This is a genomic window from Bacillus sp. MYb78 (assembly GCF_002975115.1).
GTDB lineage: Bacteria > Bacillota > Bacilli > Bacillales > Bacillaceae_G > Bacillus_A > Bacillus_A cereus.
On sequence record NZ_PCOB01000023.1, the window covers coordinates 1 to 57671 of the forward strand.

The following is a 57671-nucleotide window of genomic DNA, read 5'->3' on the forward strand; positions in this document are numbered from 1 at the left end:
ATTAAGAAGAAAATCTAAGCCAGTAATAGGGCTTAAATATTAATATACGAGGAGGATACAAAGATGAAAAACTCAAAAGGCTCTATTGAATCAGAGATAAGCAAAGCAATTACTCACTGGGAAAAGGACTACCTAGGACGCGGGTCTATATCCGTTAAGACAGATATATTACGGGATATGATTATCGTAAATTTACAAGGTATTTTAACGCCGGCTGAATATACGGTTTGCGAAACGAAAGACGGTATGCTAACGATAAAGAAAAATCGTTCGGAGCTAGTTGAATCTGGAATTGAAGATTTGAAAGAGATTATACTAGAATTAACTGAAGAAAAAGTGAAAAGCTTTCATACGGATATAAGCTCCCGCACTGGTGAACGAGTAATGATTTTTAAATTGTTTCATAATCTTGAGGAAAAATTTTAAAAATTAAAACCACCGTAGGGTTAGTGGGAGATAATTAAGAAACCTAAAAGTTTTGCGCTTTATTTAAATTTATTAACATGATAATAATTAAAAACTTGAAATTATTTACGTATACTGAATTTTAATTGGAATAACGCTCAAAAAAACTGATAAATAAATTGACAAACTGCTTAATATAGTTTATCTTATAATTGTTTTAAAAAATTAATAGATGCTTATTTTAACTGTTTGCTATAATTAAGGCTTTAGCATTTTTTTAATATGTAATATTGACTAAATGAAAAAGTTTCTTAATTGAAAGATAGCGCATAACATAAATTGATATATTGATTGCATAATCTAGGAGATCAGAGATATACTGTTATTTTTAATAGGAGTAATACATACATTACTATCCTCTATAAAATGGGAGCTCTTCAAAAAACTTTATTGAAGTTAGTTGAAGTGAAACCGACAATCTCCATAATTCAATGATGATATAAAATCATTGAATTATGGAAGTTGTCGGTTTTTTTTATGGGAAAAAACGATGCACTAAAAAGAGTGAATGAAAATTGAAATTTAAAAAACTATCGTAATTAAAAGGAATTTTTATAGGCTATTTTCGCTTAGAAGGGAGTATTTAACATGTTAATTTCGCTGAGTTCATCAACACTGTTAACTTTATTTTTTATGGCGCTTAGTGCTTTTTGGCTAAGTGGATTATTGTTTTTACATGCAAGGGTACCTTTACGTTTTGTTCATATCCATATTGGTATCGCTGCTTTACCTTCATTGGTTTCTTTACTCGCACTTGTTAATAACAATGGAGATAGAGTTGTGGGGCCTTGGCATCTAGATACTTTAGCTTGGTTAATGGCTTTCTTTGTTCTTACAATTGGTTTAATCATTCAGCGTTTCTCTGTACGTTACTTAATGGGGGATCACTCATATCGAAAATACTTTGCACTTTTTACATTTACTACAGGTGTATCTTCGGTTGCATGGTTAAGTGATGATCTTCGTTTAATGCTCATTTGTTGGGGAGCAACGCTTATAGGATTGGTTCTACTCATAGGGCTAAATAAAGGTTGGAAAGTAGTTAGTGAAGCAACTAAAATCTCTGGCTATTTATTTACAATAAGTTGGATTGCCTTACTATCAGCTATCATTTGGCTTTTTCAAGTAACAGGACAGTGGCAGTTAACATCAGTTTTAACGAATGAAAATGTAGCGCTACATGGAACATTGGAGAGAACAGGAATTAACTTATTAATTATATTAGCTGTGATGATTCCAGCAGCACAATGGCCTTTTCAAAGATGGTTAATTGAGTCTGCTGTTGCTCCAACTCCTGTTTCTGCTATTATGCATGCGGGTTTAGTAAATGCTGGCGGTATCATGTTAACTAGATTTTCACCTCTTTTTCATGATGATATTGCACAAATAATTTTACTAATTTTCTCTAGTATTTCTGTCTTAATAGGTACAGGAATTAGTTTAGTCCAAGTTGATTATAAACGTCAGCTAGTAGGTTCAACTATTGCACAAATGGGATTTATGCTTATTCAATGTGCATTAGGCGCCTATTTAGCAGCTGTTATTCATTTAATTTTACATGGTTTGTTTAAAGCTACACTATTTTTACAAGCTGGTTCTTCAGTGCAACGTTTTGGGGTAGTGAATCAGTCTAATGAAAAGATGTCCAATTTGTGGAGTATAGTTGGACGTGTTTTAGGATTATTTATAGCAATTACTTTCTGGTTTATGACTTCTGGAGAGGGGTATCAACTAGTTAGTGCGTTAATCTTAGGATGGTCACTATACTTTTCATGGAAACAGCTTGTTGTTTTTGGAGAGGGAAGAATGGGACGAATTGCTGGCTTAATTGTTTTGATTGGATTTTCTCTCATTTACTTTACTGTTCATAATTCTCTTTATAAATGGTTGCATACTGATATTTATCAAAGTGTTCAACCTTCAGCTCCAGCCGTTATCTTTGTTATATGTATTTTACTATTTAGTAGTGTTATTAGTACTTTCGTTACTCGTCATCAATCTTCTACTTTATTCGCTGTACTTTATCTTTGGTTAGTTCGAGTAGGTGAGGCGAGACGAAAGTCAGTAGAAAGTCACCCAAGCTATCTGAAACATTATGTATCAAAGGGAGGTAATTCGTGATGAGCATACCGTCAATATTAAAGAAAGATACAAACATTGATATGCAAGAAAATAATATAAATGATTTAGTTGCATCTGCTAGCCGAGTTATTGCACCACTTTGGCCTATCTCTACGTTTGCAGCTCACCACCCTTGGATGGGACTTGAAAAGCAATCATTTGAACAAGTCGCAAATTGGTTAAAAGAAGCTCGTAATGTGGATATTTATCCTAGTGCCTCCATGATTCATTCGGCAAAAGCAAAAGGTGAGATTGAGGAATCATTTTTACAAATGAGTTTGTCTCGTTGGCTGGATTCACAATCTTTTAATATTCCGCGAGAGAAAGCAGAGCGATTTTGCCAAGCAGCTTTAAAGTTAGAAAAATTACCTTCTAGTCTATTATCATCGCCAGAATTAAATAAATTGGCAGAAGAAATGAGTTATATAAATACAGCAAGTATGAAAGCCTCTGTTATGCAGCCAATAAGTTCGCTTATAGAGAATCAAAATAGTGAAAACCTATCTGATGTTCTTAATTATCATATCATTAAATGGTGTAAATTATATCTTGATGACTCCGGATCAAGTTGGACGATGCCAAATCGAGAGAAAGGTTTTTATCGTGCATGGCAACACCTTATTAAATTTGATCCAGCGCTCAGTAAAAATGAGCGTAAAGTTTTAAAAGATTGGCCACAAGATGCCGAAGTAGCTTTAGCGAGAGCATTATCTGAACTAGGAATTTCTGAATCTAACATACAATCTTACCTTGAAGGGCACTTGCTTTCTTTGCCTGGGTGGGCAGGAATGATACGATGGCGCTCACAACAATCAATTCAGGAACAGGAACTTCTCATAGAATATTTAGCAGTTCGAATTTCTATGGAGCTGGCTATTGCAAAACCTTATTTACCTTTAAAACATCAAAAGGTTGAGAAAAAAGTTTCGATCGTCCCACTTATAGCTTCTTGGATCTATTGGGGGAATATTTCAACACGGGAATGGTTACAAATGCCTGCTGCTGAACAAAGTGAATTATTAGTATTTGCTTATCGTTTTGATGAAAATATTCGCAGAAAACTTTGGCTGGAAGCTTGGGAACAAACGCATGCAGAGCAATTAAGAGAGAAGATTGCTTCTACACAACGTGCAACCGATGATAAAAAGCGTGTATTAGCTCAATTAGCATTCTGTATTGATGTACGTTCAGAACCGTTTCGTCGCCATCTTGAAAAATTAGGTCCGTTTGAAACATTTGGGATAGCTGGTTTCTTTGGATTACCAATTGCAACTAGTGAACTAGGTAGCAATAACAACCATCCTTCTTTGCCAGTTATACTCAAACCGAAACATCAAATAAAAGAGCTCACAAATGAAAATGAACTTAAATCTTATGAGCAACGTAAGAGGGTAGGCAGTTCGGTACGTTATACATTTAAAACGATGAAACAGAACGTACTGACAAGTATGGCGCTACCTGAGTTAAGTGGTCCTTTACTTGGTCTACAGATGGTGACAAGAAGTTTTGTCCCAAGAGGAGTTGGTGGTTTCATTCGTAACCTTCGTAAAACTATGTTACAAAAACCTGATACAACATTCTCGCTTAATCATGTTCATGACACAAAGGGTGAGATACCTATCGGTTTTACTAAAGAAGAAAAAGTGAACTATGTGCGTCAAGCTTTAAAAATGGTGGGACTGACAGAAAAATTTGCTCCTTTAGTTGTAATGTGCGGACATAGTAGTCAAAGTACGAACAATCCTTATGCTGCAGCACTTGAGTGTGGTGCTTGTGGCGGAGCAGCAGGGGGATTCAATGCAAGAGTTTTTGCTACTTTATGTAATCTTCCAGAAGTGAGAGAAGCGTTGTTTGCTGAAGGTATTAAAATTCCTGAGGATACCATTTTTGCAGCAGCTGAACATAAAACAACAGTGGACGAATTGGAATGGATTTACGTTCCAGAACTTTCGGAAACTGCGCAAGAAGCATTTGATTGTATCGAGTCGATTATGCCAAATGTGAGCCAACATGCAAATAGAGAGCGTTTAACGCAATTACCAAATTTTAAAACGAAAATAAAAAATGCGAGTAAAGAGGCACATCGATTTGCAGAAGATTGGAGTGAAATACGTCCAGAATGGGGATTAGCTCGTAATGCATCTTTTATTATCGGGCAACGAGAATTAACTCAGGATTGTGACTTAGAAGGTAGGGCTTTCCTCCATAATTATGATTGGAAACAGGATGAAAGTGGCGATATATTAGCTAACATTATTGCAGGACCAGGAACAGTAGCTCAGTGGATAAATCTACAATATTACGCTTCAACTGTAGCTCCTCATTATTATGGTAGTGGAAACAAAACAACCCAAACCGTAACGGCGGGTCTCGGTGTTATGCAGGGAAATGCAAGTGATTTGTTGCCGGGCATACCTTGGCAATCCGTTATGCAGTCAGATAGTGAGACGTATCATTCACCACTTCGTTTACTAATTGTAATTCAAGCGCCTAGTCAATATATAGAACGTTTGCTAAATAATGATTTCACATTTCGAGAAAAAGTTCAAAATGGATGGGTTAGACTTGCAAGTGTTGATCCAGAGGGACGCTGGAAAAACTGGTAACAATCATGCAATGCATAATCAACTATTGTTACTAGCTTAAAAATTTCATAAATACAATAATGAAGAAGGAGTGCTCCATATGAATTCAAAGAATAAAAAAGTTTTATTGTTAACAGACATTGAACATGGAATAGAGCCTATTATCCAACAAGTAACTAACATTCAACAAGAAAACATATTGACTATACACAGCTACGATTCTGTAATTGTACATCCTTATGGAGATATAATGAGATCTATTATTATTGCTATTTATCAAGAAAATGTTGAAGAAATTTTTGTTGTAGGAATAGAGGATAAAGAAACTGATGTAGTTAATCTACAAATTCAACGTGATTCCATAAAAAATAACAGGGAACTAGATTACCTCTTTGAAAATTGCATGCCTGAATTTTCAAGTGGTAGCCTTGATGAATGGCTAAGTGGAAAAGAAAATGTTAGTGAAAATATTGAGAAGAGTATAGATATGATTTGTCATCATCCACTAGTACCGTCTGATGTTAAAGTTCATGGTTTCAAGATTGATAGAACAAGGGGAAAAGAAACGGTCGTTAAAATTCCTACTAAAAAAATAGTTGAAAAAGTTAACTAATTTATTAAAGACAAATAAATTCTTATGTAAAAATTGCTGTTGTATAATAAAATTTATTATGTTTTAAAAATCAGAAAGGATAGCCATGCAAAATAAAATTATTGTTATGTTTCAAAAAGATTTTCGTTTATATGATAACCCAGCTCTATTTGAGGCTGTTCAGTCTGGTGAGGTTCTTCCTGTATATATACAAGAGGAAACTTTTTCAATAGGAAGTGCGTCAAAGTGGTGGTTGCACCATGCTGTAATAGATGTAAAGAAGCAACTTGAGGCATTGGGCTCTACTTTAATAATTCGTAAAGGACGTACGGAGGAAGAAATACTTTCTCTCATAGAGCAATTAGATATAACGGCTGTATATTGGAATATTTGTTATGATCCGGACAGATTACAATCTAATCAAAAAATGAAAATGATGTTAGAGGATAAAGGTATTATCTGTAAAGAATTTAATTCGCATTTATTATTAGAACCGTGGGTTATTAAAAAGAAAGATAACACTGAATATAAGGTGTTTACGCCTTTTTACAATGCATTTCAAAAGCAGGTAATACCTAAACCTATTAGCAGAGTGCAGAGTATAAAGTGGGGAAACTCTTTACCAGCAAGCTTATCTGTTTCAGAATTACACTTGTTGCCGACTATACCGTGGACATCTCATATGGAAGTAATATGGGATCCGACAGAAGAAGGGGCATATAAAACATTTAAGAAATTTTTCTCTAGCAAATTAGTCTCTTATAGTGAAGGAAGAGATTTTCCAGATCAAAATGTCCATTCGATGTTGGCACCGTATCTTTCATTTGGTCAAATATCAGTAAAGCTAATGTTTCATTACTTAATAAATAAAAGTACCGAAAGACAATGTAGTCTTTTTGAAAAACAAGTTAATAGCTTTATACGTCAATTAATTTGGCGAGAGTTTTCTTATTATTTACTATATCATTATCCATTTACAGTATATAGACCTCTTAATAAGAGCTTTGAAAATTTTCCGTGGAATAAGGAAGAGGAGTTATTAAGAGTATGGCAAAAGGGGAAAACGGGTTATCCGTTTATTGATGCGGGAATGCGAGAACTATGGCAAACAGGTTTTATGCATAACCGGGCAAGAATGGCTGTAGCCTCTTTTCTTGTAAAGCATTTGTTAATTCCGTGGCAAGAAGGAGCAAAATGGTTTATGGATACACTACTAGATGCTGATATTGCAAATAATACAATGGGATGGCAATGGGTTGCTGGAAGCGGAGCAGATGCATCACCGTACTTTCGTATTTTTAACCCCATCACACAAGGAGAAAAGTTTGATAAAAATGGAGAGTATATAAGAAGATGGGTACCAGAACTAAGATATATCCCAAACAAATATATACATAAACCTTGGGAAGCACCTGAGCATATTTTACAAAAATCCAATATAAAACTTGGGGATACATATCCTTATCCGATTGTTGATCATAAGGCAGCACGAGAGAGAGCCCTTTGTGCATATAAAAGTATGAAAGAATTTGTATGAAATAGGTTAAACAATATGTATTTGGAATTTAAATATTAGAATTTTATCCATTACAAGGACATACTAATCATATAAAGTTTCTATAATCTTCTAGTAAAAAGGAGAATGTTTATGAAAAAATCTAGTATTATAGTATTTTTACTAACATATGGTTTGTTTTATGTTTCTAGTGTTTTATTCCCTATTGATCGTACTTGGTATGATGCGTTAGAAAAGCCGTCTTGGACACCTCCTGGTATGACAATCGGAATGATATGGGCTGTATTATTTGGACTTATTGCATTATCAGTTGCAATTATTTACAACAACTATGGATTCAAGCCAAAAACATTTTGGTTTTTATTCCTTTTAAATTATATATTCAATCAAGCGTTCAGCTACTTTCAATTTAGCCAAAAGAATTTGTTTTTAGCAACAGTAGATTGTTTACTAGTCGCTATTACTACGTTACTTCTCATTATGTTTTCTTCCAATTTATCTAAAGTATCGGCATGGTTGCTAATCCCATATTTTTTATGGGCTACATTTGCTACATATTTATCTTGGACAATTTATAGTATAAATTAAAGACGTAAATGAAAACTTGAGCACAATGAAAATGCTCGAGTTTTTATGTTTATTAATGATAATCTAAAGTATAGAATATACACATCTTAGGGAGGTCATATATGTGAAGAAATGGATAAAAATTGTTCTGTACTCTTTACTAGGTATTTTACTCATCGGAAGTATTACTTTTTTAACTTGGTCTCAGTTTACTTATAAACCAACGAAAGAGGCTTTGTCTTTAGTAGATGATAAAAAAGATGAAGATTATATAGCTTTTGGAGAGAAAGATGCTAAAATAGGGGTTATTTTTTATCAAGGAGCTAAAGTAGAAGCCGAGGCTTATAGTTACTTAGGGGAAGCACTTGCAAAAGATGGGCATTTTGTAGTAATGCCTAAGTTACCATTAAACTTAGCGATACTTGGAATAAATGAGGTAGATAGTGTAATTGAAAAGTACCCTGAAGTTCAAAAATGGTATGTTGCTGGGCATTCAATGGGCGGAGCTATGATTTCTAGGTATGCCTTTCAACATGAAGAAAAGGTAGACGGAATTATTTTCTTAGGTTCTTATCCTGCAGATGATTTCTCTGCCAAATCGATTCCAATGTTATCAATTTACGGGGAAGTAGATGCTTTAGCAACTGTAGAAAAAATAGAGAACAATAAAAAGTTAATGTCAAAGAATAATACTATGCACATGATAAAAGGGGGGAATCATGCTAATTTTGGCATGTACGGTGAGCAAAAAGGTGATAATGCGAGTTTAATTACGCCAAAAGCACAACGAGATGAAACAGTGAAAGTAATTGAAGAATGGTTATTGAAACAATGATAACGAATTTAATAAATCTACCGAAAGAATTCTCCCAGCGGTAGATGGAAGAGAGAATAAAGAGCCAACTCGTATGAATTGGCTCTTTTATTTATTTGCTATCTCCAATTGTCCCCTTATTTTCTCCGGAATATCCTCTTTAGAAATAATATCGTAAGAATACACATACTTTCCTTTTACATGAATTTTTAAGTAAGTTTTTCTTATAAAATCATTAGGCGTGTTCGTTCCAACATTATATTCTTTTTCATTGCTTAATTCATCAACAGCTTTTAGTGAGTACATAGCTTTTCCTTTTTGATGATAATCCGGAACACCATATCCTTTCGCAACGGCATATACATTTTTTTCTTCAGCAATCGGATTAAATCTGTCTAAATCCCCGCGTAATATGAAAGGTAGTAAGTATATAGGAAGGCCTATTCCTAATATGCAAATTACAAATTTTCTCATTATCGTTTCTCCTCTTGTTCATTTACATGCTTCAGTATAGAAAAAAATTCTTATGAATAAAGGGAGATTTTCTTAAGTTTTTCTTAAAAAGAGTTTAAAGGTTATTTTAACCAAACATTATGTCACTAGAACATATAGAAGAGAAAAGAAAAACTATCACCAACATGTTAAACATGTATCTTTATAGGGTAGCGAGTATTGGGGAATTTACACAATTTAGATTCTGAAATTTTACGATTAGTAGTTGTTAGGGAAGAGAGAGGGTTTAGAGTTTCAGATGTGTGTCAGTTACAATTGAAAAGTTACATCAACAACAAAAAGGAATACATAAGTAAAAAAGACAGCAAGAAATGTATCTAATGTCTTAAAAGTGTAATTGTAGGAACTATTAGGATATTTTTCCTTAATATATGCATACTAAACATACTATAAAAGGTACATAGAAAGTGAGGGAATCATGGCTAAATTTTTGAGGCGTTTAAAATATAGAGACAACCCTAAGTCATGTTCAATACGAGACAATACTCATTTTCAGGAAAAAAATATTGAAGACTCCCTCTTAGACGCTGATTTATCCAAAAACATAGCTCATATTCAGAATATATTTCGTCAAGCGCCTGATTTAGTAATTCGGCAGTTTCAAATAACAGTAGGTGGATTAGAAGCAGCCTTAGTATACTTATCTGGATTAACAGATAAAGAATTGATTCAAAATCATGTTCTCAGTCCTTTGATGAATATTGATTTTGATACTAATAGAGAACTTCCAATTCCGTTAGGACAAATTAAGATTATTAATACATTAAGTCAGATTGAAAATGCTATTTTTGGGGGAGATAGTGTTTTATTAATTCACAGTCGAACAACAGCACATCAATTGGATACAAAAGGGTGGCCACAAAGAAGTGTTGAGGACGCACATAACGAAATAGCTCTAAAAGGAGCACATCAAGCTTTCATAGAAACTGGAAGTCAAAATATCGCAATGATTCGAAGATATATTCCTCATCGTGAATTAGCGATAAAAGAAATAATAATTGGTGTACGGAGCAAAACCAAAATTTCTATTTTATATTTGAAAGATGTAGCTTCTGAAGATGTGCTGAAGGAATTAGAAACACGAATTCAAAATATTACAATCGACGCTGTTGCTAGTAATGGCGAACTTATAGAATTCATTGAAGATCACCCTTACTCACCGTTTCCGCAATTTATATTAACTGAAAGACCTGATTTGGCTGTATCTCACATTTTACAGGGCAGATTTGTAACTGTAATGGATCATTCACCTAATGTATTAATTACTCCAACAAATTTTATTTCCTTTTTTCAAGGAGTGGATGATTACGGTACAAGGTGGTTAGTTGCTTCGTTTTGTCGCCTTTATGGTTGCTTTATTTCTGCCTGCGAGTTATGTTGCGTTTATTTCCTTTAATTTTGAAGTTATTCCTGTAGAGCTATATTTATCTATTGCTGAATCAAGAACGCGCGTACCCTTTTCTCCAGTTATGGAAGCGTTACTTATGGAAATAACATTGGAAACGATGAGAGAAGGGGCTTTACGGATACCTACTCCGATTGGTCAGACAGTTGGAATTGTAGGTGGTATTGTCATCGGCCAGGCGGCTGTTCAGGCGGGAATTGTAAGCAATATTATGATTATTGTTGTTGCTGTTACCGCCATCTCTTCTTTTGTTATCCCTAACTATGATATGGGAGCGGCAGTAAGACTTTTACGCTTTCCAATGATGCTAGCAGCTGCCTTATTTGGAATTGTAGGACTTGTTATCGGGTGGATGACTTTAATTGGGCATCTAAGTAGTCTTAAATCGCTAGGTACTTCTTACGGAACACCATTAGCACCCTTTCGTTTTGCAGATATGAAAGATGTTTTTGTACGCTTTCCTTTATGGACAATAAGAAGGCGTCCTAAGGGGAATGGAACCGATCAAACTATTCGACAAGGAAAGAATCGTAATAAAAGGTGAAATTATGAAAAAGTATGCCTATAATGAAATCACTCTTATGCAGTATATTATTTTAATTAATGGAGTGCAGGTGGGCACTGGCGTTTTATCGCTTCCACGTGTGCTTGCAGAAAAGGCTGGAACAGATGGATGGATAGCTATATTGATTGGTTGGATTTTCTCCACAATATCAGGTGTGTTTATAGTGAAAACAGCTGCAAGATATCCTGAGGATACAATTTATGATATTCTTATACGATTGTTTGGAAAAATAGTAGGGAAAGCATTCGTTGTTATTTACATGATGTACTTCGCTTTTTATTCTTGTATCGTTCTTATAAACGCTATGCTTTACCTTAAGGGATGGCTTCTCCCGAAAACGCCTGACTATATCGTTATCTTTTTGTTTTCGATTCCTACCTATTTTGTTGCACGTAACGGTCCTAGTATTTTAGGACGGTACGCCGAACTTTTTTTTTATATGGCGCTTTGGATTCCGATATTTTTTTTAATCCCTCTTATAGGGAATGGAAGCTGGATGCCTTTCTTTCCGCTTTTAAAAGAAGGGTGGAAACCGATATTAACCGCTGTACCAAGCACTGTTTATGCTTATTTAGGGTTTGATATTGCTTTCTTTTTATATCCATTTTTACAAAAAAAACAGTATGCAGTCCATGGAATGGTTATAGCAAACACCTTAACGATGTTATTTTATTTATTTGCTACTATTGTTTGCTTTGCCTATTTTAGCCCTGATAGCATTACGCAATATAATCAACCGGTAATAAATTTACTGAAAGTAATTGAATTTCGTTTTTTAGAACGTTTTGACATGATTTTATTGGCTGTTTACTTAACCATTGTTTCCACATCATGGATCCCTGCCCTATACTGTTCTGTATTTTGTTCAAGCCAATTACTTGGAAAACAAGATCACAGCTCTCATGTAGTTGTTCTCTTATTGCTTATTATCGGATTCACATTTTGGACTCATCCTAGTTGGAATGAATCTGAAATTTGGCAACAGGTATTATCGAATACTGGATTAGGAGTAACATATATATTACCTATTATTTTATGGCTGTATTGCTGTCTATATGAGAAGTTTCGCCGGAGGAGAATACATTGAAAAGAAAAGTACTATGTTGTATTTTGTTATTGGTGTTCTTGATGACTGGATGCTTCGATCAAAGAAATGTTGAAGATGTTTCTCTTACTCTTATTCTTGGTATCGATTTAGATCCTAATGATAATTTATTAGTGTATATATCAAGCCCTGTTTTCAATAAAGAAGCAAAAATAAAAGAAGAAACTACTGGTGTGAAATCTGCTACGGTTCGAAAAGCAAGAGACAAATTTGATGCTACGGTTATGGCACTTACCGCCGGAAGTAAAACACAGGTTATTTTAGTTGGAAAAAGGCTACTGAAACAAAAAAACTGGGAAATTTACCTTGATCCATTTTACCGTGATCCCAAAAATACAGTTACCGCAAGGGTTGTCGCTGTAGATGGACCTGTTTCAGACGTCATCTTCTATAGTCCAAAAGATAAACCAAGGCTTCCTATATATTAACAAAACTAGTTGATACCGCTTTTTTAAGAAATATCACGGTGAAAACAACACTTCAAGAATTATATGAACAAAGAGCAGACAAAGGGCTAACAGCAAATATTACTGAACTGAAAAAAAAGAATAAAATATGGGTGACAGGTACAGCCTTATTGGATGAAAAAGGAAAGTATAAATTAACACTGAAACCTGATGAAAACAAACTCTTACGCATTTTGCAACAAGGAACTGCAGGGGAGTTACCATTTACAGTTCCAATTAAGCTAAATTCAGATAGTCAAGATAAAGATTTGATAAGTTTTACTGCCTATGGTATTAAAGTAAAGACAAAGGCAAGATATGATGATCATTTTATATTTAATGTAGATGTAAAGATGAGAATCGGTATTACAGAACGACTTTTTTCGTTTAACACTAGAAAGGACGCAGCAAAATTACAAAAGGCGATTGAAACTAAGCTAGAAGCTGATTTCAAGCAATTAATACAAAAAATACAAACCGCCAAAATTGATCCTATTGGGCTTGGAGGATATGCAAGAACATACACATATCCGAAATGGAAAAAAATACAAAATAATTGGGGTAACGAATTAGCAAAAGGCGATGTAAACGTCAAGGTTAAGATTAAAATTGGTGGAATGGGTACGATTAAGTAACATGAATTCAACTGTGATTCGTACTAAGATTGCAAGTACTGTCTGTTTTAGAAGGAGAAATGCCTTTAATAATAGTGCAGCCACATCGCTATCTGGGCTTTTCCGTTATAGGTAACATTTTTCAATACGTAAATAAGAAGGTTCTAGTGTAAAAACTTCAGAGTAATTGCGCCAGAATCACTATTGGATCAGTTTAGATCCATAATAAAAAAAGATTCGATATTCTGAAGTTAAAAGTAAAAAATGAAATTATGAAAGGTAAATTTCAAATAATGCTAATGTTTTATAAAGACATTGTATACGAAGGGATGTACCATTTATGATTGACGAGAAAACAATACAAATTGTGCAGTCAACGGCTCCAGTATTAAAAGAACACAGTATAGAAAAGGAATTGATTCATTATGAATCATTTAGCCCATTTGCAATTTTAGGTGAGTAACTAATACCGGATAGGGTTATAGTCATAATAATGTAAGTAAATAGTTTTTTTGCGATACTTCAATAGTGAAGTATCGTTTTCTTTGTATAACTAAAGCCCAACTATGGATTCTGATGTAATGTTGAAAAAGGATCACAAGTAATGATTGGTCTGTTCTAATACTAAGTAACTATGATGAAATTGAATCTAAAAAGTATTATGCTAATAAAATAGCGAAAAAATTTTGGAAAAGCAAAAAATAATAGAGCTTAGATTTGCAATAATAAATGTTTTTTTCATTAGATAATTACTTTACCAATAATCGGGATGTTTGCGGATACATTTATTTTTGGGATACATAATTATATTTAGAGAATACCCAGTTACAGTATTTGAATTTTTAATAAGAAGGGATGCGAAGGAATGAACTCACAGAGACAAGGCTATGCAGGCTGGTGGCAAGGCGGACACGGTGGTTGGCCGGGTGGACACGGTGGTTGGCAAGGCGGTTGGCAAGGTGGACACGGTGGTTGGCAAGGTGGACACGGTGGTTGGCCGGGCGGACACGGTGGTTGGCAAGGTGGACACGGTGGTTGGCAAGGTGGACACGGTGGTTGGCAAGGCGGACACGGTGGTTGGCAAGGCGGACATGGTGGCTGGCAAGGCGGACATGGTGGTTGGCAAGGTGGACATGGTGGTTGGCCGGGCGGACATGGATATTAAAAAGATACTATAAAATCATTTTTTTATGCAAAGTTTGTATATTTAGTATCGTTGTATATTTTCATTTGTATAGTAAGGATATAGTGAAAACAGCAAAAAAATCCTGTGAAGTAAGGATTCTATCCATAAAATTAAAGCAGTGGAAATGTCAAAAGAACAAAAGACACCGCTTTTTATTATTCAAGGAGAACGAGACTATCAAGTTCAATCAAAAATTGAAATTCCTCTTTGGAAAGAACAATTAAAAGAACGAGATAATGTAGATTATCGACTATATCCAAAGTTAAATCATTTCTTTACAGAGGGGGATGGGGGAATAAGTAAGCCAGATGAATATTATAGTCCTGCTAATATCCCTGAGTATGTTTTAAATGATATTGTTACTTGGATGCAAGGCAAATCGCAATTAAATTAGCAACCATATGTTTTAATAAAGACTTTCTTTCCGTAATCAAAATAGAAATATTTTTATTAGGTTATATGTTTTTTAAAAGCACTCTTTGAAAAGGAGTGCTTTTTTATTTTTCTATGATTTCTATAAAACAATGGGCTTGCCTTCCAAACAAATCGTTATTTGTAGCGCTTTATCAAAGCAAAGTTCTTGTGACATTTCTTTGATATTAAAAACATGAATAACCTATTGTGTGAAATTTTTTGAAAATTTAGGTTTAACATCTTTAAAATAGGTGTATTACATATTACATAACAACTAAATAAAAAATAAAAAATCTAAAGGAGGAAAGATACCATGCATACGAATGAAAGAAAAACGGTAGTTTATGAATATCAAAATGAACAGGAAGTAGTTATGAAAGTAAAAGAGCTAGAATTGCAAGGGGTTCGCCACGATGACATTTATGTTTTAGCACATGAAAAACATATAACAAAAAGGATTGCGGATGATACAAACACAAATACGATTGGAGTAAAAGAACAAGGATTGGGAACAAGTATTATCAACTTTTTCTCCAAAAAAGGGGACGAACTTCGAAATCAAATGGAAGAAATGGGGTTGTCGAAGGAGGAAGCTAACTTATATGAAGAAAAACTAGATCAAGGGAAGATTTTACTCCTAGTAACAGCTGAAGTACCAATGGCGAATGATAGGCAGCCGCAAAACTATCATTCTCTGTAATAGATTGCAACATCTGATAAATAGGTAAGGTAATTATTTTAGGTTGTAGCATTGAAGAAAATAAAAATAGAAAAGGATGAGAAAAATGAAACATACAATATTTAAATATGCTGTGATTGGAATTACGACCGGAGTCATAGTCTCCCTATTAAAAAAAGAAAATCGGAAAGCTATACAAACAAAAGGAAAAAGCGTAAAAGAAAAACTACAAGAAGGAAACATAAAGGAAACATTGGAGAAGGTAACTGAGACAAGTAAACAATTTTCTGTAACTGCAGCTAATGTTGCAAAACAAACATTACCACAACTGCTTACAGCCACACCAGTTGTCATTTCTACCATTAAAGACTTAACAGAAAACGAAAATAATAAAAAGAAAACAGGTGAAAAGGATTACGAAATAAATGAAAATAGTAAGAACTTAGACGGGGGAAAAACGAAAAATGAAAAGAAATATGTGAAAGAAGGGAAAGAAGAGAGTGCCTAGATTTAACTCTAAAAATAGAAAGTGAGGAAAAAAGTATGAAATCTCTGTATGCAATTGATGTAGGAATTGGCTTTACCAAAAGGGCATATCGACAGGCTGTAGATTCTGAGATGACAATCAAGAGTGAAGCTTCCACACTAGCCCCTGTACCTAATCATGCTGAAAGTGAAGATTTAACAAAGGTAAGTTTTATAGACTTAGACTTTGCATACTACATGGGAAATGAAGCACATCAATCTGACGCTTCATTTCTTCCTCCATTTGACGATGAAATAGAAAATTATTATGAAAGCGAACGATTTAAACAACAAATATTTGGTTGCATTGCAAAGGATTATAAAGAAAATGTCGTGTTACCTCTAGTTGTTACCGGGATTCCCATCACTTGTTTTGGTAGTCAGCATGAGCAATTACAACGTGCACTAAAAAAAGAAACTTCCGTGCAAATTGATGGAAAATTTATTCATATTACGGTGGAAAATGCTTTGATTCTTCAGCAACCGGTCGCTTTACATGCCTATTTCTTAAAAGAGGGAATCATTCAGGAACGAGATCGTATCTTAATTATTGATGGTGGATTTCGTACATTAGAAATGACAGATATGAAACAGAATCTCATTTTAAATCATTATGAGACGGAACTAGGATGTAGCAAGCCTTTGAAAAATATTAAGAATATCGTGCAGAATTATGAGGGTGAAAGTAATCAATTGCATATTAACGACATGCCAAACATATTAGAAAAAGGATATGAATGTCGAGAAGAAAATCATGAGACAAGTCAGGTTCATACTTTGATTCAAAAAGAGTTGGATGCACACTTCCAAGACGTCATACGTGTATTACAAGAACAATTTACGTTAGAACAGTATGATACTATTATTTGGACAGGAGGAATAGTAGAACTCCACAAAAAACGAATTGAAAAAATGCAAAGTGAAATTTCTTCTTTCCGTATGGTAGACGCTTCGAAAGAGGCTGCACTTCATGGATACTACATTATTGGGAGTCAAGTATTTGACGACATCACCAATCAATCTGCATATGAATCCAAATTATAATAACGACTGAAATGGAGTTCGTTGAATAGACGTGCCAAATTATGTAGCTTCTTTTCCACATATAATAAATTCTTTATAAGAAAAGATAAAAAGTGATTGTATAGAGGAAATGTTTAAAATTGAGAATAAAAATAAGTAATATATAGGGGGTCTTCCTTTTAAAAGAATAAGGCCTCCTATGTCATTTATTTTGTAATTTAGATGATCTAAAAACTTTTCCTCCAAGACATGAATACCTACATACAAATGTCATATTACGGTTATGATTCGATTAAACATAAAACTATTTAGAAAGGAAGAATAATATGGAATGCATAAAAATGACGAAATGGAGTTGGTATCATGTGAAAACTAGTGAGCTTGAAAAATTTTCTTCTATAATCCCTCGTGATGTAACATCTTATTTCGCTCAATTTGTAAAGAAAATAAGTTCTCCTTGTGAAAATGGATTATATGTTTATACGTTATCACCAAGTCAAACTTGTGTATATGGTTCGTTTTTATATGATCAAGATAAAAAGGACGCCAAAATTCAAAAATTTCTTTATTATTTCGTAGCTCATGGAATACTGATAACAGTTCAGGAAAAGGAGGAAGAGGATTTCCAAAAATTAATACATAATATCCCTATGGGTACAAAAAATTGTAATAGTTCTGCTGAAGGATTATGTGCTATCTTATCAATGTTTATATCTCACTATTTGCGAAAGGTTGACTACTTTGAAAACAATTTCAGAAATGTATTATGGGATTTTTATCATCATAATAACATAGCAGTTTTAGAAAGGATTTATCATATTCGTCATGAATTATTTATGAACACACATGTGTTTCGCTTAATACAAGAAGTGTTACAAGGCCTAAAAGAAGCTTGGTTAGAAAAACTAACAAACACCCTTTGTTATAAACAAACACACGTAAAATTAGAGCGTGGATTACAACTTGTTAAAGAGTACCAAGAAGAATTAGACACGATGATTCATTTACAAGAAGTTGTTTCTTCTCATCGTGGGAATGAAATTATGAAAGCTCTTACTGTATTAACTGCTGTGAGTACGCCTTTGACAGCCTTAGGAGCATTATGGGGTATGAATTTTAAATACATGCCTGAACTAGAATGGAAATATAGCTATTTAATCGCTCTCTTATTTATTATTTTCACAACAGCGGGTATGTATATGTATATGCGATTCAAAGGATGGACAGGTGACTTATTACGAGTAAAGAAAAAGAAATCTTTTTTTAAATCTAATTAATCCTGTTTATAAAAAATATGATAGATATATGGTTTGTAATATTTGTTAATTGAGATAGCACCATATCCCCATCAAGTTAAAGTTTTGATGTCCTCGCAATGATAAAAATGGTGAATATTTATATGAAAGATTAGAGCCCTCCTTCTTGTAGGAGGGCTCTAATCTTTGTTAAAAAAACTATATCATATACTTGGGGGGCAGACTCATCATCTGAAATTTGTCCGAATTCAATTTAGAATATGGCAAAAGAGAACTTGTGATTAAAAACAAGCTCTCTTTAAAAGAAATAACGTAATTGAGATACTTATATATTAACAATTGTTTTCTTCTAATTCCATATGTCATATGTTGAGAAATAAATTATAAATGGATTGATAAAGCTAAAATGAATGATTGACATAATATTTTGACGATAATATAATGAATCTCGAATTCAAGATAACTTGTAAAGGATTGGTAATTATGAGCGTGATTAACGATGAGAGCTTATCTTTAAAGTTATTTGTTATATTATCAAGGGCAGTACAGTCAATTACTAAGCGTATTGAAGAGGATATAAAAAGTTATGGACTTAATCCAACTGAATTTGCAGTGCTTGAGCTACTGTATAGTAAAGGCGATCAGCCTATACAAAAAATTGGAGATAAAATATTACTTGCAAGTAGTAGTATCACGTATGTAGTGGATAAGTTGGAAAAGAAGAGGTTCTTAATACGAAAACCATGTCCTAAAGACCGCCGTGTCACGTATGCGTCAATTACTTCAGAAGGTATTGAACTAATGGATATTATTTTTCCTCAGCATAAAGAGGCGATTCAGCAAATATTTGGTGGTTTGGACTATATTGAGAAAAAAATGATAATCGAAAAGTTGAAAAAATTAGGGTATTATGCACTAGAACTATAAATCTTTAGAAATATATCTCGAATTAGTAATGTCCTAATTAAATATAATTTAAATAAATAGGAGGAAAAATTAATAAATGGTAGTAAATTTATTATAATACAAAATGAATAAAGTGTGTAATTTCAATCGGTATAATATGAAATGAAGTTGTTATGTTAACGTATACATATCGTCCTTTAAATTATAAATCTTTCATAAAGCGGAGAGTGGGTATCAAGAATGGAATTACGTCATTTAGAGTATTTTATTCAAGTTTGTAATAATAATAGTTTCACTAAAGCTGCGGAAGTTCTAGGTATTTCACAGCCGACTTTAAGTCAACAAATACGAGTTTTAGAAGGTGAACTTGATACACCCTTGTTTCATCGAGTTGGAAGAGGTATCAAAATGACAGAAGCCGGTAAGCTGCTATTTGATAAAGGAAAATTTATCATGCAACAATTTGATGACGTTTATAATGAAATTTTTGAATTAAAGGGTGTAAAAAGAGGTGTGATTACTATAGGAGGTCTATTAGAGGATCTCACTTATTTAACACCTTATATTATGAAGTTTCAACAACATTATCCCAACATTGTAGTAAAGATTATAGAATCCGAAGTTGCTGTAAATCAAATCGTTGACAAAAATATTGATTTCGGGATTACACGTAGTGCTCAAATTCCAGACACATTAACAAACACCCTTTTGTATAGTGAAGAGCTCGTCCTTGTAATTCCAAAAAATCATCCTTTGAATGATAAATCATTTGTTTCTTTCCGAGAATTAGTGGGGCTCAGTAGAGTAATGGTTTCATGTAGTTGTCGTGAATCTATTAAGATATATTGTGAGAGTTTAGGGTTATCTTTATCTGAAGCAAATATAGAAACAAAATCTTCTATTTCTCTATTGAGCCTTGTATACAATGGACATGGGGTTGCCATAATACCTCTTTCACTGGTTAACTTTGTTAATAATGATACTTTGAGCATAGTTCGTATTACTGATCCAACACCAAGTCAAGATATTAATCTTATACACTTTGATGATAAATTTTTAAGTTTTGCAGCACGCATCTTTATGCAGAAGTTAAATGATTCTCAAAAAGTATCAGTGTAATAGAAATAATAATGATTCTAGTGTAACAATTGAAAAAATTAAAATCTATATTAAAGTCAAAGGACAGTGGGGTTATATGTGTGGTGTAGTCGATCAAAAAGGGGGATACCATTGACTTTTAATTAAGGAAAAAAGACAGAGTTTGCAAGGAGAGAAGGCTATCAAAAACAAGTTAAGTTAATCAATCAATTCTTTGGTCTTATCGCATAGTAACAGATTCCATGTAGGGATATACACTGCTATTTTGAATCTACATATCCTTATTGTAGAAAGAAAACCACCGGCATTATACCGGTGGTTTTGATTTAGAAAGCAAAGCAAGTACAACCAATCCCCCATTTAGTTCCATCTTTTCCTATTACGGTATGAGTGTGTTGATGGAGAGGGTTACTACAACTATGTAACTTGTTATCATGGGAATCGTGAGAAAGTATAGTGTTTGCTAGGTTAGCACCACCATAACCATAAACGCCCGTCGGTGACCAATCAGGTGATGCTGGCGGCAATTCAGGTGATAAATTTTTAAATTCATCATTTCCATAAACAACCTGCCCACCCATAATGGTAAGTAATGATTCAAGGTCTTTGATTTCTTCTTCTGGCACAGTAAAGTAGTCAGCAGACAATACAGCAATATCAGCAAACTGACCTACTGCAAGGGTTCCCTTTTTACCTTCATCACCAGAGAACCACGCACTTCCTTTTGAATATAATTCCAGGGCTACTTTTCTATCAAGTTTATTTTTTTCATCGTATATGGAAAGACCACCAATGGTTTTTCCGGCAACCATCCAGTAAAGAGCGACCCAAGGGTTATAGCTGGAAACCCTGGTTGCATCACTACCGGCGCCAACAGGTATACCAAGATCTAACATACGATAAATCGGAGGAGTATGCTTTGCAGCTTCCTTTCCGTATAAGTCAACAAAGTATTCACCTTGAAAAGCCATGCGGTCTTGGATGGCAATACCGCCATTTAAAGCCTTAACACGTTCCATACTACGATCTGAGATTGTTTCTGCATGATCAAACCACCAGCGTAGCCCATTAAAAGGAATTTCTCTGTTAACTTCCTCAAATACATTTAAGAAACGTGTGATTGACTCGTCATAAGTTGCATGTAAACGGAATGGCCAACGGTTTTCCACCAATAGAGAAATTACTTTCTTTAAGTCGGCTTCCATTACTGTAGCTAGTTCGGGCCGTGGCATTTGAAATTTTTCAAAATCGGCTGCCGAGAATACTAACATTTCTCCGGCACCATTCATTTTATACTTATCATTTCCTTGACCAGGAGAAACAATTTTTGCCCATGAAGCAAAGTCTTCATATTCATGATTAGGATTTTGCGTAAATAGATTATAAGCAATACGCAAAGTTAATTGTTCCTTCTCGGCTAAATGTTCAACAATTTTGTAGTCATCAGGGTAATTTTGGAAACCACCACCTGCGTCGATGGCGCTTGTAATACCTAATCTATTTAATTCACGCATAAAATGGCGAGTTGAGTTAATCTGGTCGTCAAGATTAAGTACTGGAGCTTTACCCAAACTTGAATAAAGAATAGAAGCGTTAGGGTTAGCAATTAAAAGGCCTGTTGGATTACCTCTTTTATCCCGCTGAATTAAACAGCCTGGAGGGTCTGGGGTATCTTTCGTGTATCCCAGTGCACGTAGCCCTGCACGATTTACAAGTGCTCTATCGTAAAGATGTAGCACAAAGACAGGCGTGTCTTCAGAAACAGCATTAATCTCTTCTAATGTTGGCATCCGTCTCTCTTTAAATTGAAATTCAGACCAACCTCCAACTACTCTTACCCACTGAGGAGCAGGTGTACGCCTTGCCTGTTCTTTGAGCATTTCTAGAGCAATAAAAAGTGATGGCACGCCTTCCCAACGTAATTCCATATTATAATGCAGACCACCACGAATCACGTGTATATGGGAGTCATTCAGGCCTGGAATAGCTCTCTTTCTTTTAAGGTCTATTTTTTTTGTTTTTTCCGTGGCACTATTAAGAAGCTCATCTCCACCTACTGCAGTGACTAAACCATCAGTTATGGCGATAGCAGATACCTCAGGCTGAGATGGGTCAAGGGTAGTAATTTTTCCGTTATATAAGATCATATCCGGTAAATTCATGTTCACACCTCGTCTACTTTCTATTATTTTGTAACCATGGATGAAATAATTTACCGAAAATCGGCATGACTACCCATGATAGCAAGGAAACTATACATACAGAAACAAAAAAAGCTGACATAATAGGATTCATATGTTTTATAATAGGTCCTATCACTTTAGGAACTAACATGCTAAGAGGCCATACACCCAGAAGGGTAACGATAGACATTTTCCATTTTGGAGGTGGAACTGGCGTTTTCGGAGTAACAAACCAATAAGCCAAACTGCTTTCAGTTTTGTAAGTTGGATTAGTGGCTTGAAATTGCTCGGCCGTTTTTAACAAATCCCGGCGAACATCTGATTCTTGCCAAGCACGTAGATGCTCATACGTATCAAAGCGAAAAATAACAGTATACTCTCTGGATTCGTTACTTGGGACTATTAGATTTACACCTAAATGTCCTGGGAATTTAGTAGCCGCAGCCTCAATTTCATGTCTCCATGTTTCAAACTGTTTTTCTCTACCTTCTTGAATTTCCCATGTAACAATCGTTGTTACTGGATTGCCAGCATCCATCGTGTTCCCTGTATAAGTCTCTTCGACAGCTACTCCTTCTTGTTTCATATTTTCCTGCTTGGAAGTGCGCCATGCACCATAGTATATGCGTATTCTACACCTTGACCATAAGCACCAGTGTGTTCCTTTACAATCTCCATTACAGCATCATAAGTGTCTTTGTGTGCCCAGTCACGTTGGTATTCAAGTAAAACTTGAATTGCTGTCACTGGAATTGCACCAGCTTGTTCTACACGACGCATAGCAGCGTTATGTGCTGTCAAACTAGTACCACCTGAAGCATCATCAACTGCATACACCTCATAGCCAGCTTTAATTGCTTCAAGCACAGGGAATGCAAGGCAAACTTCAGTCCAAAGTGCTGCAAATATTAATTTCTTTCTACCGGTTGCTTTAACTGCCTCAACAAATTTCGGGTCTTCCCAAGAGTTCATTGAACTACGTTCTATAATTTCATGGTTTGGGAATATATCAAGAATTTGTGGCCAAAAATAACCAGAAAAGCTGCGTGTTTCAACTGTAGTAAGAATAGTAGGTACGTTAAAAGTTTTTGCTGATTTAGCAAGCAGCATAACGTTATTAATCAATGTTTGTCTATCAATACTTGCAACTCCAAAAGTCATTTGAGGTTGAAAATCAATTAAAATTAATGCACTGTTCTCCGGATTTAACAATTCTAAATTACTCATAATAAACAGCTCCTTTTTTAATTGTTTAAAATTAATATTATTGAAAAAATATATTTTCTGTTAATTAAACCTGTAATCGTAAAAATAAAATATTTGCTATACCTTTTAATTTAAAAGAGAGTGCTGATTTAATCAGCACTAAATGTATACTATCTAGTTTTTTGAAAGAAAAGCTATTATGCATTTTGTTTACTAAGATCTCGCTGCGCGCCCATATAGCTTCCAATTATATTTTGATAGCCTGGAAGATTGCTAGCAAGCAAATTGCCAAAACCTTCGACATCGTTGCGCCAATCGCGTTGTAATTCGCAAGCTACGCTAAACCAGTTCATAAGTTGCACACCACTATGTGCCATACGAGTATTTGCAGCATCTGCAACTTGTTTACTGAAAGTTCCTGAAGCATCAGTAACAGCAAATACTTCATATCCAGCTTTTATAGCGGAAAGTGCAGGGAAAGCAACACAAACGTCCGTAACTACGCCGGCGATGATAAGTTGCTTTTTTCCAGTTTCTTCGATTGCTTTTACAAAATCATCATTATCCCATGCGTTAATTTGTCCAGGTCGAGCTATTTTTGGTGCATGAGGAAAGAGATCAACCAATTCTTGCATTAAAGGTCCGTTAGGTCCGTTTTCAAAACTTGTTGTTAAAATAACTGGTAAATCAAAAAACTTAGCAGTATGAGCAAGAGCTAAAACATTGTTCTTGAATTCATCAACACCATAGTCACGTACTAGTCCGGACATAAGACCAGTTTGATGATCTACTAAAAGAACGACAGCATCATCTTTGTTAATACGAGAATAGAGATCAGTCATTATGTATTCCTCCTAAAAATTAAGTAATCGAAGAAAGTTTAAATAGTCGAATACTATCATAAGTTTCTTCGTTTATAACTAAGCTGACCAATAATATTGGTCATAGCAGCATTCATAGAACATGAAGTGCTATACAAATTTATAGTATTTGAAAACTGATTCATTAATCAATTCTAAATTTTCTATAATTTGTATAGGTCGTAACTATAGTTGTTTTCACTATAAAATAGATTGGTTTTACCTATACATCCTATAGATAGAACAATATTGATAGTCACCTATTTTTGTTATTACAATTGAATATGAGTAATGTTCAGTAATTATTTTATGATGAAAAAGGTATTAGAGGGGGGATTGTTCCAAAAGGAGAAAATGAATGCATTGGAACAATAGAGTTTCATACTTAGAGTTCACAACATAAACGTGCATAAATAGATTGTGAGATTCATCCGGATTATTGAAGAAAAGGATACATATTAGAATACTTTTTGGAGGTAGAAGCATGGCTAAAATTACTGTGGGAACCGAAAATCAAGCACCAATTGAGATATATTATGAGGATCATGGCACAGGAAAACCAGTTGTACTAATTCATGGCTGGCCGTTAAGTGGTCGATCTTGGGAATACCAAGTTCCAGCTCTTGTTGAGGCTGGATACAGAGTTATAACGTATGATCGTCGAGGGTTTGGAAAATCATCTCAGCCGTGGGAAGGGTATGAATATGATACCTTTACTTCTGATTTACATCAACTATTAGAACATTTAGAGCTTCAAAATGTCACACTTGTTGGTTTTTCTATGGGTGGAGGCGAGGTAGCCCGGTATATTAGTACGTATGGAACAGATCGTATTGAAAAGGCTGTTTTTGCTGGAGCAGTACCTCCATATTTATACAAATCAGAGGATCATCCTGAAGGGGCATTAGATGATGCAACAATTGAAGCATTCAAAAGTGGTGTGATAAATGACCGCCTTGCATTTCTTGATGAATTTACTAAGGGATTTTTTGCGGCTGGTAATCGAACAGATTTAGTTAGTGAGCCATTCCGTTTATATAATTGGGATATTGCAGCCAGTGCATCACCTAAAGGAACACTTGATTGTATTACCGCCTTTAGTAAGACAGATTTTAGAAAAGACTTGGAGAAGTTTAATATACCTACTCTTATTATTCACGGTGATTCTGATGCAACTGTACCATATGAATATAGTGGGAAATTAACACATGAAGCAATTCCTAATTCTAAAGTAGCCTTAATAAAGGGTGGTCCACATGGGCTAAATGCAACGCATGCTAAAGAATTTAATGAAGCACTCCTATTATTTTTAAATGACTGATTACAACTATATAATTGTTAATTGATAAATTATAAACAAGTAAAAAATAAAGCTTTATAAAAGATGCTCTTGGATAAATCCAGGAGCATCTTTTTAAATGGTGATATTGAGATGTTAGGTTGATAAATCCCTATTAATTTTGGATTGAATACTCTTCTTAACAGCTAAAATATATTGATTAGAGTTTTTTAGATTTCTTAGAAGTATTGTTATATTACTAGCAAGATAATATTTTGAATAATCCTCAAAACAAAGAAATGTACATTTTTTTGAGGAAGAAATATCTTGTCAGAAAACAATAAAATCTTATTAATTTTTATAATTGGTAGAATTTTTATGGAAATAATTCTCTTAATATATTAAAATAACATCGTATTATGTCAGATTTTAATTAGGGGAGAGAAATTTTATGTTGAAAAAAATCATTCCAGTTGCTTTAGCATTAAGTACAGTTACTTTTACTAGTGTATTTGCTGCGCCTTCAATCCAAGCGAGTACAGAACAAAACCGCTACATAGATGTACAAATGCTCGGTATTAACGATTTTCATGGGCAACTAGACACTGTAAAAAAAATTAACAATAAAGATGCAGGGGGAATTGAGTACTTAGGGGCTTATTTACGTGATCGTGAAAAACAAAATCCAAATACATTAAAGGTACATGCTGGAGATGTTGTTGGAGCAAGTACTCCTGTTTCAGCATTATTACAAGACGAACCTACAATTGAATTTCTAAATGATTTGAAATTCGATGTTGGAACGATAGGAAATCATGAATTTGATGAAGGTGTTGAGGAAATGCATCGTCTTATTTATGGTGGATACCATGAGAAAACAGGTAATTTTAAAGGAGCAAAATTCCCATATGTTGCTGCGAATTTCTATAATAAATCCACCGGTCGTTTATTTTTACCACCATTCACTATAAAAAAGGTACAAGGAGTTCCAGTTGGCTTTATTGGAGTCGTGACAACAGATGTTCCTAACCTTGTTATGCCTACTATGCTAAAGAATGTAGAAATTACAGATGAAGTTGAAGCTATTAACAAATCCGTAAAGCAATTAAAAAAACTAGGCGTTAAATCTATCGTTGTTCTTGCGCATAACGGAGGTATAACAGATGGGAACGGCGTAACAAATGGTGATATCGTCCGATTAGCAAATGAGACTGATCCAGAAGTCGATGTTATTTTTGGTGGGCATAGCCACACTTATGTAAATGGAACTGTTAATAATAAACTTGTCGTACAAGCAAATTCATATGGTATGGCTTTTGCTGATGTTGATGTAAAGATTGATCGTAAGACACAAGATATTGTTGAGAAAAAAGCAGAAATTGTTACAACTTACCATGAAGGCATGGAGCCTGATAAAAAAATAAAGAAGAAGATGGAGAAATATCAAGCAAAAATCGCACCTCTTGTTAATGAAGTTGTAGGTAAGTCTATTGCTCCACTAGATCGCAAACTCAATACGGCTGGTGAATCTACTCTGGGAAATTTGGTTGCTGATGCCCAGCGTGCAACAATGCAATCCCAAATTGCACTTATGAATCCTGGTGGTATTCGTAATGACTTAGATGCTGGTGATATTACATGGGGAGAGATATATGGTATTCAACCATTCGGAAATCAATTAATAAAAGTAAATTTAACAGGTCAAGACATTCGTGATATTTTAAATCAACAATGGCAAAAAGATATAACAAGAATGCTTCAAATTTCAGGGATCCAATACACTTGGGATGCGAACAAGCCTAATGGAGAAAAAGTAACAAGTATTCGCTTAACAAATGGAGAAGAAATTACTCCATCTAAAACTTACAGCGTCGTTGCTAACGCATTTCTAGCGTCAGGTGGAGATGGATTTGTATCCTTTAAAAACGGTAAAGATGCTGAAACAGGACCAACTGATTTTGAAGCATTAGTAGATTATATAAAAAAATCAAAAGAACCAATTCAGTCTATTATTGATGGAAGAATTCAAAAAATAAATTAGTCTTTTATTAATCTCAAAAACAACTAGATTATCTGTGCGCTATACTTTTTAGTGTACAGGTAATCTATTTTTTTGATTTGAAATAGTCTAACTGTGACCAATGCGTATACTGTCTAGATGCAGAGTGCCGAAAAAAATGAAGTGAACAAAAAATAACCCCTAAATTAACTCTATGATAAAGAGACTACAAACAATCAAAATTTGGAACCTCATATTAACCATATATTAACTACGTTAATAATACATACTGAAATTGAATACTTTAGATAACATCATTTATAACGAATATCTATACATTATGATGTTATGCAATGAGGAGTTTACACTACAATGGATTGAAGCTTATGTAGTTTTATATTCGTATAAGTGAATTAAGAATTTCTTAAGAACCTATTAAGAAATAAGTGAGTTTTAGGAACTAGAATAAATGTATCTGAACAGTAATAAGAAAATGAATGTTTTAAATGGAAGTTGGCAGAGTATGTCAAAAAGCTATAAGTAAATATTTCAGGAGGTTTTTTATGAAAAAGAAAATAATTATTGCAATTGTTGCTTCTGCTATAACAATGACTCATTTTGTAGGAAATACTTATGCAGATTCGAAAACAAAGGTTTCTGTTACAGCTCCCTACAATACAAATCAAATAGCAAAATGGTTAGAGGCACATGCAAAGCCTTTAAAAACAACTAATCCAACTGCACCTCTTAATGATTTGAAACCACTTAAGAATATGGTAGGTTCAGCTTCAATTGTAGGTCTAGGTGAAGCTACGCATGGGGCTCATGAAGTTTTTACGATGAAACACCGTATTGTTAATTATTTAGTATCTGAAAAGGGCTTTACCAATCTAGTTTTAGAAGAGGGATGGGACAGGGCCTTGGAACTTGATCGATATGTTCTTACTGGTAAGGGAAACCCAAGCCAACATCTAACACCTGTATTTAAGACGAAAGAAATGCTAGATTTACTTGATTGGATTCGGCAATATAATGCTAATCCAAAACATAAATCTAAAGTACGTATCATCGGGATGGACATTCAATCAGTAAACGAGAATGTTTATAATAATATAATAGAATATATTAAAGCGAACAATTCAAAACTATTGCCTAGAGTAGAAGAGCAGATAAAAGGTCTTATTCCTGTAACAAAGGATATGAATGCTTTTGAAAGCCTTACGAAAGAAGAAAAAGAAAAGTATATTTCAGATGCTAAACAAATTAGTGCTTTATTAGAAGAAAATAAAAGTTATTTAAATGGAAAATCTAAAGAGTTTGCATGGATAAAACAAAATGCTCGTATTATTGAACAGTTTACTACAATGTTAGCGTCACCTCCTGATAAACCATCGGATTTTTATTTGAAACATGATATTGCAATGTATGAAAATGCGAAGTGGACCGAAGAACATTTAGGAAAAACCATTGTATGGGGACATAATGGACACGTTTCGAAAACAAATATGCTTTCTTTTATATACCCTAAAGTAGCTGGGCAGCATTTAGCAGAATATTACGGAAAACGGTACGTATCTATTGGAACGTCAGTTTATGAAGGACAATACAATGTCAAGAATAGCAATGGTGAATTCGGCCCATACGGAACATTAAAATCGGATGATCCAAACAGTTATAACTACATTTTTGGACAGGTGAAAAAAGATCAATTTTTTATTGATTTACGTAAGGCGAACGGCGTGACAAAAACTTGGTTAAACGAACAACATCCAATTTTCGCTGGAATAACTACCGAAGGGCCTGATATACCAAAAACTATTGATATATCATTAGGTAAAGCGTTTGATATACTCGTTCAAATTCAAAAAGTGAGTCCATCTCAACTACATTAATAAATTTAGAATAATGTGCCTTAATGACAACTTGAGAAGTGTTTCATATAATACTATGAAATTTGTTTTATATAGTAAGAAGAATAATCGTATTAGAAAAAATCAGCAATTTAACCTGTTAAGAGTAAAATGAATCTTCAATATGTAAAGCGCAAAAAACACTGAAGCGAAAAGCATCGGTGTTTTTTGCGCTTTCGGGCACAGATGCTACTTCAACCCTAGTGTACAAGTGATTTTGAATGTAAGGAATTTGTAAGGAATAGGTAAGAAAAAAGAGATTTTCATTGTGTAGGATAAAAATATAAGGAGGCGTGAAGGGGGGAACAATTACGGCCTACATATAAAACAAACAATCAGTAACAAGAGTGTTTTGTGAAAATAATGAGTACAATGATTGCAAATGCATTGTTGCCTTTTCATCATTTGGAGAATGGATAGCTGTGTGGTTCGTATATGACACTTCTATCAACTATCTATACAATTTTAATAGAAGAGAGGAATTCTTTATGAAAACACGCAGTAAAATTACATGTGCAAGTCTAGCACTTTTAATAGGTGGAAGTTCCCTGTTATACATAACACCAACATCAGTTGTAAAAGCAGAACCTACGCAAAATGTATCTAGTTCGTTACAAACAAGTACGCAAAGCGATCGTACTTCCGTTAAGAAAGCAATACGAGATGAACTGCAACTTGGATACCCGGGAATACTCGCTCAAATTTCTAAGGGTGGTAAAACTTGGAGTTATACCGCTGGGATAGCGGATCTGAGAACTAAGAAACCAATGAAAGCAGATTTTCGCTTTCGCATTGGCAGTGTGACGAAAACGTTCATTGCAACAGTTCTACTTCAATTATCTGGAGAGAACCGTTTGAATCTAGACGACTCCATTGAAAAATGGTTACCTGGCGTTATTCAAGGAAACGGATATGATGGTAACCAGATTACTATCCGTCAAATATTGAATCATACAAGTGGTATTGCTGATTATATAAATTCAAAAGACTTCGATATTATGGATACAAAAAAATCGTATACGGCTGAAGAATTCGTCAAAATGGGGATTTCTCTTCCCCCAGATTTTGCACCAGGAAAGGGTTGGTCTTATTCAAACACAGGTTACGTATTACTGGGGATTCTTATTGAAAAAGTAACTGGCAACAGTTATGCGGAAGAGGTTGAAAACCGAATTATTGAACCGCTTGATTTGTCAAATACATTTCTACCTGGTAATTCAAGTGTGATTCCAGGCACCAAGCATGCCCGTGGCTATTTGCAACTAGACGGAGCGAGTGAGCTAAAAGACGTTACTTATATTAACCCAGGTAGCTCGGATGGAGATATGATTTCTACTGCTGACGATTTAAACAAATTCTTCTCTTACTTACTAGGTGGTAAATTACTGAAGGAACAGCAGTTAAAACAAATGCTTACTACAGTTCCTACAAATAGAGAGGGAACCGGATATGGTCTTGGAATCCTTGAAATTAAGCTTCCGAATGGTGTCTCGGTATGGGGACACAGAGGTGGCGTTCTAGGGTTTTCCACTTTTGCTGGTGGAACACTTGGAGGCAAACATACACTTGCTATCAATTCGAACAGTTTTAACATTAATAATCCAGAGTCTTTTAAAAACGTTTTAATTGCTGAATTTAGCAAGTAGGCAAAAAGGAAAAACAGAAAAATTTTGTCATTTGTAATTGAAGGTTTCTTAGGAGTTGTTGACTCTCACCCAGAGGCAATTGTTGGAACGCTAAACGGAAAACCAACTGTTAAAAATAGTACACGATTCCAAATCGCAGATGCTGCGTTCTCCCTTAACCAAACGCCAGCATGGAAAGTCGTATCTCCAACACGCGGAACATATGATTACAAAGGATTACCAGGTGTAACGAAGTTTGATGACTCTAAATTGTATATAAATGATTTAATCCCAGATGCAGGACGTAAATTACCGAAATTTGGATTGAAATTTGAAGTAGTTGGACAAGCAGATGATAATTCTGCAGGTGCAGTTCGTTTATATCGTTAATAATGTAGAAGCTGTTGAAGGGGAGTCCTTTCAACAGCTTTTTTTACAGAAACATAAATTTCAAGTTATTAATAAAATGATAGAAATCACTAAGCAAGCGGGCTTATTTCTTTAAGCCAGCTGCATAAAAAGGTCCATGAACTGCGATTATTGATAAAATATGGGCAATTTCCCCAGGTGATTCTTTTTGCCCGCTATTTAACCATTGCTGGATGACACCTATATGTGCAGATGCCATATAAGAAGCTAAGTATTGGCTTGGAACAAGTAAACTCTCCTTATTAATGAGAGGACCGTTCGTATCTTCAAATAATGTTTTCCACATAAACTCTTTCAGTTTTGTTTGGAATGATAAATCTCCTTTTGGGCTAAGTACAGCTTTTATAAAACCACTATTTTCATTTAGAAATTCAAGAATAGAAGTGATAAGTAGAAACGGCATTGTTGGGGAAGGATTTGATCCAAGATCCGCAATCACTTCTGGAAATTTTTTTTTTGCAATGCTAGACATCTCATGCATAATTTCTTCTTGGCATTTTGTCATTAAATCAAATTTATCTTGATAGTGCGCATAGAAAGTACCTCGATTAATGTTTGCTTTCGTTGTAATATCTTTCACTGTAATGGCGTCAAAACCCTTTTCTTCAATTAGCTCCACCAATGCATTTCGTATGGCAGTTTTCGTACGAATGACGCGTAAATCTAAATTACTATCGCGCAAGGCATATCCCTCCTTTATTTTTTCAACACATTTAGAAAATGTGTCTTATAACCGACACATTCGAGATTTTTGATTATTGAATAAGGCTTAACTCAAACATATAATTCAAAATATAAATAAACAACACGTTGTCCGCTTATTGTAACTGAAGTTAAAGGGGGAGAAAAGAGAATGTTGAAAAACAAACTGTTATTTTTATCACCAGTTATTGCACTACTTATTGTTTTTATTTTTTCATTAACATTATTCCCGACAGTTCAACCTCAGCCGAAAAACCTGCCAATTGCAATTGTAAATGAGGATCAAGGTGTAGAAATTCCGAATCAATCGAAAATGAATATGGGGCAAACAATTGTTGATATGGTGAAAAAATCATCGAAATCAGATGAAGAACCTGCGGTAAAGTGGGTAGAAGTGAAAAATAAGGAAGCAGTTCAAAAAGGGTTAAATAATAAAGAGTATTATGCAGCGTTAGTCATTCCGAAAGAATTTAGCGCAAAACAAGCATCGTTACGAACGCCACAGCCATCTTCACCCGAGATAGAAATATATATTAATCAAGGAATGAATACGGCTGCATCAACTATGGCAGGACAAATATTAAATGGCGTGGTTGATAATATGAACAATACTGTTCGTACACAAATATTAGAAGGGTTGAAAGCAAAAGGAGCTACTGTAACAACAGATCAAGCTGAGAAATTAGTAACACCTATTGTAAAGAACGTGAAAAATGTGAATGAGGTCGGCAAAAATAGTGCGAACGGTAACTCACCAATATCATTATTCCAGCCGTTATGGATTGCAAGTTTAGCTAGTGCAGCGACTATTTTTATTGCGATTAGTAAAATGGCAGTAAGCTCAAGAAAAGAAAACTTTCTGCTAAAAGTAAACCAAATCGTAACAGGAGCTATTGCGACACTTGTAATTGGATTTGGTCTTACATGGATTGCAGATGGGATGGTAGGATTAAATATTTCGAACTTCACGGATACAGCTCTATTCTTATCCATTACTTCTTTTAGTTTCTTCTTAATGATATCTGCGGTACTTTCATTAGTTGGGCTAAAAGGAATCGGTTTATTCGCTTTATTACTATTCTTCGGGGCACCGTTATTATCATTAGCACCTGAGATGTTGTCTCCGTTTTATCAAGACTGGGTTTACTCATGGTTACCAATGAAATTTATGATTGAAGGCCTAAGAGAAATCTTCTTCTTCGGAAAAGGGTTAAGCTGGAATACACCTGTTACTGTACTCGTTTGGATTGGTATAGTAAGTATGGTTACTATATTAGCAACTGCATTCAAACGTAGTGTAGTAAAAGGACATAAAACAGAATTGAACGCTTAAAAAAAAGCCGTTTCACTAAATTAGTGAAACGGCTTTTTTGTGATGAAATCTAAAAGCTGAAGAATGAGTATCTGCTGTTGTCGCCTTAGAATTAAGTCGGAATCTCTAAAGATCGCGTACGTTCCAAACAATTTCACCACGTTCGTCATCCCACGTACTGTGATGCCGCTTAAATCCTATCTTTTCTAGTACCCGGAGGGAAGCGATATTCCAAGCGCCTACAGTCGACCAAAGTCTTTGGCGTCCAGTAGCAATCGCCGCGTCCAGCACAACAGATGCCGCCTCAGTCGCATAACCTTTACCATGAGCGCTGCGGAACAACTCGTATGCAATCTCTGGCTCTTCAAGTGTGGAACGTCCAATAATTAAGCCACAGTATCCGATGAAATCACCTTCATTGCGCCTTCGAATAGTGAGAAGGGAAATGCCATTTTCCTCTGTCTTCTTGCGCATCTCAATGAGCCGGTTACGAACGGAATCAACGGCTGGAATGTCCACACCACGTTCGCCAATTAATTTGCTCAGCCAAACGGAATCGGATTCCTCCCACATACTAAGCTCAAGTCTTTCGGTTTTCAGCTGGAAGGCCATAGGTTTAAATAAAGATGGCATAGTGGTACCTCCTAGTTATATGATTGGATTCATAATAGCTTCGCATCTCAACACCACATCTGGTTGGAAACCTGATTCATTCGCGAATTTATAGCAACAGCGTACAAAAAAATAGTGATATTTTATCCGCTATTTGCCGTGTAGTAAAATCCCCACTGATTATAGTTTCACTTTATGAATAAGCAATTCCTTTGCAAAATAGACCCTTTTCTCAAACTTTACTTTCAATCTAAAGTCGTCCCGTTATATACACAGGCTCCTACTATTTCTAAATGCATAAAATGTTAAGCGAAAGTATGGAGGGATACGATGTATAATTCGAATTATTATGATTGGTATAGACAAAATGATAAGTTGATTAGTGATATTGAAAAAGCTATAAACGGAGAGTATAGCGCTATAAGCTGCTATGCAAAATTAGCGAATATGGCTCCAAATCAAGTAGAACAAAAACAAATTCTTGAAATTCGTAATGATGAAATAAAGCATTTCCAAAACTTTGTACAAATTTATACGAACTTAACTGGTAGGCAGCCAAAACCACAAATTACTGAAGACTGCCCAAATACGTATTTACAAGGATTAGAGTTCGCTATACAAGATGAACAAAAAACAGTAGATTTTTATTTGGAAATTTCAGATGAGACATCGGATGCACATTTGAAAGAGTTGTTACGGAGAATAGCTGCGGATGAACAAAATCATGCAGTATGGTTTTTATATTACTTCGTGAAGTCGAAGTGAGCATTAAGAATGAACGACTGATGTGGTGCATATATTAAAAAACATTTTAAAACGTAGCGCAACAATTGAATAAGATATGTAAATATAAGCAGAAGGAAACCGTTTCGCTAGTAGTGGAGCGGTTTTTTTATGATGTACATATGTATCGACAAAATATAGTAATTACATTTGATATATAATGTATGAAACGAAAATGAATAAGTTAGGAGCAAGCATATGAAAAGAGGGATTACAGTAGATATTCTAGATGGATATGATAATTTACTTTGGAAAGTATTAAAGCCAATTGATATTACTGTATTTGATTGGCAAGTCATGGGAAGGGAGGAAGCTTATATAATAATAGGGGATGAATTAGGTCCAGAATTATTTTCAGAAGATAACGAGATCATGGAAGGATCAGAATTAAAAAAGCTAATAAAAGATAACATATATTATCTTTTATTTTTAGATCTAAAAGCATGTCCAAAAGGAGAGGTAATAGGAGAAATTGCAACATTTGAAGAATTTAAGGAGAGTAAGTGTGAAGTAGTCGTATTAGTAGCGGATGGTGAGTATATACAAATTTATGCGAAAAACCAAGAAGAGATTGAAATGATGTATGAAAACGCAGTGAATCAAGGATTTTATGTAGAATATATTACAGATGAAAATGATGGAAGGACTCGTTTGTCAGTATGGTAGCAATTTGAAAGGGGAAAGGCAATATGGAGAGAAATATAAGTAAAGAATATGCAATTCGAATTGCTACTGAAAATGAAAGTGATAGTATTATCCTTTTATTAAAAGAGGTAGCACAATGGCTACAATATAAAGAAGTGGATCAGTGGCAGTATCTTTTAGGAGAGGAAGCTACGGCTGAAATACTAGAATGTATAAGAGAGAAATATACATATGTTGTTCTGAAAGAAGATGAAAGAGTTGGTACGGTTACAGTTTCTCCTAAACAAAATGAATGGGATGAACATATTTTTGGTAAAGAGGAAGTTTCTAATTCATTATATATTCATAGATTTGCGGTGAAACGGAAGTATAAGGGAAATGGAATAGGAGAATGGATTTTACGGTGGGTAGAAGAGAATGTGCAATGTGATAAAGAGTATTTGAAGTTAGATTGCGTGGGGCATAATCGTACGTTGAATGATTTTTATAAGAAAAATGAGTTTGAATATGTTGGAAGTACGGATGGGCTTAGTAAGTTTCAAAAGAAAAGGAGAATGTGAATGCATCCAATTAACGTAAGTTTAGTTGAAAAGTTAATACAGGAACAGTTTCCTGAATGGGCCCATTTAGAAGTGAAACCTGTAAAGTTTAGTGGTCATGATAATAGAACATTTCATCTAGGGGATGAGATGAGTGTAAGATTGCCAAGTGATGTGGCATATGCACCGCAAGTAGAGAAAGAAAATAAGTGGTTACCACTATTAAGTAAGGGGCTTTCTTTACCGATTTCTACCCCACTTGCGAAAGGAAATCCGTCTGAAGCGTATCCATTGCCTTGGTCTATTAATAAGTGGATAGAGGGAGAAACAATTACGAAACAAAACGTTCGTGATTTAAATGAATTTGCAGCGGACTTAGGGTCTTTTTTAGTAGAATTGCAATCTATTAATGCGAGTAACGGACCTTTAGCTGGAACACATAATTTTTACAGGGGCGGACTTATATCTGTATATGATGAAGAGGCGAGAGTTGCTATTGAAAATAATAAGGATGTTTTTGACGAGGCATTATTAAAGCACCTTTGGAATTTAGCGCTTAGTTCAACATGGGATCGTAAGCCAGTTTGGGTTCATGGAGATGTAGCGCCAGGGAATTTACTCGTTAAAGATGGAAAGCTTTGTGCTGTAATTGATTTTGGTATTTTAGGTGTAGGAGATCCTGCTTGTGATGCAGCGATGGCGTGGACGTTTTTTGATGAAAATAGTAGAAATGTATTTAAAGAAGTATTACGCATGGATGAAGAGACGTGGAATAGAGCGAGAGGATGGGCACTTTGGAAGGCGTTAATTACATATGATGCGAATAGGGATAGTAATGAAAAAGTAGCAGAAGAATCGTATCGTATCATTCAAGTGATTGTGGATGATTATGAGAGGTAATAGAAAAGCCTATTTTAAAATAGGCTTTTTCATATGATTAAATAGTAGAAATGGAAGGAATATAACATAATTATACAGAATATTTAGATAATAGGAGGTGTCGAATTTTGAGTGAAATTGAATTAAAGAGTAATGTAATTAAGACAGGGCGAGAGAAGGGGATTATTCTTCGGTTTATACTTGCTAGTCTCGTTGGAGTGTTTATGTTTTTCGTTCCTGTTACGATAAACGGTGCATCGTCTATTATGATTGATCATATCGTATCGTGGATTAGGGCTTCCGTTCCTGGCATAGTACCTTATTATGCATTATTTGTTATGGCAATTGGTGCGATTTATCCATTTTATACGAAGAAATGGAATGCATCTATCGTAGACATTTGTTTTTCTATTTTAAAAGTAGTTGGCGTTGTTTTTGGTATATTATATTGTTTAAAAGTAGGACCAGCTTGGTTCTTTGCACCAGATGTTGGGCCGTTTTTGTATGAGAAGCTAGTCATATCAGTAAGTCTGCTCGTTCCAATTGGCTCGGCGTTTTTAGCGTTATTAGTCGGATATGGATTGCTTGAATTTATCGGTACATTTTGTCGTCCGATTATGAGGCCATTATGGAATACGCCGGGGAGATCGGCGATTGATGCAGTTGCGTCCTTCGTTGGAAGTTATTCGCTTGCCCTTCTTATTACGAACCGCGTGTATAAAGAAGGAAAGTATACGACAAAAGAAGCGGCGATTATCGCTACAGGATTTTCTACAGTATCCGCTACATTTATGATCATCATCGCAAAAACATTAGATATTATGCATTTATGGAATGTTTATTTTTGGACTACACTTGTTGTAACATTCATCGTGACTGCTATCACCGTAAGAATCCCACCCCTTAGTAGAAAACCAGATACATATGTAACAGAAGAAGGGTTTCCAGAGCCTGTTTATAAAGAGAAAATGTTAGAACGTGCTTGGGAAGATGCGTTAGAAGTATCAAAGTCTGCACCGAGCATTATGAAAAATATTGCAGTGAATTTAAAAGACGGATTTATTATGACAATGGGAATTTTACCATCCATTATGTCAGTAGGATTAATTGGTATCGTCTTAGCGAAGTTCACGCCAATATTTGATTGGATCAGTTATATTTTCTATCCGTTTACATGGCTATTACAATTACCGGAAGCAGACTTAGCTGCTAAAGCGGCATCCGTTGGTATTGCAGAAATGTTTTTACCGTCATTATTAGTTGTAAGTGCGCCACTTGTGACAAAGTTTGTCATTGCAGTTGTTTCCGTATCATCTATACTGTTTTTCTCTGCGTCCATTCCTTGTATATTATCAACAGATATTCCGTTAAAAGTATCTGAACTTATTATTCTGTATGTGCAGAGAACGATTTTAACGTTACTTATTATTACGCCGCTTGCTTATTTGTTGCTTTGAAGTTTTAATAAGATAAAGTTAAACAAAAGAAGCCGTCTGTAAAAAAGAGGGCTTCTTTTGTTTAAAAGCGGGATATTCTTATTTATTTTTCGTATATGACGTAACGCTTCTTAAGAAGATTCCTAGTCCCGCAAAAAAGAATCCTAAGCATAATAAGCTGCCTGGCGTTCCCCAAGTAATTTGATCTAGCATTTATTATCCCCTCCCGTTTATTATTATATAGAATTTATTGGAAATTATCAAAAAAATTCTTTTTTAAGGGTTACTGATGAGTCTTCCTACCTTATACGAGAAGAATATATTTGAAAAGAATTCTTTTCTTTATATTTCTTTATTCTTATAATATGTTTTTGATTCTTATGATATAGTAACAACAAAGGGGGCTTAAAAATGGAAATTATTCACGAAAGAGCAAAGTTGCGGTTAATGGATAATACTGATGTCGAAACTTTGTTTTCGATTGTAGAAGGAAATCGGGATATTTGGGCGTATTTAATCTCTAAAATGGATAGTGTGCAAGATATGCAACAATACGTTCAAAAAGCGATAAAGGGTTACGGAAGAGGTACTCAAATACCTTTCATAGTCGTAGATCAACAGTCGAATAAGATTGTAGGAAGTACACGTTTATATAATATTTCAGTAGAAGATAAGACAGTTGAGTTAGGGCAAACGTGGTATCATCCGAGTGTGCAACGTACGAGTATAAATACAGAGTGTAAGTATATGCTTCTTCAGTATGCTTTTGAAAAATTGCATATGCTGAGAGTGCAAATTAAGACGGATACAAGAAATGAAAAAGCACAACGAGCAATTGAAAGATTAGGCGCAGTAAAAGAAGGTGTGCTTAGAAATGAAAGAAAATTACCGAATGGTTATGTGAGAGATGCGGTGGTGTACAGTATTATCTCGAGTGAATGGCCAGGCGTAAAAGAACAATTGTTAGAAAAATTAGAGTTGTATAAAGAAAAGTTATAATTCGTGTTTTGAAAGGTATATTGTTCGTGAGATATGAAAAATATACCTTTTTTCTTACAAAATGCTACTTTATTTTAATTCCTTTTGTTTCATCGTTCCCTTCTGAGAAAAAATTCGTTACAATGTAGTTGTATGGTAATAAACTTATGAATTTAAAAAATGTAATGAAAACCGCAAATGAAAATGAATTGATAATCCTCAATTTTAAATGAAAACCCTTTTATACATAAATAACAAGTAAAGTTCCTTCTTTTAAATAAACTCAAACAAAACGATTTGATATAAATGTTTTTTATAGAAGTATGGATGATGTACGGAGGCAATTACAAATGAAAGAAAATAAGAAAAGTAAGAAAAGACGAATCTTTCAAGTATTTTTACTAATGATTTGTTCTGCTATTTTATATGTAAGTTATGCAGCTTACGATATTTGGAGTTATCGTTTTAAAGCAAATGATGACGTGAAAACGGATGCTGGTATCGTACTAGGCGCAGCTTCATGGAATGGAAAACCATCTCCTGTATTTAAAGAAAGAATTAATCATGCGATTTCTTTATATAGGAACGGAAATATTAAAAAGATTATTTTTACAGGTGGTACAAAGTTCGAGGCAGAACTTGAGGAAGCACGTACTGCAAGAGTATATGCAATGAAACAAGGTGTAAAAGAGGAAGATATTTTAATTGAAACTAAATCCCTTTTCACTGAAGAAAATTTAAAAAATGCGAAGCAAGTTGGAATAGAGAACGGTATACAAACATACACGATTGTAAGTGATCCACTTCATATGAAACGCGCAATGAGAATCGCAAAACATATTAATATTGAAGCGTATGCTTCACCAACGCCGACATCAGCATATAAAACGTTAGATACAGAAATACCATTCTTCTTTAAAGAATTATTCTCGTATATTGGATATGTAACCTCTTTGCCGTTAAAAGCATTGAAGGGGGACTAATATAAGAAAAGGATCTATCCTTAAATAGGAACTTTTCTTATTAGTCAAAAACATTGTATTTTTATCGGAATAGTGAAACAATAGAGAGGTAGCTTCATATAATCATAATGACAAAATGAACGGTTTATGAATCGAGCATAAAGTGAAACTTTAATCAGTGGGTGGGTTTCTCACTGATTATTAGTTGAACCAATCGGGCGTTTACGGGCAGTTGATCTCCCACCTAACTTCCTTTGCTTCACCTGAATTTTTAGGTGGGAGTTTTATTGCCCGCAAATAGCGGGATAAAGGAGATTATAGTATGGCACTCTCATTTGTTGAAACAGAAGGACAGTCTTTAATTATTGAGAAAATAAATAAATTGATTCCGAAGTTCATGGAAAGGGAGCATCAGCTAAGTGAATTAGGATCATTTCCGTATGAAAATATAAATGATTTGAAAGATATTGGATATACGAAATTAACGTTACCGAAGGAATTTGGTGGTAGTGCGATTTCTTTATATGACTTCGTTTTATTTCAAGAGAAAATCGCGGAAGGCTGCGGAGCTACTGCATTATCGATTGGCTGGCATCTTGGCATTGTGAAGGAGCTAGCGGAAAATCACTCTTGGAATGATGAGATGTTCAAATGGTTTTGCGAAGAAGTACGTAATGGTGCGCTCTTTAACAGGGCAGCAACAGAACCGAAAACAGGGAGTCCGACGCGTGGCGGCAAACCAGAAACAATAGCGGTTCAACAAGGCGAGAATTGGGTTATAAATGGAAGGAAAACTTTTACAACGATGGCGCCAGTACTTGATTATTTTATTATTTCAGCAAGTATGGAAGGCCAAGAAGAAGTTGGTGAGTTTGTCATTCCAAGAAATACACTCGGTGTATCTATTGAAGAAACGTGGGATAGCGTTGCAATGAGAGGGACTGCTAGCCACGACCTTGTCTTACAAAATGTAGAGATAGAAAGCCGCTTTTTTACGGATGTGAAGGGCGGAAAAGTAAAACAAAAGGGTATTGGCTGGTTGCTACATATACCAGCATGTTATTTAGGAATTGCACAATCAGCAAGAAATTATGCAGTTCAATTTGCGGGATCATACAAGCCAAATAGTTTAAACCATTCTATTAGTTTATTACCGAATGTTAGAAAATTAGTTGGAGAATTAGAACTCGAGCTTATGCAAGCTCGCGTCTTTTTATATCAAATTGCGAAAAAATACGATGAGGCAGAAGATAAACTGTCACTGCAAGCAGAATTAGCGGCAGTGAAATACGCCGTAACAAATGCGGCGATATCCATAGTGGATAAATCAATGCGCATTGTAGGAGCAAAAAGTTTATCAGAAAAAAATCCGCTTCACCGTTATTATTTAAACGTTAGAGCAGGACTACACAATCCGCCGATGGATGATGCAACACTATCTATGTTGGCGGATGCGGCGTTTCGGTCGTAGGTTTTTTAGCTTGAATTTTATTGTCTATGTACAATATAGTTGTTTTGAAAGCACGTGTTTGATTAGTAATCGAACGCGTGCTTTTTATGTGCAGGAACGTACCAAGTTGAGATGTAGGTTTTTAATATAAGTGGTTATCATGGTTTTGTGATTGTTTCTTGTTGAAAAATTCTTATCGCAATGCCAGTTTGGAACCTTTGTAAATAATTACTGAATTTAATCCCAAATCAATGGTCTTTCCAAATCTACCATTCGTAAATATTGTAAAAATTGACCCGCATGTACCGCATCATGATAGGCAATTCGTAATAGCATATCACCTAAATATCGTTGATAGCCAACATCACTTCTATCAATAAGTCTTGAATCTAGCTCGGCTATGCTTATTGATTGAACATATTCTATGAAGTCAGTAAAGTGTGATTGTGCCAATTCAATTTCTTTTTTTACACAAGTAATTGGCTCGTCATCATACGGGGTACGTATGTCGTTTATTGAACCGTTGTTTTTTATAATTATATGATAGTAAAAAGTTGAGCTCCATACGTGACGAATCATTTCACCAAAGGACATAGCCTCAGGATCAGGCTTCCAATTAAGAAAATTATCGGGAAGAGAATTCCATAATTTTTCTGAGCGCCTTCTCGTTTCTTTTAAATTTAATATACTAAGATCAATTGCATTCATAATACATTCTCCTTTACTATTAAACTTAAAATAATTGTATCAATTTAATAGTTAGGGTATCATCGAAATATGAATGTATATCCGAATATCTCATATATAGCTAAACTAATTGCTGAACCTACAAGAGCAATCATCTTAGATTGTCTAATGAATAATCAGGCACTACCTGCTAGTGAATTGGCTTATATGGCAAAAGTGTCACATCCAACAATTAGTTCGCATCTTTCTAAATTAGTAGAAGGGAATTTACTTACAGTTGAACAACATGGTAGACATCGTTACTATCGACTTGCTAATCAAGAAGTTGCAGAAGTGCTTGAAAAGTTAGGGACAATTGCACCAACAGTTCAAGTTCGCTCTTTAAAACAATCAAGCCAACTAAAACAAATTCGTTATGCCCGAACTTGTTATGATCATCTTGCAGGCAAACTCGGTGTAGAGATAACTGAAAAATTACTAGATAGGCAATTTATAATTTTAGAGGATGGAGAATACATTGTAACGGAACAAGGTAAGAAATGGTTTCTGAATTTTGGAATAAATGTTGATGAGGCAGATACAAAAAGGAGGGTATTTGCAAAACCTTGCCTTGATTGGAGTGAACGGCGTTACCATATTTCTGGTTGGTTAGGGTCTGCAATTGCAAAACTGCTTTTTGAACAGGGATGGATTACGAAAACGGATAAGAACCGAGCTGTCCATCTTACAAAGAAAGGTGTAAATTTATTGGAAGATCAATTAGGCATTGATATGAAAACTGAGGAAAGAAAAGCTTGAAATTAGAAAAGTCCGTCAAAATGAAGGGCTTTTTTCATTATGGTAGGAGTGTACATGAATAATAGGATGTTACTAATAATCGTTGCCAATAAAAAATCTTTCTTTTTATTCTTCTTTTTTAAGTTTTAAAGGAGAAAGCTAGGCTTCTTATTTTTACTAATGTTATAATAAGAAAAAAGCACGAAAAGAGGTCATCTCATGCTAGAGGTTATTGCAACATGTTTAGAAGATGTAAAACGAATTGAAAGCGCTGGCGGGAAGCGGATTGAATTAATTTCATCTTATACAGAAGGTGGTTTAACACCGAGTTATGCTTTTATAAAAAAAGCGGTAGAAGCGGTAAGTATACCAATTCATGTTATGATTCGTCCGCATGCGAAGTCTTTTACATATACGGAAGAAGAAATTGAAATGATGAAAGAAGATATTATAGTTGCGCAGAAGTTAGGAGCAGCTGGTGTAGTATTAGGCGTATTAAACGAACGAAATGAAGTGGATGAAGAGAAATTAGCGGACTTACTATCTGTTGTAGATGGAATAAATGTAACGTACCACCGTGCGATAGATGATATAGAAAATCCAGTAGAAGCAATGAACACTTTAAAGAAGTTTCATAAAGTGACTCACGTTCTAACTTCAGGTGGACAAGGAAATATAGTAGAGAATATTCCAGTGCTTACAGAAATGCAAAAGGTAAGCGATGGTCAAATTCAGCTTGTAGCTGGAGCTGGCGTGACGAAAGAAAATATAAAGCGATTGCTAGATGAAACTGGAATTTCGCAAGCTCATGTCGGTACAGCGGTAAGGGAAGGAAAATCATGTTTTTCTGAAATAGACCCTAATTTAGTACAAGAATTAGTTAAAATCATAAAATAAGTGCTTAAGAAAGAGGAGAAATGATGAAGGAAAATACGAAGAAAGAATTATTCTCTTGGGCTAAAACGATAGGTTTTACCCTTGTATTAATTGCTATTATTCGCGGTGTTTTATTTACACCTTCTTTAGTGCAAGGTGAATCAATGATGCCCACTTTAAAAAATAACGAACGAGTTCTAGTGAATAAGATTGGTTATAGTATAAGTGGATTAGATCGCTTTGATATTATCGTCTTCCACGGAAAAGAAGGATACGATTTAGTAAAACGAGTAATTGGTTTGCCAGGAGATACAGTTGAGTATAAAAATGATGTTTTATATGTAAACGGAAAAGCGATGGAAGAACCATATTTAAAAAAGTTTAAAGAAAAAGCAGTAGGCCGTGTATTAACTCCAGACTTTACGTTAGAACAAATCACTGGGAAAACGAAAGTGCCAGAAGGCCAAGTATTTGTTTTAGGGGATAATCGTGAAGTTTCTAAGGATGGTCGCATGTTTGGCTTTATTTCAGAAGATGAAATTGTCGGAAAAGGACAAGCTGTTTTCTGGCCGTTGGAACAAGTAAGAGCGTTATAAAGAAAAAGTATGGGAGAAATATTCTTCCGGTGGATTTAAATTACATTTTTTTGTAAAACTGAATGTTCAATTAAGAAAGACAGAGGTCATTTTGATTATTACTTTTCAAAATGGCCTCTGTTTATTTGAAGATAGTATTGCAAGGAGGGAATTTAAATGATAAAGAAAGAATCAGAAATTATCTTAAACAGGAAAGGAGCCAGGAAAGTAAACGAAATTCCTAAAGAGGTCTTACAATTACTACAGCAAGGGAAAGTAGAAAGTGTTAATCTAACAGAATGGCTAGCTATAAATCATATTGAACTACTTAAAAATGTCTTACCTTCAATAGGACTCAAGAATAGTTTGGAATGTATAGTAGCTGAATTAGAAAAACAGAACGTTGAAACAGGAATGAAAGTCATACGAATAACAGGGACTTTATTGGATGAAATTATACTCAAAGAGAATGATAGAAATAAGGAAGACGTACTGTTAAAATTATCTAATCATATTTCAGATAGTGTACGATGTTGGGCAGCGTTTATGAATAAAAAATCAAATGACACATTAAAAGATACATTAACATACATTCGACCTTTTGCGGCGGATCATCATTTTGGTGTTCGAGAAATTGCTTGGATGTCTATTAGAGAAGAACTTTCACAAAATATAGAAGAAAGTGTGGAATTGTTAGTAGAATGGGCAAAAAATGAAGATGAGAATATTCGCAGGTTCTCTGTAGAATCTATTCGTCCTCGAGGTGTATGGAGTAAACATATTGAAATATTAAAACAAGAACCTGAAAAAGCACTTCCTATTCTTAATTTACTTAAATCAGATCCATCAAAATATGTACAAGATTCGGTTGGAAACTGGTTAAATGATGCAAGTAAAACTAAACCGGATTGGGTAATGAACCTGTGTAAAGAATGGGAAAAGGATGCTGACATAAAATCAACTAGTAGAATTATTAAAAAAGCTAAAAGAACGATTTTGAAAAATAAGTAATATACAACTAATAGACTCGGTAGTTGTACGAAGGAACATTCAATCATGTTAAAAAAGAATAATTTGAATAACTATGAGAAGAGCATGTATTGATCAATACATGCTCTTTATATTTACTTTTTTATTGCAGCTTTTATTCTAATAGTTTTGTAGCAATGTGAACGTTAGAAATTGAACCGTCGTGATTTCTAGGGTTAATTTTATATTCACTGTCAGGAAGCGAATCACTCCAATATAAATTACATTCACTAATAGTTCATTCTTCACGTGTTAAAGTTTTTTCAATCATCCAAGAGCCTTTCATTTTATATAAATCACATATTATTTTTGTTTTTTAATAGCGGACAAAATATATCGGATTATGTACGTGAAAAAATATTGATAGAATTGAAAGAATATTTTATAATTTTAAATTATATGTTTGTTTCGAAAAACGGAATTTAAGTTCCGTTTTTCGGAACGAAAGGGAGATAGAATGAGTATAAATAAAACGGCAGTTAAGACAATGGATATTTTAGAGTTGTTTTATGAGCATGAAGAGCTAAGTTTAACTGAGATGGTTCAGCTTACAAATATGCCGAAAACATCTGTTTATCGTTTAATTGGCTCGTTAGAAGAGATGGAGTTTTTACAAAAAAACGAAAAGGGGAAATATCGTTTAGGGGTCGTATTTTTACGGTTCGGTCAACTTGTTTCACAACGATTATCAGTAAGGAATATAGCAATTCCTTATATGAAAGAGCTTAGAGATAGTTTAGGACAGGCAGTTAATTTAATAATTCAAGATGGTAATGACGCAATTTATGTTGAAAAGATGGAAGGTGTTCAGCCAGTACGCGTATATACGGCGGTTGGAAGAAGAGCACCGCTTTATGCTGGTGCATGTCCGAGAATTTTACTATCGTATTTTTCTGAGGAAGAGAAACGGAGATACATAGAGGAAGTGGATTTAAAACAGTTTGCAGATGGAACAATTGTGGATAAGGAACAATTGCTAGAGGTGTTGCAAATGGCAAAAAAGGAAGGCTACACAATTAGTTATTCTGAGTTAGAAAATCATACAGCCGCAATAGCAGCGCCCATTTTCGCAAGTGATGGAACGGTTGTAGCAGGTATGAGTATTTCGGGATTAGCAATTGAGTACAGCGAAAGTAACATTTCATATTTTATCGCTAAGGTGAAAGAAACAGCACATCGCATTTCGAAAGAACTCGGCTTTTTGGCATAGAAAGAGGGAGTAGGATGAAATTTTCTGCGTTAGGGGATCAAGCAATTATTGTTACATTTGGTGAAGAAATTAAGATGGATATATATGAGAAAGTACAGCGGTTATTTCAAGCACTGCAGCAACATCCGTTTGCAGGAATGATTGAGTGCGTTCCGTCGTTTACTTCATTAGCTGTTTACTACAATGTATACGAAGTATGGAAGAGAAATGAGAGAAGTGAAAGGTCATATGATTACGTTCGCCAGTATATAAAGGAGCTGTGTGATTCTTATAAAGAAGAAGTAAAACAGGATGTGAAACATATTTCTATACCAGTGTGCTACGGGGGAGAATATGGACCTGATTTAGAAGAGGTTGCACATTATAAAGGTTTACAAGTAGAAGATGTGATTCGAATACATAGTGAAACTACATATTTTGTATATATGTTAGGTTTTACACCAGGGTTCCCGTATTTAGGAGGACTATCAAAAGAATTAGAAACACCTAGAAAAGAAATACCGCGGTTACAAATCTCACCTGGTTCGGTAGGAATCGGCGGAAATCAAACAGGTATTTATCCACTTGAAACACCGGGTGGATGGAATATTATTGGTCGAACACCAATCTCCTTATTTAATCCGGAAGAAGAAACACCAACCTTTATTCAAAGCGGTATGTATTTACGATTTATCCCAATAACGAAGGAAGAGTACGTATCACTTGAGGGGGCTAAAGAATGGATGTAGAGGTTTTGCATGCAGGAATGTTTACAACAGTCCAAGATTTAGGGCGATCTCATTATCAACAATACGGTGTACCAGTTGGCGGGACTATGGATCAAAGTGCACTTCGGATGATCAATATGTTAGTTGGTAATGAGGAGAATGAAGCGGGACTCGAAATGACGATTATGGGACCTAAATTGTTAATAAAGAAAACGACTTTACTTGCGATTGGCGGAGCAGATATGGAACCGTTATTGAATGGAGAACGTATCCCGTTATGGCGTCCCATTTTAGCGGAAGAAGGTAGTATGCTTTGTTTTGGAAAAGTGAAAAGTGGTTGCAGAGCGTATGTAACTTTTGCGGGTGGTATACATATTGAGCGTACAATGGGAAGCAAAAGTACGTACATACGTGCTGCGATTGGTGGTATAGAAGGAAGAATGCTGAAAAAGGGTGACTACTTCCAAATTGGTGCACAACCAGAAATGGCGAATCGTTTCATTCAAGACTTACAAAAAGATGAGTGTATAAAAACGAAGTGGGCAATTAGCAACAGCGTACTACCAAAGTATAAGAAACATCCTAAGCTTCGTGTCATAGCTGACTTTGAATATAATCAATTTACAGAAGAAAGTAGAAAGGCATTTTTTACGAAAGAGTATAAGGTATCTAATTATGCTGATCGTATGGGCTATAGGGTTGAGGGAGAAGTTTTAAATAGGATTGAAGAAAAAGAGATTTTATCGAGTCCTGTTACATTTGGAACCATTCAAGTTCCTAATGGTGGACAGCCGATTATATTAATGGCAGATAGGCAAACGACAGGTGGCTATCCGAGAATGGGAAATATCATTTCAGTAGATTTACCTCTTCTTGCCCAGCTAAAGCCGGGGGACTATGTTTCTTTTGAGAAAATTACGCTTGAAGAAGCGGAACAATTGTACATAGAACAAGAAGTAAATATGAATCTATTAAAGAAATTCATCGCTTTACGAAGCTGAAATTAGGAGGAATACATTATGACTACAATCGATTTAAACTGTGATTTAGGAGAAAGTTTTGGCGCTTATAAAATGGGGAATGATGATGAAATTCTTCCGTTCGTTTCCTCTATAAACGTTGCTTGCGGTTTTCATGCGGGTGATCCGTCTGTTATGCGTCAAACTGTTGAAAAAGCTTTGGAGCATAACGTAGCAATAGGGGCGCATCCTGGATTTCCTGATTTAATTGGATTCGGTAGAAGAAACATGAATGTTTCAGCAAGTGAAGTATACGATTATGTTTTATATCAAATCGGCGCATTAGAAGGGTTTGTAAAAGTGGCTGGCGGGAAGATGCATCATGTGAAACCGCATGGAGCTCTATATAATATGGCGGCAACTAATCCGGAAATTGCAGATGCAATTGCAAAGGCAATTCATCATATAAATCCAAGTTTATTACTTTATGGATTAGCAAATAGCGAGGCGTTTATACAGGCTGCAGAAAAATACAAAGTAACTCTCGTACAAGAGGCTTTTGCGGATCGTACATATAAGCAAGATGGTACATTAACGAGCCGTACAGAAGAAAATGCGCTTATAAAAGATGAAGACGAAGCGATAAAGCAAGTACTTCAAATGGTGAAAGAAGGCCATGTAAATGCGGTCAATGGAGAGACAGTAGCAGTTCAGGCGCAAACGATTTGTTTACACGGTGATGGGGAAAAAGCAGTGCAATTTGCAGAAAGAATATACAGAACATTCAAACTTAATGGGATTTCTATTTGTGCACCGAAATAAAAAATGAGAGGAAGTGCTAGAAATGATTAAATTAATCGGAATACTACTTGTTGCAGTGGGCTTTTTATTTAGATTAAATACACTTTTAGTAGTTATGGTTGCAGGTATTGTTACAGGGATGGTTTCAGGGTTAAGTTTTTATGATGTGATCAGCATGTTCGGTAAATTTTTCATAGAAAATAGATATATGTCTATGCCAATTATATTAACTTTACCGGTAATCGGAATTTTAGAGCGTTACGGTTTAAAAGAAAGAGCAGAAGCACTTATAACGAAATCAAAAGGAGCAACAACTGGAAGAGTATTAATGTCATATTTTACGATAAGAGAATCATCAGCAGCACTAGGGCTTAATATTGGTGGGCATGCACAAACGGTAAGGCCGCTCGTTGCACCGATGGCAGAAGGGGCCGCGCAAGGTAAATACGGTAAACTTCCTGAAAAATTAAGAGAAAAGATTAAAGCAAACGCAGCTGCTGCAGAAAATACAGCTTGGTTTTTCGGAGAAGATATTTTCATCGCAACTGGTGCTATTTTATTAATGAAAGGATTCTTCGATTCAGTAGGTATGCATGTCGGAGTATGGGATATGGCACTTTGGGGCATTCCAACTGCAATATCTGCACTTATTGTAAGCTGGATTAGATTTAGAAGGTTTGATAAATATATAGAGAAAACAATGAAGGCAGAAGGAAAAGAAGAGAAGGAGGCAATTTAATATGAACATCATCACAATGGATACAATCTATTATGTATTAGGGATAATCGTTGCTTTTATCGCTGTTCGTATCGCATTCGATCGTGAACATCCAAACAGATTCGGTTCTAGTTTATTTTGGGCATTGTTTGCAGTTACATTTTTATTCGGAAATGTAATTCCTTCGTTTTACGTTGGCTGTATAGTGCTCGCTATGGTCGTTTTAGCTTCACTAAATAAAGTAACAAAATCAGAGGAAAAAGAAGTTCCAGTACAAGAACGTGTGAAACATGCTGAGAAATTAAAAAATAAAATTTTTATGCCTGCACTATTAATTCCTATTTTTACAATTATCGGTACGTTGACGTTAGGGAAAATTAAATGGGGAAATGTCTCTCTTGTTGATCCAGATAAAGTAACATTAGTTGCATTAGCGCTTGGTGCATTACTCGCATTCGTTGCGGCGATGCGTATTACAAAATCAAAAATAACAACGCCTGTACAAGAAGGAAGCAGACTATTACAAGCTGTCGGCTGGGCTGTTATTTTGCCACAAATGTTAGCAGCACTTGGCGGTATATTCGCGAAGTCTGGCGTTGGACAAGTTGTTTCAGACTTAGTTGGACAAGTGCTACCGACAGAGTATCCGTTCGTTGCTGTTATGGCGTACTGTTTAGGCATGATGCTATTTACAGTCGTAATGGGAAATGCATTCGCAGCGTTTGCTGTTATTACTGGCGGAATTGGCTTACCTTTAATAGTTCAAATGCACGGCGGAAACCCAGCAATTATGGCAGCACTCGGTATGTTTGCTGGATATTGCGGAACGCTGCTTACTCCAATGGCAGCAAACTTTAATATCGTACCTGCGATGCTTTTAGAGCTAAAGGATAAAAATGCGGTTATTAAAGCACAAGTACCAATTGCTCTTTCAATTTTTATCATAAATATGTTTATTATGTACGGCCTTGTATATCGTTTCTAATTAGGAGGATAAAACTATGAAAACAGTATTATTAACAGGGTTTGATCCGTTTGGCGGAGAAAATATCAATCCAGCTTGGGAAGTAGCAAAAGGTTTGCATGAAAAAACAATTGGAGAATACAAGATAATAAGCAAACAAGTACCAACTGTATTTCATAAATCAATAAGCGTATTAAAAGAGTATATAGAAGAACTAGCGCCGGAAATTATTATATGTATCGGACAAGCTGGGGGCAGACCAGATATTACGATAGAACGTGTCGCAATTAATATTGATGATGCAAGAATTGCTGATAATGAAGGGTATCAGCCGGTAGATGTACCAGTTGTAGAAGAAGGAGTGATTGCATATTGGTCTACACTTCCGATGAAAGCAATCGTAAAAAAACTTCGCGAAGAGGGCATACCGTCATCTATTTCACAGACGGCAGGCACATTCGTTTGTAATCACTTATTCTATGGACTTATGCATGAACTAGAGAAACATGATAAGAAAATAAAAGGTGGATTCATTCACATTCCGTTCTTACCAGAACAAGCGAGTAATTATCCAGGGCAACCGAGTATGTCACTTTCTACTATTCGTAAGGGGATAGAATTGGCAATCGAAGTAACGACGACAGTTGAAGTAGATATTGTAGAGGTTGGGGGCGCAACGCATTAAGTAAAATGAATTGTACAACACCTCCTGTAAACAACTGGTATAATAAGAATAGGAAAATACATAGAGGTGATTTTTGTGCAACAATTTGAAGAAGTACGTTCAATTTTAGAAAAAGCGAAGAAAATTACAGTATTAACAGGCGCGGGTGCAAGTACGGAAAGTGGTATTCCAGATTTTCGTTCAGCAAATGGGTTGTATGCTGATACGAATGTGGAGATGTATTTATCAAGAGGGTATTATAATCGAAGTCCGAAAGAGTTTTGGAAGCATTATAAAGAAATCTTTCAAATTAATACGTTCCATCAATATAAACCAAATCGTGGACATCGCTTTTTAGCTGCGCTAGAAGAACAAGGGAAAGATATTACGATTTTAACGCAAAATATTGACGGTTTACATCAATTAGGTGGCAGTAAGCATGTCATCGATTTACATGGAACACTTCAAACAGCACATTGTCCAAAATGTAAATCAGGCTATGATTTACAGTATATGATTGATCATGAAGTACCGCGTTGTGAGAAGTGTAATTTCATTTTAAATCCAGACGTTGTTTTATACGGAGATACATTGCCGCAATATCAAAATGCTATCAAACGTTTATATGAAACAGATGTGCTTATCGTTATGGGAACATCACTAAAAGTACAGCCTGTCGCTTCATTCCCGCAAATTGCAAAGAGGGAAGTGGGAGCAACAACTATTTTAGTAAATGAAGAGTTAACAGGACAGGAATATAACTTTGATTTTGTTTTTCAAAATAAGATTGGTGAGTTTGTTGAAGGGTTATCGTCGGTTAAATAAGTTATTATTTTTATGAAAAACTGAGGTGTATAGAGAACACCTCAGTTTTTTGTTTGAATAAAATTCATGTTATGACTTATGAAGGGGAATGGTAATAAATAGGTTATAAAATTAAAAAACTGAAAATTAAATCTTTTATTTCTTTAGTAATTAATATAAAATTCTATATATATCATATAAATAAATTTGATACATAATGATTTTGCGTAGAAATGTTAATAGAATGAAGCGAGGGAGCGAAATGAGACAGAAAAAGGAGCAGAAAAAACAATCGAAAAAGAAAAAGACTCATATTCCATTTCGGTTAAATGTACTATTTTTTATTGTCTTTCTTTTATTTTCAGCTATTATAATTCAATTAGGTAAAGTACAAATCATTGATGGAGAAACGTATAGAAATGAAGTAAACAAAAAGGAAGATGTAACGGTAAGTACTCCCGTTCCTAGAGGGAAAATGTTTGATCGACAAGGTCACGTTATTGTAAATAATAAACCATTACGAACCGTTACATATACGAAAATGAGAGGAGTGGACTCAAAAGAAGTTTTACAAGTAGCAAGAGATTTAGCTAAGCTAATTGAAATGTCGCAAGAGGACATGGATAAGTTAACAGAGACAGATAAAAAAGATTTTTGGATGCAGTTAAATGAAAATCGGGCAGCAGCGAAAGTAACGAAAGAAGATGAGAGTAAATTTAGAAAGCAAGAAATAGAAGGAAAAGAGTTAGATAAAAAAGTAGAAGAACTGCGCCGGGAAAGAATTACACAAGAAGAATTAAATGAGCTTTCAAAGGAAGATATAGAAGTATTAGTAATTAAAAGCAAAATGAATGCGGGATATAAAATGACTCCGCAAATCGTTAAAAAAGACGTAAGTGAAAATGAATATGCTGTCGTTAGTGAAAGGTTGGCAAGTTTACCGGGAGTGGATACAACAGTAGATTGGGAACGTGAATACCCAAATGATAAAATACTGCGCTCTATACTAGGTAGCGTTTCTAATGAAAATGAAGGATTGCCAAGAGAACAATTAGATTATTATTTAGTTCGTGATTATAATCGAAACGACCGTATTGGTAAAAGTTACATCGAAAAACAATACGAAGATGCACTACATGGAACGAAAGAACAGTCTAAAAATATTATGGATAAAGCAGGGAAGATTGTTCGAACAGAAAAAGTGACTGAAGGAAAAAGTGGAAATAACTTGATGTTAACAGTCGATATGGATTTACAGAAAAGAGTAGAGGGAAGCCTTGAAAAGAATTTACGAGCCTTTCATGCTGCAGAGCCGATGATGGATCGTGCGTTCGTAGTAATGATGAATCCGAAAAACGGTCAAATTTTATCAATGGCAGGAAAGAAAATTGTAAATAAAGATGGCGGTATGCAAATAGAAGATTATGCATTAGGAACGATGACAAGTTCTTATGAGTTAGGGTCAACTGTAAAAGGGGCTACTTTATTAACTGGATATCAAACAGAAGCGATTAAGCCGTATACACACTTCTTTGATGCGCCAATGTATTTTAAAGGAAGTTCTAAGCCGAAGAAATCGTGGAAAGAATTTGGGGATATTGATGATTTAAGAGCTTTGCAAGTGTCATCGAACGTTTATATGTTTAATACAGCTTTAAAAATGGCAGGCATTAATTATGTTCCAAACAATCCATTAGATATTAAACAAGAAACATTTAATAAAATGCGCTACTATTTTAGACAATTTGGCCTAGGTGTGTCGACTGGTATTGACCTGCCAAATGAATCGATCGGTCAAATAGGTAGAACTGATAACATACCCGGATTTTTACTTGATTACGCGATTGGACAGTATGATACATATACGCCGCTTCAGCTTGCGCAATATATTTCAACCATTGCAAATGGCGGTTACCGAATGAAACCACAAATTGTACAAGAAGTTAGAGAGCAACCGAATAGACCAGAGGATGCAGGAAAAGTCGTTCGGTCGATTGAACCAGTTGTATTAAATAGAGTGGATATGGAAACTTCGTACATTAATCATGTAAAAGAAGGATTTAGAAGAGTTTTTCAAGAAGCTGACGGAACCGGAACCGGAACATTTAAAGGTCTACCATATAAACCAGCGGGAAAAACAGGAACAGCTGAGACAGTATATGGTGGAGAAAGTGATATTGGAAGAGATGAGAACAACAACCGAAAAAAATGTTATAATTTAACTCTTGCCGGTTATGCACCATATGATGCGGATCCGGAAGTAGCTTTTTCAGTTGTTGTACCATGGGTGAATGATGATAAATCAGGAATTAATTCTGCGATTGGTAAAGAGATTTTGGATGCGTATTTTGAATTAAAAACAAATAGATCAAATACAAATTCAATTCCAGTAGAACAACCGAACAAGGCACAGTAAAAATAGTATCACTGCATGGAAACATATTGTGCAGTGATATATTTTTTGAGTTAAAAAGCGCTTTATAAGGTGGGAATGGATATGAAAAAGGAGATTAAGAGAGGCTGGGGAAAGTACATACTATTTATATTGGTGATAGTCATAGGCTACCATTCTTTTACTTTATGTAAGGTGGAAGGGGAATCGATGCAGCCGACTTTATATGAAGAAGACTACGTATTTGTAAATAAAGCGGTAGTACGTCTTTCTAATTTACAACACGGAGAAATTGTCATTATAAAAGAAGAGGATGAATCGAAATATTATGTGAAACGTGTAATAGGGCTTCCTGGTGATGTAATTAACATAACGAACGGAAAGGTATATGTGAACGATAAAAAGCAAGAAGAACCATATACGAACAAAGATTTATTTAACAACACACAAGTGTTTTATAATTTTCAAAAGACAAAAATTCCGCCAAATAAGTTATTTGTAATGGGAGATAACCGCGAAGTAAGTAGAGATAGTCGCAATGGCTTAGGATATATTGAAGAAGATAACATAATTGGCAAGGTGGAATTCGTATATTATCCTTTTTCAAAAATGAAAATGATAGAATAAGTGGGGGATGAGCAAAACCCCACTTATTAAAGTTTCACTTTATTTTCTTTAAAAAACCTTTTGGATTAAATGATATGAAAAATTTATGTTTAGACTCGTCGATTATGAAGTTATTGTTTTTAGTTAAAAACTCTTCCACAGCTTCCATTGGGCCAGGACCCCAATCGGGAAGAAGCGGATTTCCGTTAATGGAGGTATCTTCTACAATTATATAACTGCCAGTAGTGACGATAGATTTATATAGCAAGAGTTCTTTGGAAACATGCTCTTTACTATGATCAGAATCTAAAATAACTAAAATCACATCATCAGGTTTGCGCATACTTACTATTGTTTGGATGGCCTGCACAGAAACAGAAGATGCTGTTAAATACGTAATTCGATTATGTGATGGCCGATTTGGCTGCGGAGTTATATCGATAGTAAGTACGTGACCTTTTCCAATTAAATCTAACATAGAAGCTAAATACAGTGCACTACCACCGTGAAAAGTCCCGCATTCAATAATTAAATCGGGCTTTAATTCATAAATGATTTCTTGATACAAAAAGAGATCAGAGGGAAGTTTACAGATTGGAACTCCAAACCAATGTGTATCTTTTAACCACACAAGGCTGTCGTAATATTGTTTTAGAAATTCATTGCTTATAGTATCGATTTTAAATTCTCCTTTCTAAAAAGGATTCTCTCGTTTGACGTAAAGTGTTTACGCATGAAAGTTGTACTATATATTATGTAGTAAGGAATTGTAAGGCGAGTGTTTTTACTTGAAAATAAGCCAAATAACTCATGTGGAAAATGAAAGGAAATGATCGTATGTACAAATACACAATTTGCTTTATTAGAAAAAGCGATAAAATACTGCTATTAAATAGAAATAAAAAGCCGAATATGGGGATGTGGAATGGTGTTGGAGGAAAAATAGAAGAGAATGAAACGCCATACGAAGGAATAATTAGAGAAACGTTTGAGGAAACGGGCATAGAACTTTCAAGTGTAACGTATAAAGGGACTGTTGGTTTTAAAGGTAAAGGTGAGCCCCAGGCTAGTGAAGGAATGTATGTGTTCGTTGCTGATTTGCCAGATGGAATGCAAATGAATACACCATTACGTACGGCTGAAGGCTTATTAGAATGGAAAGAAATTGATTGGATATTAGATGGTGATAATAGAGGAGTAGTTAGCAATTTACCAAAATACTTACCGACAGTATTAACAGAAGAAAATAAGTTAAAACATATATTCACGTACGATAACCGGAATATTATTAATTACACAACTGCATGTTTGAAAGAAGATGATGCGAACAAGCGATATGAAAGACAACTTGTTTCTCAATAGAAGAGGAAAGTGAAAAATCACGTTTTTGCTCTCGTTATATATGCGAGGTGATTATAAGTTTCAAAAATACAATTTATTGGTCATAATTGTAATATGTATGATATAACTTTTCTTATGGTGAAAGAGTAGAGAACATACGTAAACGGAACAAAAAAGAGGTGGCTTTGCCACCTCTTTTCCGTTAGTCACGAATCGCCTTAATCATAAATCGATGTTGCTTCACATCAAAATATCCTTTTTGCAAGATAATCTCATGTATACGATATAACTCCTCATAATACCTTTCGACAGTGAAATTAGGAATTTGCCACGGAATTGCTTTTAAATAATAGACGATAGCGCCAATATCATAAAAG

Annotated in this window: 54 protein-coding genes and 4 pseudogenes (1 of these 58 running past the window's edge); 48 read left to right on the forward strand and 10 right to left on the reverse strand. The window is 34.9% G+C overall.

Annotated features, from left to right (window positions below; all coding sequences use genetic code 11):
- Nucleotides 1-63: 63 nt before the first annotated feature.
- The 7 genes from CQ064_RS27475 to CQ064_RS27505 all read left to right on the forward strand — a co-directional run bounded on the left by CQ064_RS27475 (nt 64) and on the right by CQ064_RS27505 (nt 8681).
- Entirely contained in the window at nt 64-426 is a 363-nt protein-coding gene (locus CQ064_RS27475) for a Na-translocating system protein MpsC family protein (protein WP_000798161.1), read from the forward strand.
- A 627-nt stretch (nt 427-1053) separates the two neighbouring features.
- On the forward strand, nt 1054-2586 hold the full coding sequence (locus tag CQ064_RS27480) for an NADH dehydrogenase subunit 5 (RefSeq protein ID WP_000908913.1): 1533 nt from the start codon (nt 1054-1056) through the stop codon (nt 2584-2586).
- Nucleotides 2586-5192 carry a DUF2309 domain-containing protein gene (locus CQ064_RS27485; RefSeq protein WP_000026972.1) on the forward strand — a complete coding sequence of 869 codons (2607 nt, stop codon included), beginning with the start codon at nt 2586-2588 and terminating at the stop codon, nt 5190-5192. Before CQ064_RS27480 ends, CQ064_RS27485 begins: the two co-directional genes overlap by 1 nt.
- 79 nt (nt 5193-5271) lie before the next feature.
- Nucleotides 5272-5784 (forward strand): carbonic anhydrase, encoded by a 513-nt coding sequence (locus tag CQ064_RS27490; protein WP_001086236.1) that lies wholly within the window; start codon nt 5272-5274, stop codon nt 5782-5784.
- 85 nt (nt 5785-5869) lie between these two features.
- A complete protein-coding gene (locus CQ064_RS27495; RefSeq protein ID WP_001179974.1) occupies nt 5870-7300 on the forward strand; it encodes a cryptochrome/photolyase family protein in 1431 nt (476 codons plus the stop codon).
- A gap of 111 nt (nt 7301-7411) precedes the next feature.
- Nucleotides 7412-7867 (forward strand): TspO/MBR family protein, encoded by a 456-nt coding sequence (locus CQ064_RS27500; RefSeq protein WP_000749744.1) that lies wholly within the window; start codon nt 7412-7414, stop codon nt 7865-7867.
- Nucleotides 7868-7970: 103 nt separating this feature from the next.
- Entirely contained in the window at nt 7971-8681 is a 711-nt protein-coding gene (locus CQ064_RS27505; protein ID WP_000758849.1) for an alpha/beta hydrolase, read from the forward strand.
- Between the two features lie 87 nt (nt 8682-8768).
- Here CQ064_RS27505 and CQ064_RS27510 read toward each other — a convergent pair whose 3' ends face one another.
- Nucleotides 8769-9134 carry a YxeA family protein gene (locus CQ064_RS27510; protein WP_001225224.1) on the reverse strand — a complete coding sequence of 122 codons (366 nt, stop codon included), beginning with the start codon at nt 9132-9134 and terminating at the stop codon, nt 8769-8771.
- A 457-nt stretch (nt 9135-9591) separates the two neighbouring features.
- Between CQ064_RS27510 and CQ064_RS27515 the strand changes: the two are divergent.
- From CQ064_RS27515 to CQ064_RS27575, 12 genes and pseudogenes are all read left to right on the forward strand, one after another.
- Nucleotides 9592-11122 (forward strand): annotated as a pseudogene (locus tag CQ064_RS27515) (spore germination protein).
- A 4-nt stretch (nt 11123-11126) separates the two neighbouring features.
- Nucleotides 11127-12230 carry a GerAB/ArcD/ProY family transporter gene (locus CQ064_RS27520; protein WP_003270936.1) on the forward strand — a complete coding sequence of 368 codons (1104 nt, stop codon included), beginning with the start codon at nt 11127-11129 and terminating at the stop codon, nt 12228-12230.
- A pseudogene (locus CQ064_RS34220) lies at nt 12227-13329 on the forward strand (Ger(x)C family spore germination protein). The gene CQ064_RS27520 and the pseudogene CQ064_RS34220 overlap by 4 nt, the downstream one beginning before the upstream one ends.
- Nucleotides 13330-13648: 319 nt before the next feature.
- Complete coding sequence (locus CQ064_RS27535) at nt 13649-13771, forward strand: flavoprotein (protein WP_000564622.1); 123 nt, start codon at nt 13649-13651, stop codon at nt 13769-13771.
- Nucleotides 13772-14173: 402 nt separating this feature from the next.
- On the forward strand, nt 14174-14473 hold the full coding sequence (locus CQ064_RS27540) for a hypothetical protein (RefSeq protein ID WP_001088225.1): 300 nt from the start codon (nt 14174-14176) through the stop codon (nt 14471-14473).
- 115 nt (nt 14474-14588) lie between these two features.
- A pseudogene (locus CQ064_RS27545) lies at nt 14589-14888 on the forward strand (alpha/beta hydrolase); the annotation flags it as partial.
- 333 nt (nt 14889-15221) lie between these two features.
- Nucleotides 15222-15608, forward strand: coding sequence for a YflT domain-containing protein (locus tag CQ064_RS27550; protein WP_000557321.1), 387 nt, complete (start codon nt 15222-15224; stop codon nt 15606-15608).
- Between the two features lie 85 nt (nt 15609-15693).
- Nucleotides 15694-16095, forward strand: a complete 402-nt coding sequence (locus CQ064_RS27555) for a hypothetical protein (protein ID WP_000683219.1) — start codon at nt 15694-15696, stop codon at nt 16093-16095.
- 35 nt (nt 16096-16130) lie between these two features.
- Nucleotides 16131-17156 (forward strand): ParM/StbA family protein, encoded by a 1026-nt coding sequence (locus tag CQ064_RS27560; RefSeq protein ID WP_000839425.1) that lies wholly within the window; start codon nt 16131-16133, stop codon nt 17154-17156.
- A 305-nt stretch (nt 17157-17461) separates the two neighbouring features.
- A complete protein-coding gene (locus CQ064_RS27565) occupies nt 17462-18412 on the forward strand; it encodes a magnesium transporter CorA family protein (protein ID WP_000388919.1) in 951 nt (316 codons plus the stop codon).
- Nucleotides 18413-18874: 462 nt separating this feature from the next.
- Nucleotides 18875-19318 carry a MarR family winged helix-turn-helix transcriptional regulator gene (locus CQ064_RS27570; protein ID WP_000111424.1) on the forward strand — a complete coding sequence of 148 codons (444 nt, stop codon included), beginning with the start codon at nt 18875-18877 and terminating at the stop codon, nt 19316-19318.
- A gap of 219 nt (nt 19319-19537) precedes the next feature.
- Entirely contained in the window at nt 19538-20416 is an 879-nt protein-coding gene (locus CQ064_RS27575) for a LysR family transcriptional regulator (RefSeq protein WP_000423186.1), read from the forward strand.
- A 305-nt stretch (nt 20417-20721) separates the two neighbouring features.
- Here CQ064_RS27575 and CQ064_RS27580 read toward each other — a convergent pair whose 3' ends face one another.
- From CQ064_RS27580 to ycaC, 4 genes are all read right to left on the reverse strand, one after another.
- On the reverse strand, nt 20722-22557 hold the full coding sequence (locus tag CQ064_RS27580; protein ID WP_021036127.1) for an amidohydrolase: 1836 nt from the start codon (nt 22555-22557) through the stop codon (nt 20722-20724).
- Between the two features lie 13 nt (nt 22558-22570).
- Nucleotides 22571-23164 carry an antibiotic biosynthesis monooxygenase gene (locus CQ064_RS27585; RefSeq protein ID WP_000806856.1) on the reverse strand — a complete coding sequence of 198 codons (594 nt, stop codon included), beginning with the start codon at nt 23162-23164 and terminating at the stop codon, nt 22571-22573.
- The gene (locus CQ064_RS27590) at nt 23161-23805 is read right to left on the reverse strand and encodes a hydrolase (RefSeq protein WP_000067162.1); all 645 of its coding nucleotides are present in this window, start codon (nt 23803-23805) and stop codon (nt 23161-23163) included. The genes CQ064_RS27585 and CQ064_RS27590 overlap by 4 nt, the downstream gene beginning before the upstream one ends.
- Before the next feature lie 176 nt (nt 23806-23981).
- On the reverse strand, nt 23982-24626 hold the full coding sequence (gene ycaC, locus CQ064_RS27595; RefSeq protein WP_000131213.1) for an isochorismate family cysteine hydrolase YcaC: 645 nt from the start codon (nt 24624-24626) through the stop codon (nt 23982-23984).
- Nucleotides 24627-25128: 502 nt separating this feature from the next.
- Between ycaC and CQ064_RS27600 the strand changes: the two genes are divergently transcribed.
- From CQ064_RS27600 to CQ064_RS27620, 5 genes and pseudogenes are all read left to right on the forward strand, one after another.
- Nucleotides 25129-25965, forward strand: a complete 837-nt coding sequence (locus CQ064_RS27600; protein ID WP_001074311.1) for a bromoperoxidase — start codon at nt 25129-25131, stop codon at nt 25963-25965.
- 409 nt (nt 25966-26374) lie between these two features.
- Nucleotides 26375-27964, forward strand: coding sequence for a bifunctional metallophosphatase/5'-nucleotidase (locus CQ064_RS27605; protein WP_000913775.1), 1590 nt, complete (start codon nt 26375-26377; stop codon nt 27962-27964).
- Between the two features lie 521 nt (nt 27965-28485).
- Nucleotides 28486-29814, forward strand: coding sequence for an erythromycin esterase family protein (locus CQ064_RS27610; protein ID WP_000726839.1), 1329 nt, complete (start codon nt 28486-28488; stop codon nt 29812-29814).
- A gap of 506 nt (nt 29815-30320) precedes the next feature.
- On the forward strand, nt 30321-31478 hold the full coding sequence (locus CQ064_RS27615; protein ID WP_000857803.1) for a serine hydrolase domain-containing protein: 1158 nt from the start codon (nt 30321-30323) through the stop codon (nt 31476-31478).
- A gap of 42 nt (nt 31479-31520) precedes the next feature.
- Nucleotides 31521-31847 (forward strand): annotated as a pseudogene (locus tag CQ064_RS27620) (peptidase M6); the annotation flags it as partial.
- A 103-nt stretch (nt 31848-31950) separates the two neighbouring features.
- Here CQ064_RS27620 and CQ064_RS27625 read toward each other — a convergent pair.
- Complete coding sequence (locus tag CQ064_RS27625) at nt 31951-32568, reverse strand: TetR/AcrR family transcriptional regulator (protein WP_001205675.1); 618 nt, start codon at nt 32566-32568, stop codon at nt 31951-31953.
- Between the two features lie 171 nt (nt 32569-32739).
- Here CQ064_RS27625 and CQ064_RS27630 point away from each other — a divergent pair, with 171 nt between their 5' ends.
- Nucleotides 32740-33921, forward strand: a complete 1182-nt coding sequence (locus CQ064_RS27630; protein WP_000916717.1) for a YhgE/Pip domain-containing protein — start codon at nt 32740-32742, stop codon at nt 33919-33921.
- A 105-nt stretch (nt 33922-34026) separates the two neighbouring features.
- Here CQ064_RS27630 and CQ064_RS27635 read toward each other — a convergent pair whose 3' ends face one another.
- Nucleotides 34027-34533: a GNAT family N-acetyltransferase gene (locus CQ064_RS27635; protein WP_001139521.1), complete on the reverse strand. Its 507-nt coding sequence runs from the start codon at nt 34531-34533 to the stop codon at nt 34027-34029.
- Nucleotides 34534-34842: 309 nt separating this feature from the next.
- Between CQ064_RS27635 and CQ064_RS27640 the strand changes: the two genes are divergently transcribed.
- The 8 genes from CQ064_RS27640 to CQ064_RS27675 all read left to right on the forward strand — a co-directional run bounded on the left by CQ064_RS27640 (nt 34843) and on the right by CQ064_RS27675 (nt 42205).
- Entirely contained in the window at nt 34843-35277 is a 435-nt protein-coding gene (locus CQ064_RS27640) for a ferritin-like domain-containing protein (protein WP_000282835.1), read from the forward strand.
- A gap of 216 nt (nt 35278-35493) precedes the next feature.
- Nucleotides 35494-35961 (forward strand): DUF2691 family protein, encoded by a 468-nt coding sequence (locus CQ064_RS27645; protein ID WP_000820196.1) that lies wholly within the window; start codon nt 35494-35496, stop codon nt 35959-35961.
- A 23-nt stretch (nt 35962-35984) separates the two neighbouring features.
- Nucleotides 35985-36500, forward strand: a complete 516-nt coding sequence (locus CQ064_RS27650; protein ID WP_000440751.1) for a GNAT family N-acetyltransferase — start codon at nt 35985-35987, stop codon at nt 36498-36500.
- A complete protein-coding gene (locus CQ064_RS27655) occupies nt 36501-37379 on the forward strand; it encodes an aminoglycoside phosphotransferase family protein (RefSeq protein ID WP_000553366.1) in 879 nt (292 codons plus the stop codon).
- 107 nt (nt 37380-37486) lie between these two features.
- Nucleotides 37487-38815 (forward strand): YjiH family protein, encoded by a 1329-nt coding sequence (locus CQ064_RS27660; protein WP_001289415.1) that lies wholly within the window; start codon nt 37487-37489, stop codon nt 38813-38815.
- Nucleotides 38816-39205: 390 nt separating this feature from the next.
- On the forward strand, nt 39206-39793 hold the full coding sequence (locus tag CQ064_RS27665) for a GNAT family N-acetyltransferase (RefSeq protein ID WP_000402588.1): 588 nt from the start codon (nt 39206-39208) through the stop codon (nt 39791-39793).
- Nucleotides 39794-40122: 329 nt separating this feature from the next.
- Nucleotides 40123-40755 (forward strand): YdcF family protein, encoded by a 633-nt coding sequence (locus CQ064_RS27670; protein WP_000662218.1) that lies wholly within the window; start codon nt 40123-40125, stop codon nt 40753-40755.
- 301 nt (nt 40756-41056) lie between these two features.
- Nucleotides 41057-42205, forward strand: coding sequence for an acyl-CoA dehydrogenase family protein (locus CQ064_RS27675; RefSeq protein WP_001218377.1), 1149 nt, complete (start codon nt 41057-41059; stop codon nt 42203-42205).
- Nucleotides 42206-42421: 216 nt separating this feature from the next.
- Here CQ064_RS27675 and CQ064_RS27680 read toward each other — a convergent pair whose 3' ends face one another.
- Nucleotides 42422-42892: a DinB family protein gene (locus CQ064_RS27680; RefSeq protein ID WP_000991270.1), complete on the reverse strand. Its 471-nt coding sequence runs from the start codon at nt 42890-42892 to the stop codon at nt 42422-42424.
- A gap of 69 nt (nt 42893-42961) precedes the next feature.
- Here CQ064_RS27680 and CQ064_RS27685 point away from each other — a divergent pair, with 69 nt between their 5' ends.
- The 14 genes from CQ064_RS27685 (at nt 42962) to lepB (CQ064_RS27750) (ending at nt 55974) form a co-directional block, all read left to right on the forward strand.
- The gene (locus CQ064_RS27685) at nt 42962-43669 is read left to right on the forward strand and encodes an ArsR/SmtB family transcription factor (RefSeq protein WP_001103808.1); all 708 of its coding nucleotides are present in this window, start codon (nt 42962-42964) and stop codon (nt 43667-43669) included.
- A 198-nt stretch (nt 43670-43867) separates the two neighbouring features.
- Nucleotides 43868-44545: a copper homeostasis protein CutC gene (locus CQ064_RS27690; protein ID WP_000895109.1), complete on the forward strand. Its 678-nt coding sequence runs from the start codon at nt 43868-43870 to the stop codon at nt 44543-44545.
- Nucleotides 44546-44568: 23 nt separating this feature from the next.
- On the forward strand, nt 44569-45120 hold the full coding sequence (gene lepB / locus CQ064_RS27695) for a signal peptidase I (RefSeq protein ID WP_000662498.1): 552 nt from the start codon (nt 44569-44571) through the stop codon (nt 45118-45120).
- Nucleotides 45121-45276: 156 nt separating this feature from the next.
- The gene (locus CQ064_RS27700; RefSeq protein WP_000591608.1) at nt 45277-46110 is read left to right on the forward strand and encodes a DNA alkylation repair protein; all 834 of its coding nucleotides are present in this window, start codon (nt 45277-45279) and stop codon (nt 46108-46110) included.
- Nucleotides 46111-46585: 475 nt separating this feature from the next.
- Nucleotides 46586-47338, forward strand: coding sequence for an IclR family transcriptional regulator (locus CQ064_RS27705; RefSeq protein WP_000026366.1), 753 nt, complete (start codon nt 46586-46588; stop codon nt 47336-47338).
- Nucleotides 47339-47352: 14 nt separating this feature from the next.
- Nucleotides 47353-48066 carry a 5-oxoprolinase subunit PxpB gene (gene pxpB / locus CQ064_RS27710; protein ID WP_000672267.1) on the forward strand — a complete coding sequence of 238 codons (714 nt, stop codon included), beginning with the start codon at nt 47353-47355 and terminating at the stop codon, nt 48064-48066.
- Entirely contained in the window at nt 48057-49046 is a 990-nt protein-coding gene (locus CQ064_RS27715; RefSeq protein ID WP_000382243.1) for a 5-oxoprolinase subunit C family protein, read from the forward strand. The genes pxpB and CQ064_RS27715 overlap by 10 nt, the downstream gene beginning before the upstream one ends.
- 18 nt (nt 49047-49064) lie before the next feature.
- Nucleotides 49065-49826 (forward strand): 5-oxoprolinase subunit PxpA, encoded by a 762-nt coding sequence (gene pxpA / locus CQ064_RS27720; protein WP_000207325.1) that lies wholly within the window; start codon nt 49065-49067, stop codon nt 49824-49826.
- Nucleotides 49827-49848: 22 nt separating this feature from the next.
- A complete protein-coding gene (locus CQ064_RS27725) occupies nt 49849-50544 on the forward strand; it encodes a DUF969 domain-containing protein (protein WP_000593392.1) in 696 nt (231 codons plus the stop codon).
- 1 nt (nt 50545) lies between these two features.
- Entirely contained in the window at nt 50546-51508 is a 963-nt protein-coding gene (locus CQ064_RS27730; RefSeq protein ID WP_001021658.1) for a DUF979 domain-containing protein, read from the forward strand.
- 16 nt (nt 51509-51524) lie between these two features.
- The gene (gene pcp / locus CQ064_RS27735) at nt 51525-52172 is read left to right on the forward strand and encodes a pyroglutamyl-peptidase I (RefSeq protein WP_000859711.1); all 648 of its coding nucleotides are present in this window, start codon (nt 51525-51527) and stop codon (nt 52170-52172) included.
- A gap of 75 nt (nt 52173-52247) precedes the next feature.
- Nucleotides 52248-52976 (forward strand): NAD-dependent protein deacylase, encoded by a 729-nt coding sequence (locus CQ064_RS27740; protein WP_001183810.1) that lies wholly within the window; start codon nt 52248-52250, stop codon nt 52974-52976.
- Nucleotides 52977-53217: 241 nt separating this feature from the next.
- Nucleotides 53218-55371, forward strand: coding sequence for a peptidoglycan D,D-transpeptidase FtsI family protein (locus tag CQ064_RS27745; RefSeq protein ID WP_001249196.1), 2154 nt, complete (start codon nt 53218-53220; stop codon nt 55369-55371).
- Nucleotides 55372-55452: 81 nt separating this feature from the next.
- Entirely contained in the window at nt 55453-55974 is a 522-nt protein-coding gene (gene lepB, locus CQ064_RS27750) for a signal peptidase I (protein WP_002094069.1), read from the forward strand.
- Between the two features lie 34 nt (nt 55975-56008).
- Here lepB (CQ064_RS27750) and CQ064_RS27755 read toward each other — a convergent pair whose 3' ends face one another.
- On the reverse strand, nt 56009-56632 hold the full coding sequence (locus tag CQ064_RS27755) for a cephalosporin hydroxylase family protein (protein WP_265736938.1): 624 nt from the start codon (nt 56630-56632) through the stop codon (nt 56009-56011).
- A gap of 158 nt (nt 56633-56790) precedes the next feature.
- Here CQ064_RS27755 and CQ064_RS27765 point away from each other — a divergent pair, with 158 nt between their 5' ends.
- Complete coding sequence (locus CQ064_RS27765; protein WP_015055152.1) at nt 56791-57315, forward strand: NUDIX hydrolase; 525 nt, start codon at nt 56791-56793, stop codon at nt 57313-57315.
- A 181-nt stretch (nt 57316-57496) separates the two neighbouring features.
- Here the strand turns inward: CQ064_RS27765 and CQ064_RS27770 are convergent, their stop codons facing one another.
- A protein-coding gene (locus CQ064_RS27770; protein WP_000817567.1) for a class I SAM-dependent methyltransferase crosses the window boundary here: on the reverse strand, nt 57497-57671 show its end. 587 nt of this gene lie beyond the right edge of the window; 175 of the gene's 762 nt are visible here — the last part of the coding sequence; the start codon falls outside the window, past its right edge — the gene reads right to left on this strand; its stop codon occupies nt 57497-57499.

Bases quoted from the DNA above. Each gene is read 5' to 3' on its own strand.
- CQ064_RS27475 (WP_000798161.1), top strand. From the start codon at position 64: ATGAAAAACTCAAAAGGCTCTATTGAATCAGAGATAAGCAAAGCAATT.
- CQ064_RS27480 (WP_000908913.1), top strand. From the start codon at position 1,054: ATGTTAATTTCGCTGAGTTCATCAACACTGTTAACTTTATTTTTTATG.
- CQ064_RS27485 (WP_000026972.1), top strand. From the start codon at position 2,586: ATGAGCATACCGTCAATATTAAAGAAAGATACAAACATTGATATGCAA.
- CQ064_RS27490 (WP_001086236.1), top strand. From the start codon at position 5,272: ATGAATTCAAAGAATAAAAAAGTTTTATTGTTAACAGACATTGAACAT.
- CQ064_RS27495 (WP_001179974.1), top strand. From the start codon at position 5,870: ATGCAAAATAAAATTATTGTTATGTTTCAAAAAGATTTTCGTTTATAT.
- CQ064_RS27500 (WP_000749744.1), top strand. From the start codon at position 7,412: ATGAAAAAATCTAGTATTATAGTATTTTTACTAACATATGGTTTGTTT.
- CQ064_RS27510 (WP_001225224.1), bottom strand. From the start codon at position 9,134: ATGAGAAAATTTGTAATTTGCATATTAGGAATAGGCCTTCCTATATAC.
- CQ064_RS27520 (WP_003270936.1), top strand. From the start codon at position 11,127: ATGAAAAAGTATGCCTATAATGAAATCACTCTTATGCAGTATATTATT.
- CQ064_RS27535 (WP_000564622.1), top strand. From the start codon at position 13,649: ATGATTGACGAGAAAACAATACAAATTGTGCAGTCAACGGCTCCAGTA.
- CQ064_RS27540 (WP_001088225.1), top strand. From the start codon at position 14,174: ATGAACTCACAGAGACAAGGCTATGCAGGCTGGTGGCAAGGCGGACAC.
- CQ064_RS27550 (WP_000557321.1), top strand. From the start codon at position 15,222: ATGCATACGAATGAAAGAAAAACGGTAGTTTATGAATATCAAAATGAA.
- CQ064_RS27555 (WP_000683219.1), top strand. From the start codon at position 15,694: ATGAAACATACAATATTTAAATATGCTGTGATTGGAATTACGACCGGA.
- CQ064_RS27560 (WP_000839425.1), top strand. From the start codon at position 16,131: ATGAAATCTCTGTATGCAATTGATGTAGGAATTGGCTTTACCAAAAGG.
- CQ064_RS27565 (WP_000388919.1), top strand. From the start codon at position 17,462: ATGGAATGCATAAAAATGACGAAATGGAGTTGGTATCATGTGAAAACT.
- CQ064_RS27570 (WP_000111424.1), top strand. From the start codon at position 18,875: ATGAGCGTGATTAACGATGAGAGCTTATCTTTAAAGTTATTTGTTATA.
- CQ064_RS27575 (WP_000423186.1), top strand. From the start codon at position 19,538: ATGGAATTACGTCATTTAGAGTATTTTATTCAAGTTTGTAATAATAAT.
- CQ064_RS27580 (WP_021036127.1), bottom strand. From the start codon at position 22,557: ATGAATTTACCGGATATGATCTTATATAACGGAAAAATTACTACCCTT.
- CQ064_RS27585 (WP_000806856.1), bottom strand. From the start codon at position 23,164: ATGAAACAAGAAGGAGTAGCTGTCGAAGAGACTTATACAGGGAACACG.
- CQ064_RS27590 (WP_000067162.1), bottom strand. From the start codon at position 23,805: ATGAGTAATTTAGAATTGTTAAATCCGGAGAACAGTGCATTAATTTTA.
- ycaC (WP_000131213.1), bottom strand. From the start codon at position 24,626: ATGACTGATCTCTATTCTCGTATTAACAAAGATGATGCTGTCGTTCTT.
- CQ064_RS27600 (WP_001074311.1), top strand. From the start codon at position 25,129: ATGGCTAAAATTACTGTGGGAACCGAAAATCAAGCACCAATTGAGATA.
- CQ064_RS27605 (WP_000913775.1), top strand. From the start codon at position 26,375: ATGTTGAAAAAAATCATTCCAGTTGCTTTAGCATTAAGTACAGTTACT.
- CQ064_RS27610 (WP_000726839.1), top strand. From the start codon at position 28,486: ATGAAAAAGAAAATAATTATTGCAATTGTTGCTTCTGCTATAACAATG.
- CQ064_RS27615 (WP_000857803.1), top strand. From the start codon at position 30,321: ATGAAAACACGCAGTAAAATTACATGTGCAAGTCTAGCACTTTTAATA.
- CQ064_RS27630 (WP_000916717.1), top strand. From the start codon at position 32,740: ATGTTGAAAAACAAACTGTTATTTTTATCACCAGTTATTGCACTACTT.
- CQ064_RS27635 (WP_001139521.1), bottom strand. From the start codon at position 34,533: ATGCCATCTTTATTTAAACCTATGGCCTTCCAGCTGAAAACCGAAAGA.
- CQ064_RS27640 (WP_000282835.1), top strand. From the start codon at position 34,843: ATGTATAATTCGAATTATTATGATTGGTATAGACAAAATGATAAGTTG.
- CQ064_RS27645 (WP_000820196.1), top strand. From the start codon at position 35,494: ATGAAAAGAGGGATTACAGTAGATATTCTAGATGGATATGATAATTTA.
- CQ064_RS27650 (WP_000440751.1), top strand. From the start codon at position 35,985: ATGGAGAGAAATATAAGTAAAGAATATGCAATTCGAATTGCTACTGAA.
- CQ064_RS27655 (WP_000553366.1), top strand. From the start codon at position 36,501: ATGCATCCAATTAACGTAAGTTTAGTTGAAAAGTTAATACAGGAACAG.
- CQ064_RS27665 (WP_000402588.1), top strand. From the start codon at position 39,206: ATGGAAATTATTCACGAAAGAGCAAAGTTGCGGTTAATGGATAATACT.
- CQ064_RS27670 (WP_000662218.1), top strand. From the start codon at position 40,123: ATGAAAGAAAATAAGAAAAGTAAGAAAAGACGAATCTTTCAAGTATTT.
- CQ064_RS27675 (WP_001218377.1), top strand. From the start codon at position 41,057: ATGGCACTCTCATTTGTTGAAACAGAAGGACAGTCTTTAATTATTGAG.
- CQ064_RS27680 (WP_000991270.1), bottom strand. From the start codon at position 42,892: ATGAATGCAATTGATCTTAGTATATTAAATTTAAAAGAAACGAGAAGG.
- CQ064_RS27685 (WP_001103808.1), top strand. From the start codon at position 42,962: ATGAATGTATATCCGAATATCTCATATATAGCTAAACTAATTGCTGAA.
- CQ064_RS27690 (WP_000895109.1), top strand. From the start codon at position 43,868: ATGCTAGAGGTTATTGCAACATGTTTAGAAGATGTAAAACGAATTGAA.
- lepB (WP_000662498.1), top strand. From the start codon at position 44,569: ATGAAGGAAAATACGAAGAAAGAATTATTCTCTTGGGCTAAAACGATA.
- CQ064_RS27700 (WP_000591608.1), top strand. From the start codon at position 45,277: ATGATAAAGAAAGAATCAGAAATTATCTTAAACAGGAAAGGAGCCAGG.
- CQ064_RS27705 (WP_000026366.1), top strand. From the start codon at position 46,586: ATGAGTATAAATAAAACGGCAGTTAAGACAATGGATATTTTAGAGTTG.
- pxpB (WP_000672267.1), top strand. From the start codon at position 47,353: ATGAAATTTTCTGCGTTAGGGGATCAAGCAATTATTGTTACATTTGGT.
- CQ064_RS27715 (WP_000382243.1), top strand. From the start codon at position 48,057: ATGGATGTAGAGGTTTTGCATGCAGGAATGTTTACAACAGTCCAAGAT.
- pxpA (WP_000207325.1), top strand. From the start codon at position 49,065: ATGACTACAATCGATTTAAACTGTGATTTAGGAGAAAGTTTTGGCGCT.
- CQ064_RS27725 (WP_000593392.1), top strand. From the start codon at position 49,849: ATGATTAAATTAATCGGAATACTACTTGTTGCAGTGGGCTTTTTATTT.
- CQ064_RS27730 (WP_001021658.1), top strand. From the start codon at position 50,546: ATGAACATCATCACAATGGATACAATCTATTATGTATTAGGGATAATC.
- pcp (WP_000859711.1), top strand. From the start codon at position 51,525: ATGAAAACAGTATTATTAACAGGGTTTGATCCGTTTGGCGGAGAAAAT.
- CQ064_RS27745 (WP_001249196.1), top strand. From the start codon at position 53,218: ATGAGACAGAAAAAGGAGCAGAAAAAACAATCGAAAAAGAAAAAGACT.
- lepB (WP_002094069.1), top strand. From the start codon at position 55,453: ATGAAAAAGGAGATTAAGAGAGGCTGGGGAAAGTACATACTATTTATA.
- CQ064_RS27765 (WP_015055152.1), top strand. From the start codon at position 56,791: ATGTACAAATACACAATTTGCTTTATTAGAAAAAGCGATAAAATACTG.